Genomic DNA, 57671 nt, shown 5'->3' with positions numbered 1-57671 from the left:
GCTGGTCCCCGAGACCCGGTGCATGGCCGACGAGGAACTCTCCGCCGACGACGCCTGGCACACCCTGCGCCGGTACGGTGGCTGGCACCTGATCCGGGACGCCTTCATCCGGTTCCGGTACGGCGACGCGTTCAGCCACTCCCGGGCCCTCGCCCTGCAACTCTGCCTCGCCGTGGTGCCGTTCCTGATCGCGCTGGCCGGTCTGATCAGCGAGCTCGGAGCGGACGAGGGTGGTCTGGTGGTCGCCGACACGGTGATCGCGCTGACGCCGGGCGCCAGCGACGGGGTGGTCAAGGAGCTGCTGGTCGACTCGGAGCAGACCGAGGACGCCGGCGAACTTGCCCTGGCCCTCGGCCTGCTCACCGGGCTGGTCGCGTTGACCACCACGATGGCGCAGGTGGAGCGCGGGGCGAACCGGATCTACGGGGTGGAGCGGGACCGGCCGGCGCTGTGGAAGTACCTCCGGGCCGCCGTCCTGGCCCTCACCGCCGGAGCACCCGCGCTGGCCGGCTTCTTCATCCTGGTCGGCGGCGGCGAGCTGGGCCGCTCGATGGGGCGGCACTACGACTGGTGGGGCCCGTCGGTCGGCCTCGCCTGGGACGTGCTGCGCTGGCCGCTGAGTCTCGGGCTGACCGTCTTCGCCGTCGCGGTGCTCTTCCGGTACGCGCCGCGCCGCCGGCAGCCGGGACTGTCCTGGCTGCTCTTCGGCGCCGGATTCAGCATCGCGCTGTGGTGGCTGGTCAGTGTCCTGCTCGCCGGCTACGTGTCGTACAGCGACGCGTTCGGCGCCACCTACGGCGCGCTGACCGGGATGATGGCGCTGCTGCTCTGGGCCAACCTGACCGGGATCGCGCTCTTCGGCGGGCTGGCCTTCGCCGCCCAGTTGGAGGCGCTGCGGATCGGCGAGCAGGAGCCGGCCGAGCCGGACCGCTGGGATCCCGACCGGACCGACCCGGGGCACGCCGACATGATGGAGATCGATCCGGCGGAGACGCTCGGCCGGGGCGTACCCGGGCCACGGGCCACCGAGGAGCGGGCGGCCGGCTCGGTCGGCCCCGGCGCGGAGCCGCGCGACGGCTGACGGGTGTACGCCGCCCGCAGCGCGGGTACCGGGCAGGCCAGAGACGAGAAGGGAGCTCTGGCGTGGCCACGGTCAGCGAGGTGTTGCGGCGACCGCTCGGGCATTTCGCCGAACGTAGCCTGCTCGGCTTCGCCCTGGTCGCCGGCACCGGCGTCGGGTTCGGCGTGCTGTTGCTGCTGGTCCGGTTCCACTGGGACCCGCTGCACCGGGCCGACCACGAGACGGCGGCCTGGTTCAACGGGGTGGTCTCGGCCAACGACGGCCTGGTCACCGTGCTCCGGGCGGTCACCTCGCTGGGCGGCCGGCCGATCATGCTCTGGCTGGTCACCATCGCGGTGGTGGGCCTGCTGATCCGCCGGCAGGGCCGGCTCGCCGTCTATCTGATCGTCACCGGTCTCGGCGCGCTGATGCTCGACCCGTCGCTGAAGGAGCTGGTGGGCCGGCTCCGCCCGGTGGTCGACATCCCGGTGGCCTCGGCGCCGGGCAACAGCTTCCCGAGCGGGCATGCCCTCGGGTCGATGGTCGCCTACGGCGCCCTGCTGCTGGTCTTCTTGCCGGCGATGCGGCCCGGGTGGCGCCGGCTGGCGACCGGGGTCGTGATCGCGGTGGTGGCGGCGGTCGGGGTGACCCGGGTCGCGCTCGGCGTGCACTACGTCTCCGACGTCCTCGCCGGCTGGCTGCTCGGCCTCGCCTGGCTGGGCGTCACCGCGTACGCCTTCCGGTTGTGGCGCCGCGAGCGGGGCCGCCCGGTCCGGCCGCTGGCCGAGGGGCTGGAGCCGGAGGCGGGCCGGGAGATCACGCCGGCACCGGCCGAGGAGCACCTGCTGCCGCATCCCCGGGCGGCCGTCGCCGAGGTGCTCACCGGCTGGGTACTGGTCTTCGGCCTGCTGTACGCCTTCGGCATGCTGGTCAGCTACTACGTCGAGGGCACCTTCGTCGAGAAGCTCGACCGCGAGGTGCCGCAGTGGTTCGCCGCGCACCGGACCGGCACGCTCAACGACCTCAGCTATCTGGCGAGCAAGGCCGGCGACACCCACGCCATCCTGCTGGTCTCGCTGGTCTTCTGCCCGCTGGCGCTGGCCTTCTGGCGGCGCTGGCGGCCGGTGCTCTTCCTCGCGCTGACCATGTTCGGCGAGCTGACCCTCTTTCTCGCGTCGGCCCGCGCGGTGAGCCGGCCCCGCCCGCAGGTCGAGCACCTGGACGGGCACCTGCCGACCGCGTCCTTCCCGTCCGGGCACATCGCGGCGACGATGTGCCTGTGGGTGGCGATCGCCCTGCTGGTGATGCCGCGCACCGACCGGTGGTGGCGCTGGCTGACCGTGCTGGCCGCGGTCGTGATGCCGTTGCTGGTGGCCGGCTCCCGGATGTACCGGGGGATGCACCATCCGAGCGACTTCGTCGGGGCCATGCTGCTCACCACGCTCTGGATCGGCCTGCTCTGGCTGGTGGTACGCCCCAACGAGGAACTCTCCGGGGGCGGCCGGCGGGGCGGCGGCGGTGCCGACGCGGAGCCGCCGTACTCGGCGCGGCCGACGGAGACCGCGCGGAGCGCCCCGGCCGAACTGTCGAGTCTCGACGACGAACTGGCCCGGGCGGCCCGGCCGGACTGAGGTTGCGGACGTCCGGCAGGCTGGCTGGCCTGAGGTCGCAGACGTCTGGCGGGCGGGGACGGGGGTGGATGCCGGGTGCGGGCGATGACGTACAACATCAAGAACGGCGGGCGCGACGGTGCCGACCCGAGCCGGCTGGACCGGGTGCTCCAGGTCGTCACCGAGCAGCGGCCGGACGTGCTGGCGCTGCAGGAACTCCGGGGCCTGCGCCGGGACCGCGACCGGCTCGACACGATGGCCCGGCGGCTCGGAATGCGGGCGTACCTGGTCGGGGGATGGTTCGGGCAACCGGTGGCGGTACTCGTCCGGCGACCGGTCGAGGCGGTGCTGGTGGCGCCGGTCCGCCGGCCGTTCCACCACGGGGCGCAGCGGGTCGTGCTGGACACCGACCGGGGCCCGCTGACCGTGCTCAGCACGCACCTGCATCCGTACTCCGGGCGGCGCCGGCTGCGTGAGGCCGGCTGGCTGGTCGGCGCGGCCGGCCGGGGCGGGTCGGACCGGAGGCCGTTACCGGACCGGCTGGTGCTGCTGATGGGTGACCTGAACACGCTCGATCCGGGCGGCCGGCACGAGGAGCGGATCGGCAGGCTGCCGCCGGAGTACCGGGGGCGGCACCTGATGCCGGATGGGGTGACCGTGGACACCCGGGCGGTCGCCGCGCTGTACCGGTCGGGTTTCGTGGACCTGTTCCAGCCGGAGGGGGCCGACCCGTCGGCGGACCGGGCGGAGCCGCCGCGCACCGTACCGACCAGCGCCGGTGGTGGGGTGGAGTTCACCGAGATGCGACTCGACTATCTGCTCGGCACGCCGCCGCTGGCCCGGTGGGCCCAGCCGCCCCGGGTGGTCACCGGTGGGGCGGCGGAGTCCGCGTCGGACCACTATCCGCTGGTCGTCGACGTCGACCTGCGGCTCCGCTGAGCACCGGGACGACACCAAGGCACCGGGACGGCTCCGGCACCGGGCCCGATGCACCGGGACGACGACGCAGAGTCAGGCACCGAGCCCGACGTCGCGGGCGAGCAGGGCCGCCTGCACCCGGTCCGCGACACCCAGCTTCGCGAAGATCGCGGAGAGCTGGTTGCGTACGGTCTTCTCGCTGAGCCCGAAGTGTCGCGCGATCTTGGCGTTGGTGTCGCCGAAGGCGAGCCGGCCGAGGATGTCCCGCTCCCTGGCGGTGAGCTGGTTGAACGGGGCGGGCAGCTCGACCGGCCCCCGATTGAGCGTGGTGAGCACGGACGGCCCGATGCCCGGGCCGAGCACGACACCGCCCTGGGCGACCGTACGCAGCGCGTCGATGACGGCGTCCGGATCGGTGTCCTTGAGCACGTACCCCCGGGCACCGGCCCGCAGCGCCCGGGCCACGATCTCCTCGTCGTTGGCCATGGTCAGCATCAGCACCTTGGTCTCCGGGCGGGACTGGATGATCCGCGCGGTGGCGTCGACGCCGTCACCGTCCGGCAGCGTCACGTCCATCGCGATCACCTCCACCCGCTCGGTGACCGCAGTGCTGATCGCCTCGGCGGTGGTCGCCGCCTCGAATACCTCGCTCACCCACGACTCGCCCTCGAGCATGGTGCGCAGCCCTCGGCGCACCACCGGGTGGTCGTCGACGATGAGGATCCGTCCACCGTGCACCATGCTCGTCGCCGCCTCTGCCCGCACATCGCGTCCTGTGCGCTGCCACCGGCCGGCAGAAAGGCACCGCGGAGCCGGGCTGCGCATCGCGGGTTCAGCGTAGCGGGCTAGCCGATCCGGCCCGCGTCGCTGTCCGGACTCTGGCTACCGGCGGCCGGCGGGGCTGTGGCGGCGGGCTGTGCCGCACCGCTCCGTGGCTGTGGCACCTCCGACTCCGGGCCGACGTCAACGGATCGGTGGGCGGCCCCCCAGCGGCCGTCCGGGTCACCGGAGCCCGGATCGGTTCCGGTGTCGCCGCCCGTACGGCCGGCGGCGGAGGCATCTCCGGCCGGTGCGCCGGTGGCCGCTCGGCCGAGAGTGGCTGGGCCGTCCTGCGCGGCCGTACCGGTCGCCTGGTCGGGTACGGCAGGCTGGAACGGCAGACGCACCCGGATGGACGTACCATGTGGACTCGCCGGGGTGATGTCGAAGTCGCCGCCGAGTTCGGTGGCCCGTTCCCGCATCGAGTCGAGGCCGACCCCGCCGGGTCGGCGTGGCCCGAGGCCCACCCCGTCGTCCACGATCTCCACCGTCAGCGCCCGGTCCCGGTGCACGTTCACCCAGCAGGTGCTGGCCTGGGAGTGCCGGGTCACGTTGTTCAGCGCCTCCGCGACGATCCGGTACGCGGCCACCTCGATCGCCGCCGGCAGCCCCTGGAGGTTTCCCTCGACCTGCAACCGGACCGAGAGAGCCGGGCTGTCGAACCGGGCGCACTCGTTGCGCAACGCGGCGGCAAGCCCCCGGTCCAGCGCCGGCGGCCGGAGCTGGTCGACGAGTTGACGTACCTCGGCGGTGCAGGTCTGCAGATCTGCCGTGAGCGCGTCGAGGATCCGACCGGTGCGGGGCTGCCCGGCCACGAGCTTGTGCGCCGCCCGGACCTGCATGGCCATCCCGGCCAGGGTCGGGCCGAGCCCGTCGTGCAGGTCGCGGCGGAGTCGACGGCGCTCCTCCTCACGAGCGGTGATCAGCCGTTCCCGGGACTCCTGGAGGTCGTGGATGAGCCGGACGGCCTCGGCCGCCACCGCCGCGTGCACCGCCAGGTCGCCCAGCAGCCGCCGTTCGACCGGGGTGAACCGGCTCGCCGCACTCCGGTTCGCGACGAGCAGCCGGCCGACCCGTTCCCCCCGGGTCACCATCTCGAACGACTCGACCGGAGTGTTCGCGGTGCCGTGCGCGGCGAGGACGCGAGGCCCCTCCCGCCCCTCGACCTCGACCGCGACGTGCGGCACCCGCAGCGACCGCGCGATGGTGTCGGTCAGCAGGGGCAACACCGCGCCCGGTTCGACGGTACGGCCGAGCAGGTCGCCGAGCCGCGCCATCACCTGGTAGGGATCGTCCCGGTCGCCGTAGAGCAGCCGGTTGACCCCCCGCTGCACCCGGCCCCGGGCCGGTTCGAAGGCGACCGCGATCAAGCCGGTCGCGACCAGGGAGGCGTTCGAGGTGCTGCCCGCCATCAGCAGGTCACGGAGCAGGGTGATCAGCCCGACGAACGCGGCGATCACCAGCAGGCTCATCACCAGCCAGACGATGGTCCGGTTGATGACCTGGTCGAGGCCGTACAACCGGTATCGCAGCACCGCGACGGCCAGCCCGATCGGTAGCGCCACCACCATGATCACCCAGGCTCCGGGCAGGTTGATGGCCTCCAGTACGAGCCCGAGCAGCAGCAGGATCGCCGACGCCAGCAGGCAGGCGAGCTGGGCCCGGATCTCACCGTCGGCCCGCCGCCAGCGCAGCACCAGCGAGACCAGTACCGCGATCAGCCCGAGGATTGTCACCCCGATGGCGAGCAGGGCGACCAGTACGAGCGTCCGGGCCCGCTGCGTCGGCGCCGGCTCCGGGTCGCTGACCAGGCTGTAGGGATCGTCCAGGGCGGCGGTCGCGTAGGCGAGGGCGGCGACGACCGTCCCGGTTATGATCACCACGGCGACCGGGCGCCACCGCTGCGAGGGCAGCCGCCCGTCCGGAAAGACCAGCAGGGTGAGGAAGATCAGCCCGTACGGGATCCACCACGCCCACTGGCTCAGCCAGGCCAGCGGCAGCCAGGTTCCCCAACTCTCCGCGAGCACGGCCACGCTCGCCGCCCCCCCGGCGGCGAGCATGAGCCGGCCCACGAGATGCCCGGGTATCCCGATCAGGACCAGCACGCCCATCGCGGTGAACGCGACTGCGATCACCGCGATCTCACCGGTCTGTTCGACCCAGATGCCACGGGCGCTGGCGTACTGCCCGGCCACCACGAGCGCGACGACGATGGCTGCCCCGACCAGTGCGAAGACCCTGCCTGTGGGCCATCGCCTGGTGTCCTCGGTGGACGTCACCCCTGCTACCCCTGTCCGATCAAGTTCTCAGTGTGTCCAGCCGGCGGCGTGCAGCGAGTTGTGGAACCATCCGCCACGATCCATCAGCCGCATGCCCCCCGACGGGGAGTCGCCGCCCGGGAAGTGCGCGGCATCTTCAGCCAGCGTGCCGCCGCCGAGCTGCGGCAGGGCGTCGATCGCCTCGTCCACGGTCAGCCCGGAATCCGCGACCAGCTCCGGGTGCCGGCGGATGTAGTCCCCGACGTGCTGGACGACGGCCTGCAACCGGCCCTGGATCAGCTCCGGGTCGGGATCCTCCAGCGTCGGCACCAGGCCCTCCAACTCCCAGGAGTGGCTGAGCACCGGCGCGAGTCGACGGCCCGCCTTGTCGAAGAACTCCAGGCCGCCCTGGGCCTTGGCGCCGATGTCCTTCTCGCTCAGCATCTCCGCGACGCTGCCGTAGGCGTGCGCGAAGCTGTTGTCGCTGGCGATGACGATCGGTTCGATCTCCGTAGGGCGAACCGGGCGAATCGGCTTAGCGGTCATGACACTCCCCTCGTAATCCAACCTCGACGGTGTAGGCGCTGGTGGGCGACGGTTTCCTCCGGCAGCCTAGGCCCGGTGTCCAACGGGGCGCGTAAGGTCCGTCGGCTGAGCATCATGTCCCGTCCGACGTCCCGCGGGCCCGGGACCGGTGTCCCAGTCCACTCGGGAAAATCCGGCGTGTCTCCGTACGGTCCGGTACCCGACCGGATCTTCGACGGCTACCCGACCCGGAGCGAGGCTCCCGGCCCGGCCTGGCGTACCCGATATCGGGTCGATGCCCGGACGATACGCCGGACCGGCACTCTCGTCGGCGGTGCCAGCCGCCACTCACCACGGCCGGCGCTTCGCCAATCGCTAGCTGGGGAGACCTATGACGCCCGAGTCGTCGGCAACCGCGAGCCGGAGTTCCGGCCTCGCCATGCCGGTGCGCGGGCGGACCCGGGTTCCGGCCCGCCCCGCGGGGTGGTCCGGGCGGCGTGAGCCGGCCGACCTCGTCGTCGAACTGCTGGACCGGATCAGCCTCGCCGGCTGGACCGTGCAGCATCGGGCCGGGCGGACCCTGGTCGCTCCGGCGCTGCCGGCCAACCGGTTGCAGGGCTGGAAGCTGCACGTCTCGGCGACGCCGTCGAACGCGCCGGAGGTGCTCGCCGCCTGCATGCCGGTGCTGGTCGAGACCGGTACCGCGTTCGGCTTCGTCGGCACCGCGGCGGGGCTTGCCGAACTCAACGGTCCCCGGGCGCCACGGGCCGGAGCCGGAAAGTTCCTCACCGTCCACCCGGCGACCGACGAGCTCTTCCGGGAACTGGCGAAACGTCTGGACGAGGCGACGGTCGGCTACGTGGGGCCGGCGGTCCTCTCCGACCGGCCGTACCGGTCGGGCGGGGTGGTGCACTACCGGTACGGCGCCTTCGGCGGGGTCGGCGTGCTGGACAACGACGGCTGGTACCGCCGCTGTCTGGTCGACCCGGACGGCAACCTGGTCGAGGACCGGTGCGAGCCGGTCTTCCGGCCACCGGCCTGGGTCGAGCTGCCGTTCGACTCGTCGCCGGAACGACCGGCCCCGGCGCTGCCCGGGTCGCCGGTGTGGCCGACCGGCCCGACCGGGCCGGGCTGGTCGGTCGCGTCGATGCAGGTCTTGGGGACGTCTACCGCCGATCCGGTCATCGGCTCGGCGGGGACGGCCGGGTCCGTGGGGGGCGGACCGGGGGGCCCGGCCGGGCCCGGGGTACCGGCTCGGTCGGGGGGCTCGACCGAGGCGGAGGGCCCGGCCGGGTCGGGGGGACCTGGGCGGTCGGGGGAATCCGCGCGGTGGAGGGGACCTGTGCGGCCGGGGGGATCCGCGCGGTCCGGGGGAGCCGCGCGGCCGGGGGGACCTGCCGGGTCGGGGGACCCGGTCGGGCCGGCGGGGGCGGCCGGGTCAACGGGGGCGGTCGGGTCGACGGGGACGTGGGGGCCCGTCGACCCGACCGGACCGGCCGAGGTGCTGATCGGCGGCAGGTACGCGGTCACCGGGGCGATCCGGCAGGCGAACAAGGGCGGCGTCTACCGGGCCCGGGACCTGCGTACCGGTGCCACGGTCCTGATCAAGGAGGCCCGGCCGTACGTCGGCACCGACGCGTACGACCGGGACGTCCGGGACCTGCTCGGGCACGAGGCGCGGGTGTTGCGACACCTGCTCCCGCTCGGCGTGACGCCCCGGCCACTGCGCGAGTTCGTGCAGGGTAATCACCGGTTCCTCGTCGAGGAACTGCTGCCGGGGCGGCCACTGAGTGCCGACGTGCCGGACCTTCCAGTGGTCGGTCCGGACCGGCGCGCCTGGCCGCACCTGCTCGGTCGGCTGGCCCGGCTGGTCGGGGCGGTGCACCCGGTCGGGGTGGTGCTCCGGGACCTGGCGCCGGAGAACGTGCTGCTGTTGCCGGACGGGGAACTCCGGCTGGTCGACCTGGAATTGGCCGCGTTACGCACCGGGGGAGCGGACGACTGGTCGTACCTCGACCTGCGGTACTCCGGCGCGGCCGGGTTCGTCGCGCCGGAGCAGTGGCGGGACGCTGCACCGGACCCGGCGGCCGACCTGTTCAGCCTCGGCGTGCTGGCGCTGTGGCTGGCCGGGCGGGTCTCCCCGGCCGGCATCGACGTGGCAGGCGTCGGGCTCGTCGCGACCGGCACCGCCGGGTACGACGTGGCGGGCGCCGACGTGACAGGCGCCCGCTCGCCCGCCGGGTCCGCCGGGCCGCCGGTGCGGTCGGTGGAGGAGTGGGTGGCGGCGCTGCTGGAGCCGTCCTTCGACGGGCCACCGGTTCCGGTACCGTTGCGCCGGATCACCACCGGCCTGCTGCGCACGGAGCCCGCCGAGCGGATCGGGCTGGACGAGGTGGTCGGGCTCTGCGCCGAGGCGTCCGACGAGTGCGGTGGACGGCGGGGCACCGCAGCGGGGACCGCCGCCCGCCGACCGGACGGGCCCGCCAGCTCGGGCGCCGGATCCAGCCCCAGGTCCCAGCACAGCGCCGGTCCCAGTTCCGGCCTCGGCTCCGGCCCAGGAGCCGGACCCGACACCGGGACCGGCCCCCGGCTCGGCCCGAGGACCGGTCCCGACCTCGGGACCGGCACCGATTCTGAGATCGGCACCGGTGCTGGGGGCGGCACTGGTCTCGGTGCGGAGGCCCTGACCCCTCCCGGGGAGTTGCTGCCGGAGGCGGTGGCCACGCTGCCGGAGCCGGCCTGGTGGGGCCTGGTCGAGGAGAGCGTCCTCCGACTACACCCGGCACCGGATCCACTGTCCGGTCTCGACTTCGGGGTCCGGCCGGGCGCCCGGTCGACCCCGCATGCCCGGCTGGCTGGTGTCGGCTGGCCCGGCTGGAGGCCGGGGCCGAGCCGGGCGGGTCCCGGGTCCGACCGGCAGCTCGCCCCGAACCAGGGAAGGGCCGGCCTCGCCCGGTCGGTCGCGGCGCTGGCCCGGCTGGTTGCCGACGGGCAGGCGGCCGGCGAATCCGCTCGACCGGCCGGCGCGGCACCGGTGCTGGACCTCCTGCTGGACCGGCTGCTGCACTCGCTCGACGGCGAACCGCACCGGCTGCCCGGACTCTCCGCCGGATCCGCCGCGGCCGTCTGGGCGCTCTGTGACGCCGGGCGGCTGCTCGGCCGGCCGTACCTGGTGGACCGGGCCGTGGAGCTGGCGCTCCGGTTGCCGGTGCGCTGGCCGGAGCCGGGGCTCGGGTACGGTCTCGCCGGGCTCGGCACCGGCCTGCTACACCTCTGGCGGCACACCTATCTGCCCGCGCTGCGGGACCGGATCACGGCGGTTGCCGGGCACCTGCTCGACGCCGCCGAGCCGGGCGGCGCGATGGTGTGGACGGTCGACCCGTCCTTCGACTCGGTACGCGCCGGACTGCGGTCGTACGGCCTCGAGCACGGCACCGCCGGAATCGGCGCGTTCCTGCTCGCCACCGGAGAGTTGCTCGGTCGGCGGGACCTGACCGCCGCCGCGATCCGCTGCGCGGAGACCCTGCTGGATGCCGCCGAGTCTGTCGGCGGGACGGTGCGCTGGTCGAGCCCGTCCGTCGGCACCTGGCCCGAGTGGCCGGGCTGCCCCGACGACCCGGCCGGGATCGGCTCCTTCCTGTGCCGCACGTACCTCCACACCGGCGATGCCCGTCACCGGGACGCGGCGGTGGCCGCTGCCCGGGTGGTCGTCACGAGCCGATGGACCCGGCATCGTGGCGGCGGGATCGGCGCGTACCCGGCCGGGGGCGGTGTGCTCGTGCCCGGGGTCGGCTCGTCGGGGCCGGCCGGTGACGGGGAGTTCCTGCTCGACCTGGCCCGGGCCACCGGCGACGCCCGGTACGCCGGCTGGGCCGAGACCCTCGCCGCGAGGTGGTGGGCGACCGGCGCCGGCCCGGCCGGGGAGGCCGGTCGGCCGGAGCGGCCGGGTTGCACCGATCCCGATCCGGCCGGCCGACTCGCCTTCCTGCTCCGGCTCCGCCTCGGCGGTTCGCGGCTGTTCCACCCTGACCCGTCCGTGCAGTCGGGGTACCACCGGACGGACCGGCCCGTCGTCACCCCGGCCGCAATAGCCGGGATCGGAGCCTCGCGGACCCGAGCAGGTCGACCCGTCGCGCCCTGTGCCGGCGGCCCCGCCTGCCGGTGTTCCCGATGGCCTCAGCGGTGACCGCCGGAGCCTTGGCGGTCAGACGACCGGTCGAGGTGTGTCCGGTCACTCGCCCCGGGACAGGGCGGGATCCGGCGGACGGACCACCTGGCCCGGGAACACCACTACGACTTCTGGCGGTCGCTGGGCTGACGCCCGGCGCGGTGCCGGAAGGCCACCGGCCGGCCGGCGTGGCGGCGGCTCGGGCTGGTCGGCGGGGCAGAGGATCGGGATCGCCCGGGGTGCGACCCCGATCCGTCGGATCACCCCGCGCAGCGTTCCCGTCCTCCGGAGCGGAGCCGGCTCGTCGGTGCCGTACCGGACCCCGACGCGCTCGCGCTCGCCGGCCGGGTGCGCCGCCGGACCGGGGCGCTGCCCGGCCAGCCACTGGACGGTCGCACAGGCGGCCGCCCGGTCCGGATCACCCAGCTCGTCGAAGAGCCGCCGGGCGGTCCGGGCCGCCGTCCAGGCCGCGGCGGATTCGGCCCGGGAGAGCAGCAGCAGGGCGGTGCCGAGCGACAGCAGGGCCTGCGCGCGGTCGGCAGCACCGCGACCGCGCAGCGCGGCGCGCCCGTGCTCGACGGCGCGCTGCCACAGCTCGGTGAGCCCGCGCTGGTGCAGGAAGTTGGTCGGTGCCACGGCGAGCCGCCAGGCCAGCTCGGTGTCGCCGAGTGCGGTGGCGTGCTCGGCCCCGCCGACCACCAGGTGCCGTTCGGCGCCGAGCCAGCCGAGCGGGTCGGCGTCGACGGCACGCAGAAGTTCGTCGTCCGGGCCGAAGCCCTCCGGCAGGCCGAGCGCGCCGGCCGGGAAGACCTGGTCGGGCACCTGTCGGTCGGCGCGCAGCGCCAGGTCCAGCAGGCACCAGTACGCCCGGCGGTGCGCCGTCGCCCGGGTCGGCGGTGGATCGTCGAGGCCGACCCGCTCCCCGGCGTACAGCCGGACCAGTTCGGGCATCCGGTAGCGGGGCAGCCCGGTGCGGCGGTCCGGTACGGGATGTACCAGCCCGGCGTCGGTCAGGTCGGCGAGAGCCTGCTCGGCCGTGCTCCGATCGGTGTCCAGCAGCGGGACGGCGAGCCAGCCGGGGAACTCCGCCACCGGAAGTGTGCCGAGGCGCCGGAGCAGGGTCGCCGGGTACGCCGCCAGCCGCTGGTACGCCCCGGCCAGCCCTTGCCGTACGTCCCGGTCGCCGTCAGCGAGCCGGTCGAGCCGGCGCGTACCGTCGGCGAGCCGTTCGACGGCCTGGGCCAGCGACCGGTCGGCCCGGACCGCGAGTCGGCTTCCGGTGATCCGGATCGCCGACGGCAGCCGGTCACAGAGGTGGACCAGCCGGTGCGCGGCCGGTAGCTCGCCGGCCAGCCGTTCCGGCAGCATGCCGGTGAGCAGCCGGACCGCCGGCTCGACCGGCAGCGCGTCGAGGGCGACCGGGTGGGCGCCGTCCAGCCCGGCCAGCGGGCGCCGGGCGGTGACCAGCGTCGCCGAGGCCGGCCCGGTGGGCAGCAGCGGGCGTACCTGGGCCTCGTCGACGGCACCGTCGAGCAGCACCAGGATCCGCCGTCGCGCCACCACCGACCGGTAGCGGTCACGCCGCTCGGTACGCCCGACCGGAACCGAGCCCTCGGGTACGCCCAGCGCGCGCAGGAACGCGCCGAGCACCTCGTACAGGTCCACCGGTATGCCCTGGTCGTCGACGAGTTCGGCGTACAGGCAGCCGTCCGGGTGAGCGGGGCCGACGTCCCAGCCGGCCCGGACCGCCAGTGCCGTCTTGCCGATGCCGGGCAGGCCGGAGAGGACCACCACGGCCGGTCCGGTCCGGCCGGTGCCGTCACCGAGGGCGCGTCGGATCCGGGTCAGCTCCGCCTCGCGCCCGACGAAGTCGGCCACCGCGGGCGGCAGTTGCCATGGTGTGGCCGGCAGCTCCCCGTCCGGCTGGCCGACCGCCGCCGCACCGCGCGGGTACGTCCCGGTGACGGATGACCCGGGGATCGGCGGCGCGGTGCCGGGGCGGGTGGCGGCGACGATTGCGGCGGCCACGGGTGGTACGGGCCGGGGTGGGAGGATACCGGGCGGGCCGGATGTGTCGCCGGTGCAGCCGGCGGGCTGGCCGGTCGTACCGTCCCGGCCGCTGGGCCGACGACGGGCCGGGCCACCCGGTTGCCCGCCAGGCCGTCGACCAGGCATCCCGCCCGGCCGGCGGTTCGGTCGTCCGGCCAGCCGACGCCGGGCCGGTGGCCCGCCCGGTCGCCGGCCCGGCCGGTTCGGCTCGGCGCCGACCGGGTCGACGACGGTAGCTGGCGGATCTCCCGGGGCCGCCTGCGCACCGACCGGCACCGTTGCCGGCGCCGGCTCGCTGCTCGGGCCGGCCTGCGACACCGCCCGGGTGGACGCGTCGGGGGCCGTGGCCGGGAGGTCGAGCGCGGGATCGCGGTTGAGGATCCGGCGGTGCAGCGCCGCCAGCCGCGGGCAGGGCTCGATGCCGACCTCGTCGGCGAGCCGCTGCCGGAATTCCTGGTAGGCCGCCAGCGCCTCGGTCACCCGGCCGGAGCGGTAGAGCGCGAGCACCAGATTCTCCCGGAAGCGCTCGTTGAACGGATCGGTGGCGGCCAGCCCGACCAGCTCGGTGACCAGGTCGGCATGCCGGCCGAGGGCGAGTTCGAGTTCGATGCAGCGGGCCCGGACCGCGGCCCGCCGCTCGGCGAGCAGGGTGCCCGCCGTCCCGACCAGGTGGCCGGGCACGCCGGCCAGCGCGGGCCCACGCCACAGGTCCAGCGCGGACCTGAACCACCCGACGGCCTCGGCGGGCCGGCCGGTCGAGGCCGCCCGCTCCGCCTCGGCGACGTGCTGCTCGAACAGCAGCGCGTCGACCTCGTGGCTCGTCGCGGCGAGGCGGTAGCCGGCGGTCTCGGTGAACACCACCGGTCGCTCCACACCTGCCCGGGCGAGCAGCCGGCGCAGTTGGGACACCACGATGCGCAGTTGGGCGCGGGCCGTCGGCGGCGCGTGCCAGCCCCACACCGCCTCGACCAGCCGCTCGGTCGGCACCGTCCGGTTGGCCTCCAGCAGCAGTGTCGCGAGCAGGGTCGAGACCCGGGCGCTCCGGATCCGGAGTGGAGCACCGGCAACCTCGACCGACAGGGGACCCAGGATTCTGAACCGCATACTTTGTCTCCGCCGCGTCGCCGCGCGACAGCCGTACGGCTGCCTGGGGCCGAGCCTTGTGCAATGCCCGGGGCCGAACCAGGGACAGCTGACCCGACGGCTCGGGAGGATCGCCCGACACGCCGGGCCATGCCCGGGCCGCCGGCCGACGGGTGAACCCCGCAACCTGGCCAGCGCGGCGGGTCCGCCCGCCGCTCACCTCCGGGACGACGGACCGCGAGAGGGAGGTGGCGAGGTTCAGTTGAGGATCAGATTGACCAGTACGGTCAGCGCGATCGAGCCGAGTACGGAGATCAGGATCATCAGCAGGCAGCCCAGTCCACCGCCGAGCGGGCGGACCTCGACGCGGCCGAATCGCATCCGATCAGAGCTCCCGGAGCCGGGGCAGCAGCTCGCGCTCGGCCCAGTCCAGGAACATCGGCTGGCTGTCGACGCCGACCTGCACGAACGAAACGTCGGTGAAACCGGCGTCGACGTACTTCCGGAACGCCTCGACGTGCGAGTCCAGCTCCGGTCCGCAGGGTACGAGTTCCGCGATGTCCTCGGGGCGGATGGCCTCGCTGGCGCTGACGAAGGACTCCGGCCCGGGCAGCTCGGCCTTGACCGTCCAGTTCAGGGCGGCCCACCGCCACTGGTCGTGCACCGTCTTGCGGCAGTCGTCGGCGTCCGGCCCGTAGCAGACCGCCGCCTGCCCGTAACGGGGTTTGCCGGCGCCGCCGCGCTCGTCGTACATCCTGACCACGGCCGCGTCCGGGTTGTCGCAGACCAGCGCGTCGGCGTACTCGGCTGCCAGTTCGACCGAGTGCGGCCCGGAGGCCGCGAGGGCGATCGGGATGGGATTGGCGGGCCGGTCCCAGAGGTACGCCTCGGGCACCTCGAAGTGGTTGCCGGAATAGGAGAGGTTGTCGCCGTCGAGCAGCGGCCGGATGATCTGCAACGCCTCCTCCAGCATCTCGTGCCGCTGGTGCACGTACGGCCAGGCGCCCGCCACGTGCTCGTTGAGGTTCTCCCCGGCGCCGAGCGAGAGGGTGAACCGGCCGTCCGACATCACCCCGATCGTCGCCGCCTTCTGCGCGACCACCGCCGGGTGGTAGCGCCGGATCGGGCAGGTGATGTAGGTCATCAGCCTGACCCGGGAGGTGGCATGCGCGACCGCGCCGAGCACCGCCCAGGCGTAGGGGGAGTGGCCCTGCGAGGCGAGCCAGGGATAGTAGTGGTCGGAGATGACCAGGTAGTCGAAGCCGGCCTGTTCCGCCCGGACCGCCTGGTCGACGAGTTCCTTCGGTCCGGTCTGTTCACACATCAGCGTGTAGCCCACCCCGACCATGCCGGCCTCCTCCGTCGTCCGATTCTGGTTGTCTACCCCGCCTGGCGCCGGTAAACCCCCGTCGTCCAGGACGAAGGGGCAGTGACGTCCTTGACTATCTGTCACGCGCGGAGGTAAGTTCCCTTAACCGGTTAAGAATTGCCGGTGCATCATCCTTGTGGTGGGGATGACGGCGCCCGTGGCGGTCGGTCACCGCACCGCCCGGGCGCCGCCCGTCCGTTCGGTCCTTCCGCGGGGTCAACGCCCGTATTAACGTGTCCGACCATGGTGATCTCTCGACGGGTCGGTGCCGTGCTGGTGGCGGCGACCGTCACGCTCTCGCTCGGTGCCACCCCCGCGTCGGCCACCGGGCGCGGTCACGGCGGCGCCGGGACGCCGGGCGCTCCGGGTGCCGGCGACGGCTACTTCCCGAGCGCCGGCAACGGCGGGTACGACGTCCTCCACTACGGACTCGAGATCCGCTACGAGCCGACCAGCCGGGCTTTCGCCGGGATCGCCACGATCAGCGCCCGGGCCATCGAGCGGCTCTCCCGGTTCAACCTGGACCTGCGTGGCTTCGAGGTGCGTTCGGTGACCGTCGACGGCCGGTCGGCCCGGTACGACCGGGACGGCCAGGAGCTGCGGATCTCGCCGAAGTACGGCCTGTCCCGGGGCGAGCGGTTCACCGTGCGGGTCCGGTACGACGGCACCACCGGCCGGCCGACCGACATCGAGGGCGCGCTCTACGGCTGGGTCTCCACCCCGGACGGCTCCTTTGTGGCGAACGAGCCCGACGGCGCCCCGACCTGGTATCCGGTCAACGACCACCCGACCGACAAGGCCAGCTACGACTTCCGGATCACCGTACCGGCCGGCAAGACCGCGGTCGCCAACGGCGAACTTGTCGGGCAGCGGACCAGGAACGGCTGGACGACCTTCGTCTGGCGGGCCCGCGACCCGATGGCCAGCTACCTCTCCACCGCCTCGATCGGCGACTACGACCTGCGCCGCAGCACCGGCCCGGGTGGACTGCCGATCATCGACGCGGTCGACCGGGACCTCGGCCCGGACGCCGCCGACGGGCTGGTCCGGACCAGGGAGATGATCGAGTACTTTTCCGGCCTGTTCGGCCGGTACCCGTTCACGTCCTATGGGGCGATCGTCGACGACGATGAGGATGCCGGGTACGCACTGGAGACGCAGACCCGGCCGATCTACTCCGGACCGCCCGGCGAGGGTACGGTGGCGCACGAACTGGCCCACCAGTGGTACGGCAACAGCGTCAGCCCGGCCCGCTGGCAGGAGATCTGGCTGAACGAGGGGTTCGCCAGCTACGCCGAGTGGCTCTGGGAGGAGCACACCGGCGGGCGTACCGCGCAGGCCCGGTTCGACACCAACTACGCCCGGCCGGAGACGGCGAGCTTCTGGAACCCGCCGCCCGGTGATCCGGGCGCCACGAACCTCTTCGCCGGCTCGGTCTACACCAAGGGCGCGATGACGCTGCACGCGCTGCGTACGAAGATCGGCGATCGGGCCTTCTTCACCCTGCTCCGCACCTGGTACGCGGCGAACCGCGACGACACGGCGACCACCGCCGATCTCGTCCGGCTCGCCGAGAAGGTGAGCGGGCGGCAGCTCGACGCCTTCTTCCAGACCTGGCTCTACACCCCGGGCAAGCCCACCGCCTGGTGACCGGCTGTGCCGACCCCTCCGTCCGGCACCGGGCGGAGGGTTACTTAACCGGTTGCGTTAACCGGTTCATCGGCCTACCCTGATCCGTGCCGCCGCAGGGAGTCGGGCGGTAACTGTCGGGCTGCAGTTACCGATCCCCTCACTTCTGTCCCCGTCCCGGGGCCCTCCCTGAGGTAGGTCATGAAAAGACGAATCTTCGCCGTCGGATCGGCGCTGCTCGCGCTCGTCGCCGCCGCGGCCGTCTCGCTGTTCGTGGTGGCCCCGCCGGCACAGGCGGCGGCCGGCTTCACGGTCAGCGGCGGCCGGCTCATCGACGCCCGCGGCAACGAGTTCATCATGCGCGGCGTCAGCCACGCGCACACCTGGTACGCCAGCCAAACCGGTTCATTCGCCAACATCAAATCCCTGGGTGCGAACACCGTACGGGTGGTGCTGAGTAGCGGTGCCCGGTGGACCCAGAACGGCGCCGGCGACGTCGCCAACGTCATCTCGCTGTGCAAGGCCAACCGGCTGATCTGCGTACTGGAGGTGCACGACACCACCGGGTACGGCGAGGAGGGCGCGGCGATCACCCTCGACCAGGCGGTCAGCTACTGGATCAGCGTCCAGAGCGCGCTCGCCGGCCAGGAGAACTACGTCATCCTCAACATCGGCAACGAGCCGTTCGGCAACAACGAGAGCGTCAGCGCCACCTGGCCGACCGCCACCCGCAACGCGATCACCCGGCTGCGCAACGCCGGCTTCGACCACACCATCATGGTCGACGCGCCGATGTGGGGTCAGGACTGGCGCTTCATCATGCGGGACAACGCCCAGAGCGTCTTCAACTCCGACCCGGACCGCAACACCGTCTTCTCGATCCACATGTATGGCGTCTTCGACACCGCCGCCGAGATCACCGACTACCTCGGCCGGTTCCGCAGCGCCAACCTGCCGATCGTGGTGGGGGAGTTCGGGCACAACCACTCGGACGGCAACCCGGACGAGGACACCATCATGTCGTACGCCCAGCAGAACGGGATCGGCTACATCGGCTGGTCGTGGAGCGGCAACGGGGGCGGCGTCGAATACCTCGACATGGTGACCAACTTCAACCCGAGCCAGTTGACCTCGTGGGGGCAGCGGATCTTCAACGGGGCGAACGGGATCCGGCAGACCGCCCGGGAGGCGACCGTCTACAGCGGCGGCAACCCGACGACCCCGCCGACGACCCGGCCGCCGACGAGCACCCCGACCACCCGCCCGCCGACGACCACCCCGCCGGCCGGTACCCGGGGCTGCACCGCCACGTACGCCATCACCGGGCAGTGGCAGGGCGGCTTCCAGGGCGACGTCCGGGTCACCGCCGGCAGCGCCGCGATCAGCGGCTGGACCGTCACCTGGACCTTCGCCAACGGGCAGCAGGTCAACCAGTCGTGGAACGCGACCGTCACCAGCAGCGGGTCGACAGTGACCGCGCGGAACGTCTCGCACAACGGCAGCCTCGCCGCCGGGGCCAGTACCGCGTTCGGGTTCATCGGGACCTGGAACGGCACCAACAGCGCACCGGCGCTGAGCTGCACCGCCAGCTAGCCGCTCGGCTCCGGCGGTGGCCGGGTCCGCGGTGCGGACCCGGCCACCGCCCGGCGGGGGCATTCCCGGCTCAGACCGACACGCGCTGGAGCCGTTCGCAGACGATCGTCACGGTCTCCATCAGCACCTCGCCGGCACCCGCCCGCACCGCGCCGATCTCCAGCTTCGACGGCCACGCGTGCTCCAGGTGGTAGCGGGCCACCGGCGTGCCGTCGGTGGCGTACATGACCAGGGAGCCGTTCCGGGCGGCCCCGGGGTCGCCGGAGATCGCCAGCGCCTGCCAGCTCCACAATTCCAGCGAGCTGTTCTTGCCGCGTTTCAGGACCAGGGTCGCCGGCTTCGCCTTGCCGGGAAGTCTCCTCGTCCCGGCCTCCCGGCCGGTCGGCTCCGGCTCGGCCGGGAGCACCTCGCTGCTGATCCCGGAAAGCTCCGAGAAGGCCGCGATCTCGACGCCGTCAATCTGGAGCGAGTACCGTGCGGCGCTCAGCGCCTCATCGGGCTGTGCGGATTTCGGAATGATCGACATCGGCCTCTCCCGTCGGATGGTGGCACCGATGCCGGGTGACCGGCCGGGCTGGCGCGGTCACCGGCGGATGCAGGATACGCCGCAATCACGCGTCGTCCAGTCGGCAACTACTCAGCGCATCCGGTGCGCCCGGACCGGGACGGTCAGCTCCGGCCGGGCAGCCGGGGCAACACCTCGGTGGCCACCTCGGCGAGGATCGCCTCGTCCCCGGCGTACCAGCTCGACTCGCGGGGCCAGTGCGTGACGACGTCGGTGAAGCCCAGCTCGGCGGCCCGGCCGACGGCCTCGGTGAAGTGTCCGACACTCGACAGTGAGAAGACCGGCGCGGAGTCCAGCGAGAGATAGCGGTCCAGACTGCCGGGATCACGGCCGGCGGCGGCGAGGATGTCGTCCATCCGGCCGGCGAGGGCGGCGACGGATCGCCACCACGCCGCCAGGTCGTCGCCGTCCCGGACGCCGGTGGTCACCCAGCCCTGGCCGTACCGGGCGGCGAGCCGCAGCGAGCGTGGCCCGTTCGCGGCGACGACGAACGGCACCCGGGGCTGCTGGACGCAGCCGGGATTGCTCCGCGCGTCGACCGCCGCGTAGTAGTCGCCCCGCCAGCTCACCCCGTCCTCCCGGAGCAGCAGGTCGAGCAGTTCGGTGAACTCGGTGAACCGGTCGACCCGGAGCCGTGCCGAGAGCGTCTCCGCACCGAGTACGGCGGAGTCGAACCCGATCCCGCCGGCGCCGAGCCCGAGCAGCAGCCGGCCGTCCGAGACGTCGTCCAGCGCGGTGATCTGACGGGTGAAGTGCACCGGGTGCCGGAAGTTGGGCGAGGCGACCAGGGTGCCCAACCGGATCCGGGAGGTCACCATCGCGGCCGAGGTCAGCGTGCCCATCGCGTCGAACCACGGCCCGTCGACCAGATCACGCCAGCCGAGGTGGTCGTACGTCCAGGCGTGGTCGAAGCCCCACTCCTCGGCCTGGCGCCACCGGCGCTCGGCCACGGACCACCGCTGGTCGGGAAGGATCACGATGCCCACGCGCATGATCCCAGAGCTTACGTCCCCGCGCCGCCGCCCGGCCGCCCGCGTGGTGCGGCGGCACATCGGCGTGAACGGCAGGCGTCGGCGAGTCGAATTCGTGTCCGGGCAGGTCACCCGAACTGATGACGGGCGAACGCTCCCAGCCACCTCACAGCTACGGTGAATACTGTCACCGGAGTGGCGTGTTGATCCATCGTGGAAAATGCGCGCTGACACACCCGCGGCACCTATCCGCCGTAAACAGGAGTATCTCTATGGTCTTCAAGAAGATGTTGAGCGCCCTCGGCGTCGGCGGTCCGAGCGTGGACACCGTGCTGACGAACCCGAACACCCGGCCCGGCCTGGTGCTCGAGGGGCAGGTGAACCTGCGCGGCGGGGATTCCGCGGCCGACATCGAGCAGGTCACCGTCGCACTGGTCACCCGGGTCGAGATGGAGGCCGGGGACAGCGAGTACGCCGGCACCATGGAGTTCTACCGGCTCCCGGTCAGCGGTGCGATGCGCCTGGAAGCCAAGCAGGAAATCGCGATCCCGTTCCAGCTTCCGGTGCCCTGGGAGACCCCGATCACCGACGTCTACGGTCAACGGCTGCGCGGTATGACGATGGGGCTGCGTACCGAGCTGGCGGTCGCCCGGGCGGTGGACAAGGGCGACCTGGACGCCCTCGCGGTGCACCCGCTGCCGGTGCACGAGAAGATCCTGGAGGCGTTCGCCCAGCTCGGCTTCCAATTCAAGAGCGCGGACCTGGAGCGCGGGCACATCTACGGCGTACAGCAGACGCTGCCGTTCTACCAGGAGATCGAGTTCTTCGCCGCCCCGCAGTACGCGCACGCGATCCGTGAGGTCGAGCTGACCTTCGTCACCAGCCAGCACGGCGTGGACGTCATCATCGAGTGCGACAAGCGCGGCGGGATGTTCAGCGGGGGGCGCGACACCGTCGGCCGATACACCGCCGAGCATGCCGGGGTCGACCAGGTCGACTGGCGGCAGCGGGTCGAGGGCTGGCTGGCGCAGACGGTGCAGAGCTACGGCCGGCACGGCGGGATGGGACACCACGGACATCCCGGCAAGCAGGGGCACCACGGCGGGCATGGCATGGGCGGCATGGTCGCCGGTGCCGCGCTCGGCCTGGCCGGCGGCATGGTGGCCGGCGAGATGCTGGAGGACGCCTTCGAGGGCGACTTCGGCGACTTCGGCGAGTAGCAGGGAAGGCCGCGGTCCCCGCCGTGTCGGCGGGGACCGCGACCCCCCGTGGCAAGGTCTGCCACCGCTCAGGACACTCCGGCTACGTCGCGCGTTCGCAGGGCTGCCCCTACCGCCGCGGCGTGCCGGAGCATCGTCACCGTTTACCGTGTCGCCAGGCGTTACCCAGCTTCGCCAGACCACGGCTACCCAGGTAGGCGATGGTCATCAGGGTGATGAAGAACCAGGCCTGCTGCGCCCGGAACGGGTCGGTTCCGGTAGCGTCCGTGCCGACCAGGTCCGCCGCCAGCAAGGTGAAGCCGACCGCCGCCAGATAGATGTAGAACTCGGTACTCAACCAGGCGGGCTTGGTCTCGTTGCCAGGCCGCCGTACCGGCTCGTCCATCCGGCGCTGCATCTCCGACAGGGTCTGCTGTATCTGCTGGTTGGAGATGTTCTGGGCACCCATCTCCCGGGTCGGTGCCGACTGCATGTCCGTCACCTGCTGGCCCATCGGCTGCCTGGACGGGGTCTGCGTGCTCATCTTTTCCTCCTCGGATTCGATGAGATCTCTTCCGACCGCCCCCGGTTCACGGCGCGGCCGCGCCGGTGGCACCCGTTGGCTACCCGACCGGCCCTGCCACAAACAGCCGCTGACCAGCCACCTACCGGCCCAGAGCCGCCCCGGGGCGGCCGGTGGCGTTTGCCGACCCGGGCACCGGGGACACCCCGGACAACGACAACTCGGCGAGGTGGTGGACGTGCGCGGCGAGGACGAACGGCGGGAGTCGGCACGGCGGACCGAAGACCGGATGGGGCGCGGCAGGTACGGGCCCGGCGCGATGGAGGAGGTCACCCTCCCGGTCGACGAGGGGCGCGAGGCGCACGAACGCGACATCGAGGACCCGGCGGACCGGGCGCGGGATCCGGACGTACTGCGCAACGGCGGCCCGACCCGGAACCGGGGGGTGAGCACCACCACCGGTACCGACCGGCGGGCCGGACCGGCGAACGTACGCCGTCAACCCCGCCGACCGGGCGGAAAGGTGGCACCCACCACCACCGGGGACGCGACGACCGGCGGGACCAACCCGTCGGCGGCCGGGTCGACCAGCGACGCCTCCGGACAGGCGCGGCAGATCGGCAACTTCACCGACAAGTGAACCTTTTCAACCTCCCGTTGCGGTCCGGTGGTCCGCGAGGTCGGGCCCGCTGCGTGCGCGCCGCGCGGTCCAGGTTGAAAAAGGTTCACTGACCCGGCCGCCGCGCCCGGCTCAATCGACCCGGAGGATGCCCAGCCGCTGGGTCGCCCGGGTGAGCGCGACGTAGAGGTCGCTGCGCCCGCGGGGAGACTCGGCGACGATCCGGTCCGGGTCGACCACCAGGACCGAGTCGAACTCCAGCCCCTTGGCCTGGGCGACGGTCAGCAGCACCACCTGGCTGGTCAGCTCCGGATCGTCGCCGAGCGCCACCCCGGGCTCCGCCTCGGTGGCCGCCCGACCCAACTCGTCGACCAACCCGGCCGGCACGATCACCCCGACCCGGCCCGTACCCACACCGGCCGCCTCGGCCCGGATCGCCTCGACCAGCCGCCCGGCCAGCTCGGCGGCACGCACCCGGGAGTCCCAGGGCTGCTCGCCGGTGTCGCGTACCGCCCGGGGAGGGGTCAGCGTCGGGTCGATCTCGGCGAGCACCTTGGCGGCGACCGCCAGGATCTCGGACGGCGTGCGGTAGCTGACCGTCAGCTCCTCCAGCCGCCACCGGTCGCCGACGTACGGCGCCAGCACCGGCCACCAGGACGACGCGCCGGCCAGCGCCCCGGTCTGGGCGACATCGCCGACCAGGGTCATCGAGCGGCTCGGGCAGCGGCGCATCAGCACCCGCCAGGCCATCGGGGAGAGCTCCTGCGCCTCGTCCACGATCACGTGCCCGAAGGCCCAGCTCCGGTCCGCCGCCGCCCGCTCGGCGGTGCTCAACTGGTCCCCGTCGGTCTGCCGCTCGGCCAGCCGGTCGGCGACGAGCAGGTCGGTGACGTCCAGCATCCCGTCCTCGGCTTCGGGCTCGTCCTCGAAGTCGATCGACTTGGAACCCGCGGCGATCTCCAGCACGCCCTCGGCGTACTCGATCTCGGCCTGCCGCTGTCGGGCGGCGCGGGCCCGGGCCGCCCGGTCGTCCTCACCCAGCAGCTCCGCCGCCTCGTCCAGCAGCGGTACGTCGGCCGGGCTCCAGCCACCCCACGGCTCGCGCCGCAGCGCCGCCCGCTCGGCCTCGTCGAGGTTCCCCGCGGCGACCGAGAGCCGCTGCTCCGAGGCGAACAGCCCGGCCACCACCTGCTGCGGGGTGAGCACCGGCCAGAGCCAGTCCAGCACCGCCTGCACCTCGGGCTCGGCCTTCAGCTCGCGCCGGAACTCGGCGAGGTCGGCCTCGTCGAGCAGGTTCTCCCCGCCCAGCGGGTCGGCGCCGATCCGCTCGGCGAGCTGGTCGGCGAGGGCGTGGATGATCTCGATGTCGAAGAGCGGCCGGGCCAGGTTGTGCGGCCGGTCGGTGCGGCGGACCCGCTCCCGGGCGGTGGCGACGGTGGCCGGATCCAGCACCAGGCTGTCCCGCTCGATGTTGATCTCGATCGGCTCGTCCGGTACCCGCTGCCGGTCCCGGATCGCGGCGGCCAGCACCTCGACCATGTCGAGCCGGCCCTTGAGTTCGGCCACCTCCGCCGGCTCGGCGCGGGTCGCGGTGATCCCGGGGAAGAGTTCGCCGACGGTACGCAGCAGCACGCCGGTCTCGGCGAGCGTCGGCAGCACCTGCGAGATGTAACGCAGGAAGGTCGGGTTCGGGCCGACCAGCAGCACGCCCCGGGTGGAGAGGATCTGCCGGTGCGTGTAGAGCAGGTACGCCGCCCGGTGCAGCGCCACCGCCGTCTTCCCGGTGCCGGGGCCGCCCTGCACCACGAGCACCCCGTCGAGGTCGGCCCGGATCACCCGGTCCTGCTCGGCCTGGATGGTCCGGACGATGTCGGTCATCCGGCCGGTACGGCTGGCGTTGACCGCCGCCAGCAGCGCCGCCTCGCCGGTCAACCCGCCCCGGTCGCCGGCCTGCCCGGCGGTGTTCAGGTCCAGCACCTCGTCGTCGAGGCCGACCACGTCGCGGTCCCGGGTCCGGATGTGCCGGCGCCGGCGTACCCCGTCCGGGGCGGCCGCGGTGGCGAGATAGAACGGTCGGGCCGCCGGAGCGCGCCAGTCCAGTAGCACCGGTTCGTAATCGCCGTCGCCGTCGAATATGCCGATCCGGCCGATGTAGCGGCGGGTACCGTCGTCGAGGTCCAGCCGACCGAAACAGAGGCCCTGCTCGACCGCGCCGAGCCGGTCGATCTGCTCGGCGTACATCCGCACCGTGCCGTCACGCTGTGAGCGCTCCTGCTGGGTACCGCCCGCGTTGCGCAGCGCGGTGCGCAGTCGCCGGGTGGCCTGGGTACGCAGTTGGTCGAGGCGCCCGTAGAGCATGGAGACGTACCGCTGCTCGCCGGGAAGGTCGTCCTCGGCCGGCTCGGTGGGCCGGGGCAGGCTGCCCGGCACCGACCCGTCGGCGCGGGAGGGTGCGGCAGGTCCGATCGACTCGTCGACCGGCTCGTCGAGACGCTGGTCGGCCGAAACACCGGATTGCTTTGACAAACCGTCTCCCCATTGTTAGGCTTTGCGCAGGACGGCATTATGCCGTTCTTTTTTATTTCTGAACTGAGAAACGATAGCGCGTTTCTTCGCCGGCATCCATCAGCCGCACGATCCCGCGGTTACACCGGTCTTCGGCGGCGTCGTTCAGGCCGACGGGAGCCGATCGGGCGGCCCGAGGAGGCTGGCCGGGCGCCGGGCGCTCACGTGCTTGCGCTGGTCCGCGTCAACGCTCACGGCGCTGGTCCGCGTCAACGCACACGGCGCTGGTCCGGCGTCAACCGCTCACGGCGCTGGTCCGGCGTCAACCGCTCACGTCGCGTCCGCCGAACCGCGCCCAGGCTGCGGTGAGGAACACCACCGCGTACCCGGCCGCCGAGAGCAGGCCGGGGCGGAGCGCCTCGACCGCGACCGGATCCCGGAGCAGCTCGACGAAGGCCGGCCAGTGGTGGGTCAGCAGGTACGGGTGCAGCCAGTCGAGCTGCGGGATGCTGTCCAGGACGAAGCTGGTCACCGCGAGCATCGTGGTGGCGATCGTGGCACCCATCGGCTGCTCGGTGAGGGTGGAGACGAAGAGCCCGACCGCGCCCAGTGCGCAGAGCCCGACCGTCAGATAGGCACAGACGCCGAGCAGCCGCAGCAGCCCCTCGGCCAGGCTCACCTGGCTGCCGGAGAGCAGCGTTACCGGCCCGCCGCCGAACAGCACCAGCCCGGCGGCCAGGCCGACCGCCGCGACCAGCAGGGTCACCGTGGCCGCGAAGACGACGACGGCGCCGTACTTGACGGCGAGCAGCCGGGTACGCCCGACCGGTACGGTCAGCAGATAGCGCAGGGTGCCGAGGTTGGCCTCGCCGGCCACGCTGTCCCCGGAGATCGCCGCCACCGCGATCGGCAGGAACAGCCCGAGTTCCGCGCCGAGGGCGGCCAGCGCCACGAAGAACCCGTTCCCGCTGATCGCCGAGAAGAAGCCCGGATCGTGTCCGGCCTCGGTGGGACCGTCGGTGACCCGCATCGCGATCGCGATGATCAATGGTACGGCGGCCAGCGCCGCCATCCCGGCCTGGTTGCGCCGACGACCGAAGACCAGCCGCAGCTCGGAGCGGAAGAACCTGGCCCGGCCCGCGCGGCCGGAACGCCGGCCGCGTCGCCTCGTCCCGGCCGGGTCCGGCACCGTCGCGCCCTGCGCCGGGCGCGGGACGGCACCCGGGCCGGGCACCGGTCCGCCGCCCGCCCCGGACGGTGCGTCAACCGCTGACATCGAAGCCCTCCCCGGTCAGCGAGACGAAGAGTTCCTCCAGGTCCGGGGCGTCCACCGCGAAGCCGCGTACCGGTACGGCGGCGTGCACCAGGGCGGCCACCACCTTCTCCGGCGGCACCGGCCCGAGCACGGCGCTGACCTCCCGGGACGCCTCGGTGATCTCGGTGAGGCCCAGTTCCCGCAGCACCTGGGCGGCCGCGACCGGACGGTCGGTCGTCACCCGGGCCCGGGGCGTGGCCGCCGCCCGCAGTTCGGCCAGCGGTGCCTGGGCGACCAGCCGCCCCCGGTGCATCACACCGACGTCGGTGCAGACCTGCTCCACCTCGGCGAGCAGGTGGGTGGAGAGCAGCACGGTCGCGCCCTCGGCGGCCAGCGTGCCGACCAGCGCCCGGACCTCCCGGGTGCCCTGCGGGTCGAGTCCGTTGGTCGGTTCGTCCAGGATCAACAGGTCCCGCGGGACCAGCAGCGTCGCGGCCAGCGCCAACCGCTGCCGCATGCCCAGCGAGTACGCGCGGTAGCGCTTGCCGGCCGCCGCCGTCAGCCCCACCCGGTCCAGCGCGGCGCCGATCCGCGCGCTGGAGGTGTCCGGATCGGCGGTCCGGTCCGCCGCGTCCAGCCGGCGCAGGTTCTCGGTGCCCGACAGGTACGGGTGGAAGGCCGGTCCCTCCACCAGCGCGCCGATCCGGGGCAGTACCTCTGCCACCCCGTCGGGCATCGGCCGGCCGAGCAGCGTGTGCCCGCCCGAGGTCGGCCGGACCAGACCGAGCAGCATCCGGATGGTGGTGGTCTTGCCGGAGCCGTTCGGGCCGAGGAAGCCGTAGACGGCGCCGCGCGGAACCGCCAGGTCGACGGCGTCCACCGCGACCTGGCGGCCGAACCGCTTGGTCAGTCCCGCGCTCTGGACCGCTAACTCCGGCACCGGCCGGCCCCTCCGCTCCGGATCATCACGGTGCCGGAGGGGTGCCCTCGCCGCACGGCACCGGACGGGCGCCCTCCCGCCGTCACCGCGCCGGACGAGGGTGCCGTCCGGAAGCCGCTCACCTGGTGCTCTGCGCGACTTCGTAGAGCCGTTCCGGCTTCACCGCACCGACGAACACCCGGCCGTCGTCGGTGAGCAGGGCGGTGAAGAGCTTGCCGGTGACGAGCCGGCCGCTGCCCCACTCACCGCTCACCTCGGGCAGCCCGCCCAGCAGGCCCCGGAGCAGGTCGGCCTCCGTGCCGCCGGTCTCCGGCTCCGCGGTCCCGGCGAGCTGCGGAACCTTCGCGACCAGTACGCTGGTCCACCCGCTGCCGACCACCGTCGGCCGCTCCAGCCCGGCCGGTCGGCCCTCCGGCCGGCCCTCCGGACGGGTCGCCTCGGTCACCACCGCGCCGGGCGGCGGGTTGAAGACGAACTGGGCCGGGTCCGGGCGCTCGAAGTCGACCTGGGTGAACGCCACCTCGAAGGCCGGCTTGCTGGTGCCCTGCGGCACGACCTGGAAGCGCAGCGGCACGTGCTCGGCGGCGTCGATCGCGATCGTGATCTGGCCCACCAGCGAGGTGGCGTCACGGGGTTCGAGTACCAGTTCGTACGCGTCCCGCCCGGCGATCGAGGCTGACCGTCCGACGCTGACCCGGGTACTCGGATCCACGGCCGCCAACGCCTGCTCGGCGGCCTCCTGCGGGGTGGTCGGCAGGTGGTCGGGCCGGGCGGTCGGGCCGGAGCCGTCCAGGGTGGTGTGCTCGGCCTTGTTGGCCTGGCTGTCCCAGATCCAGACGTCCTTGCCGTTGCGGATCACATCGGTCTCGCCGAGCGTGCCGAGCAGCGCGACCCGGGCCTGGTCCGGGCCGGCGTGCCAGACCCGCAGGGTGTGCGTACCGGAGACCAGCGAGGTCAGCGCGGCGCTGCCTCGCCCGCCGATGCCGGGCAGGCTCGGCAGTCCGAGGTCGGCGCGCTTGATCACCGTGCCGGAGAGACCGTCCAGGCGGGCGGTCTGCAGGTCGACGAGGAGCTGGGCGGCACTGCGCTCGGGCAGGTTCGGCTCGGCGGCCGAGGCGAAGGTGCCGACCGCCGCACCTCCGCCGAGAATCGCCAGGGCCGCCCCGGTCGGGACCAGCCACCGCAGCGCGGGCCGGGATTGTAAAACCGACATGTTCGTACCTCCTGGTGTCCATCCTGCGCCCTCGGCGCTGTGAAACCACTGAGAACCGGTGTCGTCGTACCCGGCCGGGTGTGGTTGCCCGCGGTCGGGGATGGCACGCTTGTCCGGTGCGGTTGCTGGTGGTGGAGGACGAGGCCCGACTGGCCACGGCGTTGCAGCGCGGCCTCCAGGCCGAGGGCTTCGTCGTCGACGTGGCCGCTAGCGGGCCGGAAGGGCTCGACCTGGCCCGGCACGGCGGATACGACGCCATGATCCTGGACGTGATGCTGCCCGGGCTCTCCGGCTACCGGGTGGTGCGCCAGTTGCGGGCCGAGAGGCACTGGCTCCCCGTGCTCATGCTCTCCGCCAAGGACGGCGAGTACGACCAGGCCGACGGGCTGGACTGCGGGGCCGACGACTACCTGACCAAGCCCTTCTCCTACGTGGTGCTGCTGGCCCGGCTGCGTGCCCTGCTCCGCCGGGGCGCGCCGCGCCGCCCGGTGGTGCTGGTCGCCGGTGACCTGAGTCTGGACCCGGCCCGTCGCCGGGTCACCCGGGACGGGGTCGAGGTGGAACTGACCGCCCGGGAGTACGCCCTGCTGGAATACCTGCTCCGCCGGGCCGGCGAGGTGGTCTCCAAGACGGAACTGCTGGACCACGTATGGGACGCGAGTCTGCGTACCGCGCCGAACGCCGTCGAGGTCTACGTCGGCTACCTGCGCCGCAAGATCGGCCGGGACCGGTTGGAGACGATCCGGGGGGCCGGCTACCGGCTGGTGACATGACCCGGGCGGAGCGAGGTCACCGGAGGGCCGGGACCGGTGGGCCGCCGTGATCCGGCTCCGGGGGCGGTTCGGGCGGCGTGGCTGGCGGCGGCCGTGGCTGACGCTGAGCCTGCGGGCCCGACTCACCATCATCAGCGCGGCGGGTCTCGCCGCCGGTCTCGCCGTCGGCGGGCTGGTCCTGCTCGGCGCGCTCGGCTACGCGCTCCAGCGCACCGTCGACACCGAGGCGCTGAAGACCGCCGAGGCGGTGGCCCGGCTCGCCGGCCAGAACGCGCTGCCGGACCCGCTCCCGGTCGCCGGCGGCCAGGTACGCGTACAGGTGCTCGACGGGCAGGGCCGGATCCGGGCCGCGTCGATCGACGCCGACCGGCTGGTCCCGATGCTCTACCCCGACGAGCTGCGGCGGTTCCAGGCCGGGGAGCGGGACCGGTTCTACCTGCCCGGCCGCCGGCTCGGCCTGGACGGCCCGATCCGGGTGGTGGCGGTACCCGCCGGGCCGGCAGCCGACCCGCAGACGGTACTGGTGGCCAAGTCCACCGCGGACGTGCGGCACAGCGTGACCGTGGTCCGTACCATCCTGCTGATCAGCTTTCCGCTGCTCCTGGTCGCGCTGGCCGCGGTCGCCTGGCGGGTGATCGGCGCCACCCTGCGCCCGGTCGAGACGCTGCGGGCCGGCGCCGAGGAGATCACCGGCGGGGCCCGGCCGGGCAGGTTGCCGCTGCCCGCCTCGCACGACGAGATCCACCGGCTGGCGGTGACCCTGAACGGGATGCTGGGCCGGCTGGAGTCGGCCCGGGCCCGGCAGCGTGCCTTCGTGGCCGACGCCGCGCACGAGCTGCGCAGCCCGCTGGCCAACATGCGGACCCAGCTCGAGGTCGCGCAGCGGCTCGGCCCGGCGACGGAGTGGCCGGCGGTCGCCGACGACCTGCTCGCCGACACCCAGCGGCTCAGTCGGCTCGTCGACGACCTGCTGCTGCTCGCCCGCTTCGACGAGCCGGCCGCCCGGCCACCCCGGGCCGCCGAGCCGGTCGAGCTGGGGGAGTTGCTGACCGAGGTCGCGGAGCGGTATCCGGCGCCGCCGCTGCGGGTGGTGGCACCGAGATTTCCACTCTGGGTACTCGCCGAGCCGGACGCGCTGACCCGGATCCTGGGCAACCTGCTGGACAACGCGCTCCGGCACACCGCCAGCGAGGTGGTGCTGGAGGCCGGACCCGGCGGCTGGACCGGTCCGGCGTACCACCTGGTGACCGTGACCGACGACGGGCCGGGCATCCCGGCCGGGGACCGGGACCGGGTCTTCGACCGGTTCACCCGGCTGGACGACGCCCGGGCCCGGGACGCGGGCGGCGCCGGCCTCGGCCTGGCCATCGTCCGGGAACTGGTACGCCGCCAGGGCGGCACGGTGACCCTCGGCGACGCCGGGCCCGGACTGCGGGTCGAGGTACGCCTGCCGGCCGAGCGCCCGGTCCGGGACGGCCACGACGAGCGGGTACCGCCGCAGCCGGTGACCGCGGCTCAGCGCGCCGACGGCGACCTGCCGGGACGGTCGGTGCAGACCGGATCGGCCTCGCCGACGACGCTCTCGGAATAGACGACCGTGACCGAGAAGCAGTAGTTGCCCTGCGTCTCGAGGCCGTAGACCACGTAGCCGGTGGAGCCGGCCGGCAGTTCCTGGAACGGCCGGAGTTCCTGACCGGCCCGCCCGCCGGCCAGCACCACCGGACCCTTGGCACCGTTCGGATAGCTCCAGCCCAGCGTCACGCTGCTCCGGTTGTCGGCCAGGGTCACCGCGCCGGGCGGGGTGCCGGGGGAGGCGGGCGGCGGTGTGCGCGGCGGCGCGGCCGGAGCGCTGGTCGCCGGCCCGGGCGCCGGTGACTCCGGCTCGTCGTCCCCGGTCAGCCCGAACCCCAGCACCACGGCGGCGGTGCCGAGCAGGACCAGCACCACCAGGCCGGCGACGACCGCCGTCGGCAGCCGCCGGCCAGCCGGTGGCGGCCGGTGGATCCGCACCGGCAACCGGGACGACCGCCGCTCCGGCAGGTGCCGGACCTCGGGTACGCCCCCGGTGTCGCCGAGGTCGACGGCGTGACCGGCCGGGAGTTCCCGGTGCGGCCGCTCGGCGACCGGCGTGGAGCCGGAGCGGCTCTCCGGCCGCCACGGCTGGGCGGCGGCCGGTGCGGGGTGCCGCCCCGCCTCCGGGTCGTCGTCGCCGTCCGGCGTGCGGCGGGCCACGTCCGGCGGCCACCAGCCGTGCTCCGGATCACCGTCCGCGTCGCCGGCCGACCCGGCACCGGTGGCGAATCCGGATCCGGACCGGTTCGCCGCGTTCCGGGGCGGCGGGACCGGCGGCCCGGCCGGCGGCGGGGTGCCCCACCGGGGCGGTGGTTCGACGAGCGGTGCGGGCGGCAGCCGGGGCGGCGGCACCTGCGGGGTGTCGCTGCCGGCTCCGGCGGACGGGGGTGGCGGCGGGGGCGGAAAGCGCAGCGGTGGCAACTCGTCGCGGGGTGGCAGCTCGGCGTCCGGCGGGTGCTCCCCGCCGTCCGGAAACCCGGCAGACCCGTCCTGGTACGGCTGGTCGTGGTGCCCGGGCCGCTGACCGGGCGCGGCCGGATACGGCGACGCCGCTCCGAACGGCGGCGACGCCGGTCCGGCGGGCTGCGCCGGTGCGGCGGCGGGTGGCGGCGGTACCGCCGGGTACGCCGGTGCCGCGTGCTGCGCGGCGCCGTGCTGCGGATATTCGCCGTGCTGCGGACGGTGCGCGTGCTGTCCGTACCCGGCGTGCTCCGAGTGCTCGGCGTACGGTGCCGGCTCGGCGTGCCGGGGCTCGGGGCGCCACGGCTCGGCATACTCCGGCACGCCCGTCCGGCCGGTCGGCGCGTGCGGGTCGTCCTCGGGCTCCGGCCCGGAATCGGCGCAGACGTGATCGGGATCGGCCGCCGCCCGGGCGAGCGCCGCGACCTGGGCCGCCAGCGGATGGTCGGCCGGCAGGTGCTCCCGGCACAGCTCCCGGGCCAGGGCCAGGTGCTCGTGCGCCCGGGTGAAGAGTCCACAGTCGCGCTGCATGGCGCCCAGCCGGGCGAGCATCCGGATCCCGCCCGGGTGCCCGTCGCCGTAGACCTCCCGGTGCAGTTCCCAGGCGTCCTCCAGCCGGTTCCGGGCCAGCGTGCACTCGCCCTGGGCGTACTCGACGGTGGCCAGGTCGGCGTGTGCGGCGAGTACCCGCAACGACTCCGGGCCGTCGTTCGCGGTGAGTTCGATGATCACGTCCCGGTACAGCCGGGCGGCCCGGGCATGGCTGCCGACCCGGTGCAGTACGGCGGCGAGAGTGGCCGCGGTCGCCACGGTCCGTTGGTCGGCGGCGCCGTAGAGCCGGGTGGTCGCGGAGTAGGCGAACGCGGCCCAGCCCCGGGCGGCGTGCGGGTCGCCGAGCGCCACCAGCACCCGGGCCTGGAGGCTGGCCGCCTCGGCCAACTCGGCGGAGGCGTGTCCGGGGTTCGGGTCGGCGGCGTCCAGCGGCGGGCCGAGCAGGTTCCGGGCCCCGGCCAGGTCACCGGCTGCCACGAGCGCGTTCGCCTGCTGGGTGAGTTCACCGAAGCCGGAAGCCACGCCCCATCGTGCTCGCCCGGCGACGTTCAGTACAAGAGGGCAGGTGGAGGCAGTTTCGTCGTCATGTCGGGCATCCGCCGCCAGCGACTACCGTGGAGCCATGGCGATCCACCGGCTCAACCACGCCGTACTCTTCGTTCGCGACCTCGCCCGCAGCGTCGCCTTCTACCGGGACGTCCTCGGCTTCCGGCAGGTGCCGATGACCCCGGAGGGCTTCGACGGCGCCGCCTTCCTCCAGGCGCCCGGTTCCACCAACGACCACGACCTCGGCCTGTTCGAGGTGGGTGCCGCGGCCGGCCCGTCCGGTGCCGGCCGGACCACGGTCGGGCTCTACCACCTCGCCTGGGAGGTGGACACCCTCGACGAGCTGTCGGCGATCGCCGGCCGGCTCTCCGAGGCGGGCGCGTTGGCCGGCAGCTCCGACCACGGCAGTACCAAGAGCCTCTACGGCAAGGACCCGGACGGGCTGGAGTTCGAGGTGGTCTGGCTGGTCCCGGCCGACCGGCTCGACGAGCAGACCCTCGCCGCGCGCCGCCGGATCTCGCGGCTCGACCTCGACCGGGAGAAGCAGCGGTACGGCGGGCAGACCCGGGGCGGCGTCGGCGTATCCGTCCCATCCTGATCGGCATCGGTCGGCGGCGGCCAGGGTGGAACGACGGCCGAGGTGACACGGGCGGGCCGGGCAGGGTACAACCGCAGCATGTCCACCGACCCGATCGGCGCCGTCAAGCGGGAACTGCTGGTACGCCAGCTCGACTCCTGGGTGCCGGCCGCGCTGCACCGGGCCCGGCGGGCCACCTTCGCGCAGGCGTACCCCGGAGCGGACGGTGGTGCCGCGGACGCCGCGCTGCGGGTCTTCGGCGAGTTCGCCGACCTGCTGCGCGGGCGGCGGATGACGGCGCTGACGCTCGGCCGGGCCGGTGACCAGGACCTCGCGGCTCGGCACGCGGCGGCCCAGTCGGAGCTGCCCGCCGGGCTGGCCGCGCACCTGATGCCGGGCGGTGTCGACCGGTTGCCGGTGGCGCTGCGCGCGGCCGCCGCGAACGGCGCTCCGGTCTTCGCCTACCTGGACGGCACCGGCGGTCCGGAGCCCGGCGCGGAGGTCCTCACAGCGGTCGCCGGTGGCCGTCCCGCCGAGCTGCTGCTGGTACTCGATCCGCCGGTCTGGTCCGGGGCGGACCACCGGCGCCGGCTGGCCGGGGCCGGGCTGCCGCTGGTGACCGAGGTGGAGCTGGTCGCCGACGCCCGGGCCGAGGTGCTGGTCTTCGCCACCGCCGCCGGCAAGCGGCTGGACGCCTTCAAGAACGCGCTCTGGGCGGCGGACGAGTACGCCGGGGTGCGCTACCGGGATCCCGGCGACCCGGAGGGGCACCTGCTGGACATCTCGCTGAGCCCGCATCCGGGGCCGCTGCGGCGGGAACTCCTGGCCCGGCTTGCGTCGGTCGGCGCCGCGTCCGTCACCGAGCTGCGCCAGTTCACCGCCGAGCGGACCGTCTACCGTGCGGCGGACACCAACCGGGTGCTCACCGCGTTACTGGCCGCCGGGCTGGTGAGCCGGGAGCCCGAGGCGGGCCGGCTCGGCGGCGACGTGACCATCACCGCCACACCGCCAGGCTGAGAACGCAACAGGGACGCCGACGGCCTCGCCGGCATCCCTGTCCGTCACCGCTTCCTCAGGACCGTGACTTGTCCTGCTTCCAGGACAGCGGGCCGGGCAGGTCGACCCGGTGCGCGCGGGCCCGGGAGTTCCACGACCAGCGACCGATCCTGATACTCCAGGACGAGAAACCGTTCTCGGTGAAGTTGAGGATCAACGGACCGATCTTCTTGCGCTTACGGAACATCAGACCCACGGCCATGCTCCCTTCGGGACAACTGCTCTCTTCCGGGGGTTGCCAGGAAGTTCCCTTCACGGGTGTCCGGCAAACGTGCGCCGGCACCGGTGGCGGCTGCCGACGTTCCGCAAGGGACGGTTCGGGACGGCCGGTGCCGCCCGGCCCTCAGCGCGGCTGCCAGGCGTCCGGCCGGGTGGTCAGCTTGCGTACGTGCGCCGGCATCCGGCCGCTGATCAGCTCGGCGAGACTCACCTCGTCGACCACGTCCCGTACCGCCGCCCGGACGGCCACCCAGAGCCGGGGCAGGTTCTCGGCCGCGCCGTCGTACCGGGTCTGCTCGGGGCGCAGCCCGCGGATGCCGGCGAGGGGACCGTCCACGGCACGCAGGATCATGCCGACGGTCACCTCCCGGGGCGACCGGGCCAGGGTGTAGCCGCCCTCCGCACCCCGCTGGGCCTTGACGACCCCGGCCCGGCGCAGGTCGGCGAGGACCGCCTCCAGGAACTTCCGGGGCAGGTCCTGCTCGGCGGCGAGCGCCTGGGCGGACACCAGCGCCGGGTACGCCGCCGCGAGACCGAGTCCGGCCCGTACCGCGTAGTCACCGCGCGCCGAGATCTGCACGCCTCCATCATCCACCGTCGCGGTGGCCGGCCGGCGGCGGGCCGATGACGGGTGGCGAGGCCGGTGCGGGTGGCGGAGGCGGGTCAGCCCTGGACGGCGGGGATCCGGCCGGGCAGGCCGGCCCGGAAGGCGCCGGGACTGCGTCCGACCTCCCGCTGGAAGAACCGGCCGAAGTTGGTCGGCTCCGGAAAGCCGAGCCGGCGGCCGACCTCGGCCACCGACAGGTCGGTGGCGGCGAGCAGCCGCCGGGCCTCCAGCGCCACCCGCTCGTCGATCACCTGCTTGGCGCTGCGGCCGGTGGCGGCCAGACAGGCCCGGGTCAGGGTACGCACCGAGCAGTCCAGCCGGCCGGCGTAGTCCTCGACCCGCCGGGTCTGCCCGTACGAGCGCTCGACCTCGTGCCGCAGCCGCCAGAAGGTGCCGGTCGGGTCCGTACCGTCCGGGCCGCCGTTGCGGGTGTGTGGAGGGGCCGGCACCGCAGCGGGGTCGGCCGGGTCGCGCGGCAGCAGGGCCAGCCGCAGCAGCAGTACGGCGAGCTGGTGCCGCAGCAGGTCGGTGGCGAGGGCGCCGCCCCGGTGCCGCTGGCAGTCCACCACCAGTTGACTGACCTCGTTGATCACCGCGTCCTCGTCCTCACCAGCGAGCTGCCAGAAGCCGGCGGCGAACGGCGGGCCGATCGGCGAGACGTCCAGATCGCGCATGGTCTGCGGGGTCCAGCAGACCAGCACCGCGTCGAGTCCGCCCTGCCCGCCGTGCTGGACGACCTGCCCGGGCCGCACCCAGAGCAGCGATCCCGGCCGGCACGGGTACGTCCGGAAGTCGATTTCCTGGGTGCCGTGTCCGACGGTGACCAGGATGAGCAGGTGCCGGTCGACCAGCAGCGGTCCTTGCCGGGACGGATCGACGAAGTAGTCGCGCAGGGTGAGGGTGCGGATACCGGCCCAGCCGGGCTGGGCCGGCACCGCGCCCGGATCACCGGGGAGCTGACCGAATCGGACCATCACCTGCGACGTTAGCCGCCGCCGGCCCGCCGCGCACCCCTCGGGCAGCCCGGGTCCGGAACCCGACCGCGCCGCCAACCGGGCAGGTGGCGGCGGTGGCCAAGCCGACGGATGAGGCCGGGGGCGGACAGCCAGACATCGACGTACGACGTTGACCGTGGAGTCGGCCGATCGGTAGCCTGTCCCCGGTCCGGGCTACGACCACCGCGCGGGTCAGCGACGGGTGCACGCGAGACATACCGAACCCCGCCACGTCCGTCCCGTCGGGCCGGACAGCCGAGCAGTTCCGGAGATCCCGCATGCGTCGTAGATCCCTCCTGCCCATCGCCGTCAGCGCGACGCTCGTCGCCGCCGGTGCGGCCGTCGTCGTCGCCCCGCCCCCGGCGCTCGCCGAGCCCGGCCCGGCCCTCGAGGTCGACGTCGCCGCCGACCGGCACCCGATCAGCCCGCACATCTACGGGATGAACTTCGCCGACGAGGCGCTGGCCGCGGAGCTGGCCCTGCCGGTACGCCGCTGGGGCGGCAACGCCACCACCCGGTACCACTACCGCTACGACACCACCAACCGCGCCTCGGACTGGTTCTTCGAGAACATCGCCGAGGAGAACGCCGACCCCGAGGCGCTGCCGGACGGTTCGTCCACGGACCGCTTCGTCGAGCAGGACCGGCGTACCGGCACCGACAGTGTGCTGACGGTGCCGCTGATCGGGTGGGCGCCGAAGGCCCGGGACGGCTCGTGCGGCTTCTCGGTCGCCAAGTACGGGCCGCAGGAGCGTACCGACGAGTGGCGTCCGGACTGCGGCAACGGCGTGCGGCCGGACGGCTCCCTGGTGACCGGGAACGACCCGCACGACACCAGTGTGCAGGTCGGCCCGGAGTACGTCCGGGACTGGCTGCGGCACCTCACCGCCAAGTACGGCACGGCCGCCGAGGGCGGGGTGAAGTTCTACAACCTCGACAACGAGCCGGACATCTGGCACTCCACCCACCGGGACGTGCACCCGACCGGGGCGAACTCGGCGGAGCTGCGCGACCAGGCGTATGCGATCGGTGCGGCGGTCAAGGAGGTGGACCCGTCGGCGGCGACGCTCGGCCCGGTGGGCTGGGGCTGGACCTCCTGGGACTACTCCGGACTCGACCAGGAGGTGTGCGGGCGCACCGGGTGCTGGGCGGACCCGCCGGACCGGCCGGCCCGGGACGGGCTGCCCTTCGCCACCTGGTACCTCCAGCAGATGCGCGACTACGAGGAGCGGCACGGGCAGCGGGTGCTGGACTACTTCGACATGCACTTCTATCCGCAGGCCGCCGGGGTGGCGTTCGGCAATGGCAACGACCCGGCCACCAACGCGCTGCGGCTGCGTTCCACCCGGGCGCTCTGGGACCCGACCTACACCGACGAGAGCTGGATCAACACCCCGGTCCGGCTGGTGCCCCGGATGAAGGAGCTGGTGGCGGCGAACTATCCGGGGACGAGGACGGCGGTCACCGAGTACAACTGGGGGGCGCTGGACCACGTCAACGGGGCGCTGGCCCAGGCCGACGTACTCGGGATCTTCGGTCGGGAGGGGTTGGACCTGGCCACCCTCTGGGCGCCGCCGGCCGCGACCCAGCCGGGCGCGTACGCCTTCCGGATGTACCGCAACTACGACGGCGCCGGCGGCCGGTTCGGTGACCTCGGGGTCCGGGCGACCTCCGCGGACTCCGAGCAGCTCTCGGTGTACGCGGCCGAGCGCGGCTCGGACGGCGCGCTGACCGTGATGGTGGTGAACAAGAGCGGGGTGGAGCGGAGCAGTTCGCTGTCGCTGCGCGGCCGGACCGCCCCGAGCACCCAGGTCTACCGGTACGGCGCCGGCAACCTCGGCGCGATCGTCCGGGAGGCGGACCAGCGGATCCTGGTGCCGCCGCCGGTGGCCGGCGCGCCGAACGGCATCCTGTCGCACACCTTCCCGGCCGACTCGGTGACTCTCTTCGTGATCAGCGCACCGAGCACCCCGCCGCCGCTGACGGTGCGGCACCGCAACCTGGACCGGTCGGTCACGAACGCCCGGATCCACCCGGCGATCGAGCTGGACAACCCCGGCTCGGTACCGGTCGACCTGTCCCGGGTGACCGTGCGGTACTGGTTCACCCGGGACGGCGGTCGCGGCGCGGTGCAGGCGGCCTGCGTGCGGGCCACCACCGGGTGCGCCAACCTCACCCAGTGGCTGGTGGCGTTGCCGAGACCCCGGCGCGGCGCGGACGGCTACCTGGAGGTCGGGTTCACCCGCGGTGCGGGGACGTTGCCGGCGGCCGGGCAGAGTGGCCCGATCGAGGTGCGGCTGACCAAGGCGGACGGGTCCCGGTTCGTCGAGACCGACGACCACAGTTGGCGTCCGGCGGCACCGGGCTACGCGGCCAGCACCCGGATCACCGTCTACCTGGACGGGGTACGGATCGCCGGGACCGAGCCGTGATCGCCGAGACCGAGCCGTAGTGGAGTCGTACCGGCCGGAGTTGTCCGGCCGGTACGGTCAGGACTAACTTACCGCACAGTAAGCCAAGCCGGTCGGTCCGTATCCCGGCGCCGATCGACCTACAACCTTCAGAGGTGTGCATGCCAGGTCTGTTCTCGGTCGAGGGCAAGGCGGTGCTGGTCACCGGTGGCACCCGGGGGATCGGTCTGATGATCGCCCGGGGATTTGTCGAGGCGGGCGCCCAGGTGATCATCTCGTCCCGCAAGGCGGACGTCTGTGCCGAGGTCGCCGAGCAGCTTTCCGGATTCGGTCGCTGCGAGGCGATCCCGGCGGACATTTCCAGCGCGGCCGGGGCGGCTCGGCTCGCCGAGCAGATCCTGCAACGGGTGCCGGCCCTGGACGTACTGGTCAACAACGCCGGTGCGACCTGGGGGGCACCGCTGGAGGCGTACCCGGAGAGCGCCTTCGACAAGCTCTGGGCGGTGAACGTCAAGGCGGTCTTCCAGTTGACCACCGCCCTGCTGCCCGCCTTGCGCGCCTCGGCCAGCGCCGACGACCCGGCCCGGGTGATCAACATCGGCTCGATCGACGGGATCCGGGTGCCGTGGATGGAGGTGTACGCCTACTCGGCCACCAAGGCGGCGGTGCACATGCTGACCCGGAGCCTGGCCCATCAGCTCGCCCCGGAGCACATCACCGTGAACGCGATCGCCCCCGGCCCGTTCGAGAGCAAGATGATGGCGTTCGCGCTGGACGACCCGGCGACCCGGGCGACGATCGAGCACCAGGTGCCGCTCGGCCGGATCGGCCGGCCCGACGACATGGCCGGGGCGGCGATCTACCTCGCCTCGCGGGCCGGCGCATACCTCACCGGAGCGGTCATACCGGTCGACGGCGGAATCACCACGCACGGCTGACCAGACCCGACGTCGGGCATCCCAGACCCCGATCTCGGGAATCGCGAACCGCGCAGACGCCGCGCGGACCTCGGCAGGGTCCGCGCGGCGTGGCGTTCCAGCGGCGTGACGTGCCCCGCGCTCGCAGTCGCGGGAAACGCTCAGCGACCGGCCAGGAGCCGGTTGACCGCCGTATCGACGTCGAGGTGGTCTCCTTCCCGGCCCCGGGGGACCACCACGTACGTCCGGCGCAGGAACCTGACCAGGACGCTACGTGGCACCTCGAACAGTGCGTTACCGTCCGGTGATGAGAGCGCGAGCGCGACGAAGTCGCCCCGGGGTGTGGCCCAGGGCCAGACCCGGACGTCGCCGATCCCGGCCGGCTCGTCGAGGCCGGTGACGAGCAGCTCCCGGGCGAAGGACCAGCTGACCGCTTCGCCACCGGCGGATTCCGCATGGAACAGGACATGGACCGCATACGGGTCGGCTGGGTCGTAGCGCAGGCTGGCACGCACGGGCAGAGCCGTGGCGTCAGGTGCAACGAGCCTTAACGACGTCTCGACCTCGACCGTGGTCGGTCGGATGACACTCATGGACGTTCTCCCCCCGGCACCGCTGCGGGACGTATGTGTCCCGCCTTTCCCATCCTCAGGTGCTACTCATGGTTACGCTCCGCCATACGCTGATATCACCCAGTAGTGGGAAGAGGCTTCCTAGCCGCCGATCGAAATCGAATCTTTATGTAGGATGTCCAGTTCTGCCCAGGTACTCGATCCCACCCGACGCCGGATGGTTCAGCCGTCGACTCACTCCGGTAACGTCCAGTCGTCCTGTTGAGTGACGGGCCGGGCCACACTGGGGGTTGAAATGGCTACGAATCCATCCTCAATGGAGAAAGCGGCTCTGCCGAGCGCGGCGAGCGTGAACGGGGCTGGCGCCGGGGTCCGCTCCGGCGTCGCGGGGGCGGTCGAAGAGCGGAGGTACGACGTGCCCGACGACGAGCGCGTCCCACGGGGGGATCGGTCCGGACCTGCGACGGAGTCACCCACGGGTGCCGGCGCGGAAGTGCCGCTCGAGCCGTTCGTGACGCAGAACCGGCGGCAACGGGTACGCCGGACGCTGGAGATCATCCGAGCCAATCCGACCGGTCGGATCGCGTTGAAGGTGTTCGTGGCGGTCGCCGGTGCGATCGTCGTCACACTCGGTCTCGCGTTGATTCCGCTCCCGGGGCCCGGTTGGCTGATCGTCATCGGCGGCCTGGGTATCTGGGCGGTGGAGTTCCACTGGGCCAAACGGCTGCTCAACTTCACCCGCCGGCACGTACAGAGCTGGGCGCGTTGGGTACGTGAACAGTCCCTCCTGGTCCGGATCGTCCTCGGTTCGGTCGGGCTGGTGTTCGTGGCGGTGGTGGTCTGGCTGTCGGTACGGGCCAGTCTCGGCATCGACCTGATCGCCAGGTTCATGCACTACATCGCGACGCACTGACCCCGAAGTCGCGCGGACTCCGGTCGATCAGGTACAGTCGTCCGCGCTGAGGGCGATTAGCTCAGCGGGAGAGCGCTTCGTTCACACCGAAGAGGTCACTGGTTCGATCCCAGTATCGCCCACCACAGTTGGCAGCGCGCGAACCGCGTTTCTGCTGTCCAGAAGGGCTGGTCCGTCGAGGACCAGCCCTTCTGTGTTGCCAGCGAGGGGCAGCTTGAAGATCGGGCGGACGGCGTCGTCGGCGATGATCATGATTTCCTTGATGCGGGCTTCGCGCATGGCCTTGCGGGCGGTGGGGACGCCGTCCGCGATGATCTCTCTGATCTGCTCGCGGATCTTGGTCTGGTCGGCCGGTGTGAGGGTCTGAGGTGGCTCGTCGAGCTCGAATTTCAGTGTGCCTTTCGGTGGCCGCGCTGTTTGGACTGGTCTTTGAGCGTGGTCAGTCGGTCGCGGACGTGGGTGTCCTCGTCGTCGAGGGTGCCTTTCTCGAAGGCGACGAGGTACCGGTCGATGGTGGCGCTGTGTCTTTCTGTGCTCGGGTGATGGCGGTCAGTTCGTTGCGTTGGCCTGAGTTGTCGGCGGCGTGCTGGGCCTGAAACTCGGTGATGGCTTGTTCGATGAGGTCGCCACGGTGGGTGTAGAAATCCAGCAGCGCGGTGATGATCGCGTCGTGGGCGTCGGGGACGGTGATGTCTCGGAAGTTCTTTTCGCCGAGGTAGATCCGGTTCGTCAGGAGCAGGGTAACGGTGTGTTGTGACCATGGCTTACCGGTGTGGGTTCGCAGGCCCTGCTCGGTGCGGATGCCGGCGATGGCGTTCGTGCCGCGCCGGTCCCGCAGGTAGAGGTCGAAGATGCGCCCGACGGTGCCGGCCTCGACCCCACTGTCCTCGTGGACGGCAGCACGCCGCACGTGTTCATCGCGGCACCAACGGCGGTCTTTGCCTGAAGACCTATACACCGGACCGCTGGCAAGGCTGGGACAACCTCGGCGGCAGCATCTGCTAGGTGTACTGACCAGGCACCTTGGTTGAGATTGTGTGACGACACGACGTAGCTGAACTGGACGAGGGCTGGCCAGTCGCCCGGGCGGCCGTGAAGAGGCTCCGAGCCCCGGCGCAGTCTGTGGGTGGGCGGTGAGGTCCAGGCGGCGGACCGCGCCCGGCCGTCGGCGCCCCCGCTTCCGCTCGTGGCTCGGCCGCGTGCGCGGGGTGGCAGGTCGTGGAGTGTCGGCGTAGCGGCCATCACCGCGCGGTCTGTGCGGAAAATGTGCGGTTCCGTACTCATCCTGGTGCTGCACGCACATACGACTCGCGCTCGGCGGGGGCGCGAACGGTGGAACGCGGATGAGGAGCGGAGGCCGCGATGACGCCTCGATTCGGTGCCGCCGGTTGGTCGGCGGCTCTCTTGGCGGTGCTCGTTCTGGGGTCGGCCGTGCCGGCCGGCTCGGCAGCCTGGCCCGCGTCGGCACACGCTGCTCTGTCCCCGACGTCGGCCGCGCAGGTGGTACCCGGCCGGGTGGGCGGGACCGAGGCGGTCCGGGCGGCCGAGGCCGCGCGGCGGACTGGTGTTCCCGTCGAGATCGTGGGCGAACGGACTGAGACAGCGAGGGTGTTCGCGAACCCGTCCGGGACCCGCACCCTCGAGCAATACGTCATGCCGGTACGGGCCCAGCGCGACGGCAAGTGGGTCCCGATCGACACCCGGCTGGTCCGCGACGCGGTCGGCGGGGTGTCGCCGGCAGCGACCCCCATCGGGCTGCGACTGTCCGGTGGCGGCTCCGGCCCGCTGGTGACCGCCGAGCAGGACGGTGCCGAGCTGGCGTTGACCTGGCCGGCGCCGTTGCCGGCGCCGGTCCTCGACGGCGACACGGCGACCTACCCCGGCGTGCTGCCGGGGGTGGACTTGCAGGTCCGGGTCAGCGCGGTGGGCTTTTCCCAGTTCCTCGTCGTCAAGAACGCGGCCGCGGCGGCGAATCCGGCGCTGCGCCGGGTCCGCTTCGGCACCAGCACCCGGAAGCTGACCCTGCGGGCGGGGGCGGACGGCAGCAGCGTGGCCGTGGACGCCACCGGCCGTGCCGTGTTCGCCGCCGGCCCGCCGCTGATGTGGGACAGCACTCCGAAGCCGCCTGCGGCGGCCGGCGCTCCCCGGAGCGCGTCGGCGGATGCGCAGAGCGGCCAGGGTGACGAGGGTGGGCCGGCGCCGGGGCGGCAGCGGGTGATGGGCCTGGAGGTCAACCCCGGTGAACTGGTGGTGATCCCGGACCAGGAGATGCTTACCGACCCGGACACCCGGTACCCGGTCTACATCGACCCGTCGTACAGCGCGGCCCAGTACCGGTGGACCCTGGTCAACGCCGACGATGCGGGCGAGTCGTACTGGACCGACCCCCATTACCGCGAGGACGTCCGGGTCGGTACGGTGTGGAACACCACCGATGGCCCGTGGCGGACGCTCTTCCAGGTGAACGTCGCCAGGGTGGCCAGGGCGACGGTTAACCGCGCTTGGTTCTCGATCTCCATGACGCACACCGGGGTCTGCGCCGAAACCGCGGTCGAGCTGTGGCACACCAAGCTGATCGACCCGGCCACGCCGGTGACCTGGAACAACAGCGCGGGGCACTGGCTCGGCGGGGCGGCGCTGGACACCCGCAAGGGCAAGGCCAACAAATCGGCCTGCGCCCAGCCGCCGATGCTGATGGAGTTCGGCCTGAACCCCGACACGGTCACCCCGGTCGTGCAGGAGGCGGTGCGGGGGGTGAACGGCCCGCAGGAGGCGATCGGCTTCGGGCTGAAGATCAACAAGGATGTCGAGGGCAAGGGAGATTACTGGAAGCGGTTCAACCAGTCCACCGCGCGCCTCAACATCGAGTACAACACTCCGCCGGAGAGTCCGACGAGTGTCTCCACCGTGCCGCCGACGCCGTGTGGCACCGCCGCGGCGCCGACCGCGCTGAGCACCACGACCCCGACCTTCACCGCGGTCGGCTACGACCCGAACAGCGACAACGTCACCAACGAGCTGGAGATCCTCTCCGGCGAGACGGTCCTGACCAGCCTCTCCTCGGGCACGGTCGGCTCGGGCAGCGTGGTGCGCTGGCCGCCGGTCCCGTTCGGAGCGCTCCCGACCGATCAGCCCGGTGCCGTCTTCAGCTACCGAGCCCGTACCACCGACTCCGGGCTGACCGGCCCGTACAGTGCGCGCTGCTGGTTCAGAGTGGACACGAGTCGGCCATCGCCGCCCGCGCTGACCTCGACGGACTATCCCGGCCCGACCCCGGTGAGGTCGGTCGGCGAGGTCGGCACGATCACCTTCGCCCCGAGCGGCGGGGAGACGGACGTCGCCGGCTACCGGTACGGGTTCAGCCAGGACGTCACGACCATGTGGGTGGCCGCCGGGCCGGACGGCCGGGCCACCGTACCGGTGACGCTCTGGCCGCAGCTCGCCACCGACACCGGTGACGTCCGCCGGACTCTCTACGCGCGGGCGGTCGACCGGGCCGGAAACAGCAGTGGGCTCAACTCCGGATACCAACTTGTGGCCCGGGGCCGTACGGTAAGCGATCCGGCGATCTCCGCGGACGTCAACGGGGACCGGCGCGCCGACGTGACCACGCTGGTGGACCACGGGCACGGACAGACTGCGGTGTGGAACCTGGTTTCCGCCCCGGCCGGCTTCCATCCCGGGTACGTCGCCTGGGACACCGGTGTTTCCGGCGGGTTCCCGGCCGACCTGGTGCGGAGCGTGGTCGGCGACTTCGACGGGAACGGGCGCACCGACGTGGCCATCTTCCGCGAGGACGCCGACCGGATCGTGCGGCTGTTTCTGCTGCCCGCCGACGGGAACCGGTTTTCCGCGGTGAGCGAGCCGGTGTGGACCGGCGACATGTTCCGGCTCAGCCACCTGAAGGTGGCCGCCGGGGACTTCGACGCGGACGGCGACGACGACATCGCCGCGCTCCAGGGCCTGGCCAACGGCCAGCTCAAGCTCTGGGCGTTTCTCTCCACCGGGACCGGTTTCGCCGCCCCCGCGTTGAGCTGGGACAGCGGCGCCACCGGTGCCGGGGTCGCCGGTGCCAACCTGGTCGCCGCCGACGTCGACGCGGACGGCGACGACGACGTCGTGGACATGCACGACATGGGGACGGCCCAGACACACATGCGGATCCACCACGCCGCCGCCGGGGTGTTCGGCGGTCCGGTGACGCGCTGGGACAGCGGGGCCGGTGGGTTCGACGCCCGGCGGGCCCGGTTCGTCGCGGGGGACGTCGACGGTGACGCCGCCCGCCGTGCCGAGGTGGTCGCGCTCTACGACGACGGCAACGCCACCGCACGGCTGGTGACCTTCAAGGGCGACGGCGCCGTCTGGACGCCGACCACCCGGTGGAGCAGCGGCGCGGGCGGATTCGACGCCAGCCGCGGCACCCTGGCCGCCGGCGACTTCGACGCCGACGGCCGCACCGACATCGCCTCGCTGTACGACACCGGTGCCGGCAAGCGCCGTCTCTACACTTTTGTCTCGACCGGCAGCGGGTTCGCCGACAAGCGCGCCGACTGGGAGGGGTACGTCAGCGAGGCCAGGCCGACCGTGCACGTCGACCCGAACCGGCGGTACCGGATCCATCCAGTGCACAGCAACAAGTGCTTCGACGTACCGGGCGGGAGCACCGCGAACGACGTGGTCCTGGACCAGTGGGACTGCGTGGCCACGGCGACCTGGGAGACGTTCCGGTTCGAACGGGTCGGCGGCTCGCCGTATTTCCACATCCGGACCGCGGCCGACAAGTGCCTCGATATCGGCCTGTACAGCCTGCTGGACAACGCGAAGACGCTCCAGTACGTGTGCCATGACGTCGGTGCGGCAAAACCCAACCAGCAGTTCCGGCTCGACCTGGTGGCGGGCGGCGGGTACGAGCCGGTGGTGCAGTTGCGGGTCGTGCACAGCGACAAGTGCCTCAAGGTCAGCGGTGCGAGCCTCGCCAACGGCGCGCAAGTTGTGCAGGCTCCGTGCGCGGCCGTACCGCCGGACGACCAACGGTTCGCGCTCCGCTTGGAGCCGTGACGACGGATACCTCGGCCGGCAGCTCCCTGTGCGTTTTCTGTGCTGCCGAAACGACATGATGACGGCTAGCTAGGCATCGAGGCGGACCGATCGATGTGCCGCTGACCAGGGGAGGAATCGTGGACCACGTGGTGCGTCGCCCGGTAGGGCTGACCTTGGCGGCGGTGATGGCGGCGACGGTAGTGTGCGGTATCCCGGAACGGGCGGCAGCCGCACCGGCGGATGACCTCTCGCTCGCCAGGGAGCGCTCGGCGGCCGTCCGGCCGGTGTCGGTACCGGAAGCCAAGCCGGGCCTTGACGAGGAGTTGGCGCTGCGGGGTACCCCTGCGGTCTCCTGGCCCACGCCGGGTAAGGCGGAGGTCAGCCTGGCCACAGCCGGCGCCGCGGTCAGCGCGGACGCCGCCGGCAACGCGCGTGTTCGGGCGGGAAAGCTGCCGGTGTCGGTTGGCGCGGGCAAGACCACCGCCGCCCGTTCGGCAACACCCGGCCGGGTACGGGTCGAGATGCTGCCACGGCGCGCGGACGGTTTGCTGCTACGGGTGAACCGCGCCGACGGCGTGGCAATCGCCGGCCAGGTCAACCTTGAGGTCGACTACTCCACCTTCCGGGACGCCTACGGTGGAGACTGGGCAACCCGGCTGCGGTTGATGGCCCTACCAGAGTGCGCGCTGTCCACACCAGACCTCCAAGAGTGCGCCGGTACGCCGATCGCCACCCGCAATGACGGCTCGGGCCGGCTGAGCGGCGATATCGAAGTGCAGGCCAAGAGCGGGTCCGGCTTGTTCGCGGTCATGGCCGCCGCGTCCTCCGGGGCCGGCGACTTCAAGGCCACCGGGCTGTCGCCCTCCTCCACCTGGTCGGTCGGCACCTCCTCCGGCGACTTCAACTGGCGCTACCCGATGGAGACCGTGCCGGGCCTCGGCGGGCCGCAGCCGACCATGGATCTCGGCTACTCCAGCGGCGGCGTCGACGGCCGGACCTCGTCGACGAACAACCAGCCGTCGTGGGTCGGGGAAGGGTTCGCGTTCGACCCGGGAGGCTACATCGAGCGGCGGTACAAGTCGTGTGGTGAGGACACCACCGGCGGCAACAACAGCGGACGCAAGACCGGCGACCTGTGCTGGGCGACCGACGGCGGGCGTGCCCGAAGTTTCGACAACGCGGTCATGGCGCTCAACGGGCGCGGCGGTGAGCTGATTCGTGACGACGCCACCGGGCAGTGGAAGTCGCGCGTCGACGACGGGACCAAAGTGGAGCTGTTGACCGACGGCGACAACGGCGACGACAACGGGGAATACTGGCGGATCACCACCCCGGACGGCACCCAGTACTACTTCGGCAAGCACAAGCCGACCGGCTGGGCGCTGAACAACGAGGTCACCAACTCCGTCTGGACGGTACCGGTCTTCGGCAACCATTCCGGCGAGCCATGCTACAAGTCCACATTCGACACCTCGTACTGCCAGCAGGCGTGGCGGTGGAACCTCGACTACGTCGTGGACCGCAATGGCAACACCATGAGCCTGTTCTACGGGACCGAGAAGAACAACTATGCCCGCAACATAACCGCGACCAAGGTGTCGACCTACACCCGGGGCGGCTGGCTGAAGCGAATCGACTACGGGCAACGCGACGGCGAGGTCTACTCGAAGCAGGCGGTCGGCCGCGTGCTGTTCACCGAGGCGGACCGGTGCATCCCCGGCACCACCTGCACCGCTTCGTCGCCGGCGAACTGGCCGGACGTACCGTGGGACCAGGGGTGCACGAGCACCACAAGCTGCACCAACAAATACAACCCGACGTTCTGGACCCAAAAGCGCCTGGCCGCCGTGACGACCCAGGTCTGGGGCGGCACTTCCTACCGCAACGTCGACTCGTGGACGCTGACCCACTCGTACCCGAGCCCCGGCGACGGCACCCGGGCCGGAATGTGGCTGGCCTCGATCCAGCACAAGGGCCTCGTCGGCGGCGAGGCGAGCCTGCCACCGATCACCTTCGACCCGATCCAGTTGCCCAACCGGGTGGACGGCGTCGACGGCATCCCGCCGATGAACTGGCTACGCGTCAACAGGATCCAACTCGACTCCGGCGGCGAGATCACGATCGCCTACTCGCCGAAGGAGTGCGCCGTACCCGGCAACCTGCCGGCGCCCGACTCGAACACCAAGCGCTGTCACCCGACCCGATGGACGCCGGACGGGCAGAGCACCGATCGCCTTGACTGGTTCAACAAGTACGTGGTCACGGAGGTGACCGAGGTCGATCGCACCACCGGCCTGCCGCCGGTGGTGACGAGGATCGAGTACCCGAGCACACCGGCCTGGCGGTTCGACGAGGCCGACGGCATGGTGCCGGACAACAAGAAGAGCTGGTCGCAGTGGCGCGGGTACGACCGGGTCCGGGTCCACAAGGGCCCGGTGGGCGGCCCGCGGTCCCTCACCGAGTCGCTGTACTTCCGCGGCATGGACGGCGACCGGACCGCGTCCGGCGGGAAGAAGGAGGTCTGGATCACCGACTCGGCCGGCACCCGGCTGCGCGACTCCGACCAGTTCGCCAACGTCGCGCGGGAGAACATCAAGTACACCACCGGCGGCGCGGTGCACGAGAAGGAGATCACCGACCCGTGGCTGTCCGGGGCTACGGCCACCCGAACCCGGAGCTGGGGTACGACCCAGGCATTCCGGGTCGAGGAGGGCAAGGTCCGGCAGAGCGAGGCCAACGGCTCGGGCGGCTGGCAGAACACGGGCGCGGAGAACGTCTACGACGCCGAAGGCACGGTGCTGCGCTCCAACGACCTCAACGATGTCTCGAACCCGGACGACGACACCTGCACCCGCTACTCGTACACGAGGAACGAGTCGGTATGGATCATCAACCTGCCGTACCGCATCGAGACCGTCGCGGTGAACTGTGACCGTGCCCCCGCGTACCCGGACGACCTCATCTCCGACGTCCGGCACTACTACGACGGCAGCACAACGCTCGGTGCGCCGCCGGTGCGCGGCGAGATCACCCGGACCGAAGAGCTGACAGGGTGGCGGAACGGGGCACCGACCTACGTGACGACGAGGCGGGCGAGCTACGACGTGTACGGTCGCGAGATCGAGGCGTACGACGTCAGGGGCGCCCGGACGACGACGGCCTACACCCCGGCCACCGGTGGCCCGGTTACCCAGATCGATGTCACCAACGCGCTCGGGCACCGCGCCCGCACCATGTACGACCCGGCCTGGGGCGAGGAAACCGCCGTCCTTGACGCGAACGACCGGCGGACCGAGCTGCGCTACGACCCGCTGGGCAGGCTGGTCAAGGTGTGGCTGCCGGGCCGGGCGACCACCCAGACGCCCAGCGCGGAGTACAGCTACCTGGTGCGGACCACCGGCGCCAACGCGGTGGCCTCGCGGACGCTGCAACCCAACGGCGACTACGAAACCGAGTACGAGCTCTATGACGGGCTGATGCGGCCACGGCAGACACAGGAGCCCGCACCCGGCGGCGGCCGCATCCTCAGCGACAAGTTCTACGACTCGCGTGGCCTCGTGACGAAGGAGAACGGGCCGTACTACAACGACGCGCCACCGGGTTCCGACGTGGTCATCGCGGACGAGAACACCATGCCGGCGCAGCTACGCACCGTCTTCGACGAGAACGAGCGCCCGACGAACATCATGTTCATGGTCGACGGATTGGAGAAGTGGCGCACCACGCACACCTACGGCGTCAACCGGCACGATGTCGATCCGCCCGACGGGGAGGCGCCGACGACACGCATCACGGACGTGGAAGGCAACCTGATCGAGCTGCGCCAGTACCACGGCGCTTCGCCGAGCGGCACGTACGACGCGACGAAGTACACGTACACCAACCGCGGCCAACTCGCCACGGTTACCGACCCGGCCGGAAACGTCTGGCGGTACAGCTACGATCTGCGCGGCCTCCGGATCCGCACTGAGGAGCCGGACCGCGGCGCCACCGACTACACCTACAACGATGCCGGGGACGTCGTCGCGACACGGGACGCGCGCGGCATCACCCTCGCGCACGCCTACGACATCCTCGGCCGGCAAACGGCGTCCTTCGAGGGATCGCTGAGCGGCACGAAGCTGACCAGCCGGACCTACGACGCGCTCCCCGACGGCACACCGGCCCGCGGCAGTCAGATCGCCGCGACTCGGTACGTCGGCACCAGCGCCTACGTCTCCGAGGTCACCGGGTTCGACGACGCCGGCCGGCCGACCGGGACGCGGATCACCATCCCGGCAAGCGAACGGGCGCTGGCCGGTAAATACGAGTTCAGCCAGACCTACAAAGTGGACGGCTCGTTGGACACGATCGGGTTGCCGGCCGGCGGTGGGCTTCCCGCCGAGCAGCTCAGGAGCGGGTACGACGTCCTCGGGCAAGCGGTCACGCTCAGCGGGGCGAGCAGCTACGTCACCGCCACCGATTACACCCAGTTCGGTGAGCTACGCCAGATGACGCTCTCGGCCGGGGGATCGACCACTCGGCTCGGCTACGAGTACGAGTACGGCACCCACCGGCTGACCCGGGCCGTGGTCTCCCGCGACACAGCGCCGCAACGCGTGGCCGACCTCGTCTACGCCTACGACCCGGCCGGCAACATCACGTCGATCGCCGATCAGGCCGAGGACGCCGAGGAGACCCAGTGCTTCCGGTACGACTACCTGCGACGGCTTTCCGAGGCGTGGACACCGACCTCGGGTGACTGCCAAGCGGCGCCAGCGGCGGGCGCGCTCGGTGGCCCGGCGCCGTACTGGCACTCGTGGACGTTCGACAAGGCCGGCAACCGGCTCTCGGAGACCCGTACCGTCCTGGGTGGCGCTCGGACCACGACGGCGTACAACTATCCGGCCGCAGGCCAGGCCAGGCCGCACGCGGTAAACCGAGTGACCACGACCGGACCCGACGGCGCGGCGCAGGTCGAGGAGTTCGGCTACGACGCCGCTGGGAACATGGCAAGCCGGCGCAAGGGAACCGGCGAGCAGAGTCTCAGCTGGGATGCGGAAGGCCACGTCAGCAGCATCACCAAGGCCGGCGTCACCACGAGCTTCCTCTACGACGCCGGGGGTAACCGGCTGATCCGGCGCGATGCCAACGGCACCACGCTCTACCTCGGCGATACCGAGCTGCGCCTGGCGCCCAACGGCACGGTGACCGGCACGCGGTACTACAGTTTCGCCGGCCGTACCATCGCGGTTCGCACCTCGGCCGACAACGCGCTGAACTGGCTCGCGCTCGACCATCACGGGACGCCGGAGATCAGCATCGACGCGAGTAGCCAGAACGTGAAGCGCCGCAGGCACACCCCGTACGGCGAGCTCCGCGGCGCGGCTGTGGCGTTGCCCGGGGAGAAGGCATTCGTCGGTGGCACCGCCGATCCCGGCACCGGCCTGGTCCATCTCGGCGCCCGCGAATACGATCCGGCGCTCGGCCGGTTCATCTCGGTCGACCCGGTGATCGACCACGGCGAGCCGCAACAGGTCAACGGTTACACCTACGCCAACAACAACCCGGTCACCTACGCCGACCCAGACGGTGATCGGTGGGTCATCAGCACCCGCCACGTCAAGAAGATGAAAGTCCGGACCGTGACGGAGAAGAAGCCCTACTGGCAAAGGTTCTGGGTGGCCGTGACGACCTGGGAGCCCGTGAGATGGGTCACCAAGATCCCGCTCATCGGCAGCCTCGTCAAGTGGGGCTGGAAACAAGTCACGAAGATGGTGGAGCAGGTCAGGCAACTCTGGCGCACGATCCGAAAAACCATCACGGAATGGGTCACGCAGGTCCAGCGGATAAAAACCTGGGTCAAGGACGAGGTCAAGAAGGCGTGGAAGAAGGTAACCCCGCACATCAACCGGATAAAGAAACGAGCCGGGAACATCGCCCGCGGGGCCGGCCGGCTGGTCAAATCGACCGGCAGGGGCCTTGCCGCCGCGGGGAAGTGGGCGGGGAACCAGATGAAGCCGGGCGCCAACGGTTGGAAGATTCTCAAAATGGGTCTGGCCATCGGAGCGTTTCTTCCCTTCTGCTCTGCTATCTGCGCCATAGGCGCGGCTGCGATGACCGCCTATGACATGGGCGACGCCGCCAGGCAGGGGAAGTGGAAAACCGCTGGCTGGGAGGCGGCCGGTTTGGCGACGTTCGGCCTTGGCCGGGTGGCGCAGGCCGGGATGAACTCGGCCCGTGTCGCGCAGTCGGCGGCCCGCGCCATGCCGTCCGGCGCGGCCGGCCGGGTCGACATGCTCACGAGGGCCAACGCCACGATCGCCAACGGCGAGCGGACGGAAGCGAGTCTCGGCGGCACCGACGCCGCACTGTTTCTTAAGGACGCCGTATCCTTCGGCATCGAAAAGGGGTTCGGGGACGCAGGGCAAAAGTTCGTCAGCATGGATCCCGACAAGGAGTAGGTCCGCACCTGGATAAGATCAGCGCCGCGTCTCGCGGCGCTGATCTTCGTTGTGCCCCCTGAAGGCTCTCCAGGGCCGGTTTCACATTCCTTGCCGTTCAACCTGGACCGCGCGGCGCGTACGCACCGCGACCGACCTTGCGGTCCGTCGGACCGTAAGGGGAGGGTTGAAAAAGGTTCAGTTGGCAGTACGCGAACCGCGTTCTGCTGCCCGAAAGCGCTGGTCCGGCGAGGGCGCCCGCCGGACCACGCGCACCGGGCGGCGCTGGACCGCTGATTCACGCACTGCCGCCGCGGCCTTGAGGCGATGCTGGCCAGGGGTGTTTTCGATCCAACCTTCGGTCGACACCAGCCGGAACTCCGAGATGCACCTGACGCGGTGGTCCAGGGTGAGATAACGGAGGGTGGACCACCACGCCGGCTAGCCGAGAGGCCAGACAACCATGACCGACGCAACCGCACTCGTCACCGTCTTCGCGGAGCGCGACGCCGAAACCCTCGGCCTCACCGTCCGGGTGCTCGCGGACGGACGGATCCAGATCGTCACCGGGGACCGCGAGTGGACACTGCACCGGGACGACTCGTACACCATCGCCTCCACAGTCATGTCGGCGATGGAGGGCTCACGATGACCGACGACTGCTCGTAAGGTTCCGGAACACACTCCGCGAGGTCGAGGCGGATGCGCTCCGCAACGCGCTGAGGTGTGTTTGGGGGGCAGCCACCCGGGCCGAGGCTGACCGCCCGTTGGGTCGCGTGGCCAGGAAGGCGGCGCTGCGCGTCGAGGTTGCGAGCGAGAGCCCGACAGGGCCGAGGAGGAAGGCGGCCATGGATACCTCCACGTGCGCTGTTCGACATCACGTTCGCCGCCGGCCTGAACAAGCAGCTCTATCCGGATCTGGGACGGGCCGGCAGGGCTATTGCGTTGTCGGGTTGCTCCGGGTCACGGCGCCGATGAGGTCGTGTGAGCGATGGACCCTCAATCGACTACGCAACAGCCCTGACCGTGCCGGACATGTTGCTGACCCGACCCACGGCGTCGAAGTCGACGCGCAGGGTGGATCCGTCGGAGTGGTGCGCGGTCACCGACGCGGGCGCCTGGTCCAGGCGCCACGACTGCTGGTGCAGGAACGACTCCACGGCAATGCGGTGGTCCACCGGGAAGCCCTGAAGGACCTGGCCCAGAACGGTCAGCACACGCTCCGGCCGGACAGGCGCGGTGATCTGCGGCGGGGCGTCGTCGAGGTGAAAGAAGACCGCGCCGCCGGGGTACGGGCCGCGGAAGTAACACCGGCCGGTCAGGCCGGAGGCCAGCATGGCGAGGCGGTGACCGTCTGCACGCTGAAGCGCGAACGTGGGCTCGGTGAGCTCGGCAACTCCCTGGCGGTGGCCGTACTCGCGCAGCCAGCCGCACAAATGCAGCAGCGCCGGCGGGAGGTCGCTCGCCTCGTTGGCCCATGCCCACAGCCAGCTGCCGTCGTCGTGGCTCTCAGTGCCGAGTAGCTGGATGTGGTACCGCAGGTCGTTCCCGAAGGCCACGGTGCCACTGGTTACGTCGAGTTGCCAGTCACGCTCGCCGATCAGCTCGCTCAGCGCCATTTGGCGGGCGAGCCCGGTCGCGACATGCTCGGCGAAGAGTCGATCAAACGTCAGCATCGCTGCAGTGTGCCAGACCGCAAGGTGAGGCGTGCCTCCGCATGCGGCGCGGATCCCGGGACAGCTACGCAGGCGTCACCTCGTTGTCGCCGCAGGCTAGTTGAGATGCGAGTGGAAGCATCAACCGGAACAGGACCAGTAGTCGGTGTGCTCGCCACCGCGCCAGCCCCAGGGCTGTGGCGTAGTCGGTTGTGGGGCGGCCGGCGCAGCGTGCCCTGTCGGTGGACGGCGGGCTCGGCGACGCCCCGGAGGGCTTCATCCGGCAGCGACACGCGACCGACGAGCTGCTCGCGCTTGCGCTGTGCGAGCCGGGCGGCGCAGGTACCACTCGGCCACGGCAAGGTTGATCAGCCAACCGGCGAGCACCAGCCCGGCCCGGATGTTCCCGTCGGGCTGTTCGCCGGTCGCCGCGACGTACGGTGCGTGCGTGAACGCCTGCGTACCGGCGCCGAGGCCGATCGCGTAGCCGCGCGCCATCCACGCCCGGTGCCGGGTGAAGTCGCGGCGCAGCGCGGCGGCGAGGCCGAGCAGGATCGAGGCGGCCATGGCCGAGCCGAAGACGAGCCGCATGCCGGCGAGCACGTCGTTGTCGTGGGCCGGCAGGTCGTACGCGAACGTCATCCACAGGCCGGTGAGGGCGACCGTCAGTCCACAGGGAACGAGTAGCCGGCCGGCGACGCGGTGCCAGCGGTGGCGGCGCAGGCTGGGTACGAACTGGAAGGCACCGAGGATCGTGTAGACCACCGCGCCGACGATGTGCAGTACCACCGGCAGCGGGTCGGCGACGAAGCGGACGTTCGCCGGGGTGACCTCCGGGCCGGTGCTCAGCTCGGTCACCCGTGCCGCGCCGGCGATTATCGGTATCAGGGCCAGCAGGATCAACGCGGCCGGCAGCCGCCACTCACGCCTCGTCATGCCATCGATGGTGGCCGCCGCAGCCGCCCCGGCTCATCGGCACATGGGCCGCGATCGGGCCGGTCCTTGGTCGTACGCCGTCGTCGTACTTTCAGCGGTCGCCCCGCGCCCGGTTGCGGTTGGTCTCGTACGCCCACATCGCGATCTCGACCCGGTTACGCACGCCGAGCTTGGTCATCAGGCTGGTGATGTGTGACTTGACGGTGCTCAGCGTGATGTAGAGATCGCCGGCGATCTCCTTGTTGGTGCGCCCACGCGCGACCGCGACCAGCACCTGCTCCTCCCGGTCGGTGAGCGCCTCGATCGGCTGCTTCGGCGGCGCGGCGGGACCCGCGTCGGCGAACGCCTTCAACAGCCGCGTGGTGACGCTCGGTGCGATCAGCGCGTCCCCGTTGGCGGCCGCGTGCACGGCCTGGGTGAGCAGATCGGGGCCGGCCTCCTTGAGCAGGAAGCCGCGGGCGCCCGCGCGCAGTGCCGCGTACACGTAGTCGTCGAGATCGAAGGTCGTGATGACGACCACCGCGAGTGGCGCCGCGACCGATGGCCCGGCGAGCGCCCGGGTGGCCTCGATGCCGTCCATGCCGGGCATGCGGATGTCGAAGAGGCAGACGTCGGGGCGGAGCCGCCGGGCGAGCTCGACCGCATGGTGGCCGTCGCCGGCCTCGCCGACGACCTCGATGCCGGGCTGCGCGTTCAGGATCATGGTGAGGCCGGTGCGGACGATCTCCTGGTCGTCCGCGACGAGCACGCGCACCGTCACGCGCCAACCCCCGCGCGCGGGAGCACGGCCGTCACGGTCCACCCGCGGTCGGGGTTGGGGCCGGCCTCGCAGGTGCCGCCGAGCAGGTCGGCGCGTTCCATCATGCCCATCAGGCCGAACCCGGGCGAGCCGGGCGGGTGAGCGGCGCCGGTCTCGCCGTCGTCGCTGACCCGCAGGCGCACGGAGGTGTCGTCGGCCGCGACACTGACCTCGATGCGGGTGGCGTGCCGGGCGTGGCGGCGGGCGTTGGTGACCGACTCCTGGGCCAGGCGGAAGAGCGCGGAGCCGACCGTGGGCGGGAGGTTGTCAAGGTCGCCGCGGATCTCCACGTCGACGTCCGGCCCGGCGCGGAAGCGGCCGGCGAGCCGCTCGATGTCGGCGACCCGCGGACTGGGCGCCAGCTCGGCGGGCTGGTCGCGGCGCAGGACCCGGACCATCGCGCGCATCTCGGCGAGCGCGCGGGACGCCTCGGCCTCGATCACGCGGAGTGCCTCGACGGCGGCGCCCGGCTGGCTGGCCGAGGCGGCGATGCCGGCCTGGGCACGGATCGCCATCGCCGAGACGTGGTGGGCCACGGTGTCGTGCAGGTCGCGGGCGAGGCGCTCGCGCTCCAGGAGCTTGACCCGGTCGAGCTCGCGCAGCCGGGCGGCGGCGCGGAAGCGGACCGCGGCGCCGAGCGTGGCGGCGGCGAACATCACCGCGAAGCCGGCGACCACCTCACCGCCGCCGATCGAGCCGGTCATGCCGGCGGCGGCAACCTTGGCCGCCACGAACGCCGAACCGATCACGGCGTCCCGGCCGGAACCCCAGCGGATCAGCGCGTAGGACAGCAGGACGAGGAAGCTCGACGTGTACATGCGGCAGGCGTCGCCGGGCAGCACGAACGGGGCGACCGCCGTGAAGCCAAACGCGATCGCCACCATCGCGAGCGGCTGGGTGCGCCGCCACAGCAGCGTGGACAGCAGCGCGAGCGCGATGACGACGCAGCCCACCCGCCACGGCAGGTCGGGCCGGAGGATCCCCTCCAGCACGATCGCCGGCCCGAAGACGGCGATCAATGCCCAGTCGCGCCACACGCGGGCCGGGGCATGTGGGGCACGCGGCTCGACCAGCACGGCGCGCAGACGAGGGTGCACCGGACCATCGTACGAACGGTGGTGCGACTTCCAGATCAGCCCAAAGTACGACCGGTTCGTCCCACCGGAGTGCTTTCGGGTTGGGTGCTCCCGCGGCGGGCCCAGGAACGGACCCTTGCCAACCTGAACCGCGCGGCGTCACGCACCGCGTCTGACCTTGCGGTCCACCGCACCGCTAGGG

The 57671-nt window shown here is 72.3% G+C and carries 41 protein-coding genes and 1 tRNA gene (1 of these 42 running past the window's edge); 19 read left to right on the top strand and 23 right to left on the bottom strand.

All coding sequences use genetic code 11. From position 1 onward, the window contains the following. From AAH979_RS29675 to AAH979_RS29665, 3 genes are all read left to right on the top strand, one after another. Positions 1–1081 carry the 3' portion of a YihY/virulence factor BrkB family protein gene (locus AAH979_RS29675; protein WP_346261427.1) on the top strand. The gene continues 14 nt to the left of window position 1, outside the view, so the window shows 1081 of its 1095 coding nt (coding positions 15–1095); its start codon lies off the left edge, out of view; its stop codon occupies positions 1079–1081. 62 nt (positions 1082–1143) lie between these two features. After that, complete coding sequence (locus tag AAH979_RS29670) at positions 1144–2691, top strand: phosphatase PAP2 family protein (RefSeq protein WP_346261426.1); 1548 nt, start codon at positions 1144–1146, stop codon at positions 2689–2691. An 84-nt stretch (positions 2692–2775) separates the two neighbouring features. Continuing rightward, positions 2776–3609, top strand: coding sequence for an endonuclease/exonuclease/phosphatase family protein (locus AAH979_RS29665; protein WP_346261425.1), 834 nt, complete (start codon positions 2776–2778; stop codon positions 3607–3609). 72 nt (positions 3610–3681) lie between these two features. Here AAH979_RS29665 and AAH979_RS29660 read toward each other — a convergent pair whose 3' ends face one another. The 3 genes from AAH979_RS29660 to AAH979_RS29650 form a co-directional block, all read right to left on the bottom strand. Next, positions 3682–4353: a response regulator transcription factor gene (locus AAH979_RS29660; RefSeq protein ID WP_346261424.1), complete on the bottom strand. Its 672-nt coding sequence runs from the start codon at positions 4351–4353 to the stop codon at positions 3682–3684. Positions 4354–4433: 80 nt separating this feature from the next. Then, a complete protein-coding gene (locus AAH979_RS29655; protein WP_346261423.1) occupies positions 4434–6686 on the bottom strand; it encodes a sensor histidine kinase in 2253 nt (750 codons plus the stop codon). A gap of 27 nt (positions 6687–6713) precedes the next feature. After that, positions 6714–7211, bottom strand: a complete 498-nt coding sequence (locus tag AAH979_RS29650) for a hypothetical protein (protein ID WP_346261422.1) — start codon at positions 7209–7211, stop codon at positions 6714–6716. A gap of 370 nt (positions 7212–7581) precedes the next feature. On the opposite strand from AAH979_RS29650, the gene AAH979_RS29645 reads away from it, so the two are divergent. Beyond that, positions 7582–11376 carry a lanthionine synthetase LanC family protein gene (locus AAH979_RS29645; RefSeq protein ID WP_346261421.1) on the top strand — a complete coding sequence of 1265 codons (3795 nt, stop codon included), beginning with the start codon at positions 7582–7584 and terminating at the stop codon, positions 11374–11376. 45 nt (positions 11377–11421) lie between these two features. On the opposite strand, the gene AAH979_RS29640 is transcribed toward AAH979_RS29645, so the two are convergent. The 3 genes from AAH979_RS29640 to AAH979_RS29630 form a co-directional block, all read right to left on the bottom strand. After that, positions 11422–14511, bottom strand: coding sequence for a BTAD domain-containing putative transcriptional regulator (locus tag AAH979_RS29640; protein WP_346261420.1), 3090 nt, complete (start codon positions 14509–14511; stop codon positions 11422–11424). A 237-nt stretch (positions 14512–14748) separates the two neighbouring features. Beyond that, entirely contained in the window at positions 14749–14871 is a 123-nt protein-coding gene (locus AAH979_RS29635) for a hypothetical protein (RefSeq protein WP_346261419.1), read from the bottom strand. A 4-nt stretch (positions 14872–14875) separates the two neighbouring features. After that, the gene (locus tag AAH979_RS29630) at positions 14876–15838 is read right to left on the bottom strand and encodes a TIGR03557 family F420-dependent LLM class oxidoreductase (RefSeq protein WP_346261418.1); all 963 of its coding nucleotides are present in this window, start codon (positions 15836–15838) and stop codon (positions 14876–14878) included. A gap of 264 nt (positions 15839–16102) precedes the next feature. On the opposite strand from AAH979_RS29630, the gene AAH979_RS29625 reads away from it, so the two are divergent. Together AAH979_RS29625 and AAH979_RS29620 are read left to right on the top strand one after the other, a co-directional pair. Beyond that, positions 16103–17509 carry a M1 family metallopeptidase gene (locus AAH979_RS29625; RefSeq protein WP_346261417.1) on the top strand — a complete coding sequence of 469 codons (1407 nt, stop codon included), beginning with the start codon at positions 16103–16105 and terminating at the stop codon, positions 17507–17509. A 180-nt stretch (positions 17510–17689) separates the two neighbouring features. Next, positions 17690–19081: a cellulase family glycosylhydrolase gene (locus AAH979_RS29620; RefSeq protein ID WP_346261416.1), complete on the top strand. Its 1392-nt coding sequence runs from the start codon at positions 17690–17692 to the stop codon at positions 19079–19081. Between the two features lie 70 nt (positions 19082–19151). Here the strand turns inward: AAH979_RS29620 and AAH979_RS29615 are convergent, their stop codons facing one another. Both AAH979_RS29615 and AAH979_RS29610 read right to left on the bottom strand, forming a co-directional pair. After that, positions 19152–19607 (bottom strand): phage tail protein, encoded by a 456-nt coding sequence (locus AAH979_RS29615; protein ID WP_346261415.1) that lies wholly within the window; start codon positions 19605–19607, stop codon positions 19152–19154. A 143-nt stretch (positions 19608–19750) separates the two neighbouring features. Then, positions 19751–20638: an LLM class flavin-dependent oxidoreductase gene (locus AAH979_RS29610; protein WP_346261414.1), complete on the bottom strand. Its 888-nt coding sequence runs from the start codon at positions 20636–20638 to the stop codon at positions 19751–19753. Between the two features lie 251 nt (positions 20639–20889). Between AAH979_RS29610 and AAH979_RS29605 the strand changes: the two genes are divergently transcribed. Beyond that, positions 20890–21837 (top strand): sporulation protein, encoded by a 948-nt coding sequence (locus AAH979_RS29605; protein WP_346261413.1) that lies wholly within the window; start codon positions 20890–20892, stop codon positions 21835–21837. Positions 21838–21973: 136 nt separating this feature from the next. On the opposite strand, the gene AAH979_RS29600 is transcribed toward AAH979_RS29605, so the two are convergent. Continuing rightward, a complete protein-coding gene (locus AAH979_RS29600) occupies positions 21974–22360 on the bottom strand; it encodes a hypothetical protein (RefSeq protein ID WP_346261412.1) in 387 nt (128 codons plus the stop codon). A 217-nt stretch (positions 22361–22577) separates the two neighbouring features. Here AAH979_RS29600 and AAH979_RS29595 point away from each other — a divergent pair, with 217 nt between their 5' ends. Continuing rightward, on the top strand, positions 22578–22979 hold the full coding sequence (locus AAH979_RS29595; protein ID WP_346261411.1) for a hypothetical protein: 402 nt from the start codon (positions 22578–22580) through the stop codon (positions 22977–22979). Between the two features lie 111 nt (positions 22980–23090). Here AAH979_RS29595 and AAH979_RS29590 read toward each other — a convergent pair whose 3' ends face one another. From AAH979_RS29590 to AAH979_RS29575, 4 genes are all read right to left on the bottom strand, one after another. Continuing rightward, entirely contained in the window at positions 23091–25316 is a 2226-nt protein-coding gene (locus tag AAH979_RS29590; RefSeq protein ID WP_346261468.1) for an AAA family ATPase, read from the bottom strand. 469 nt (positions 25317–25785) lie between these two features. After that, a complete protein-coding gene (locus AAH979_RS29585; RefSeq protein WP_346261410.1) occupies positions 25786–26739 on the bottom strand; it encodes an ABC transporter permease in 954 nt (317 codons plus the stop codon). Beyond that, the gene (locus tag AAH979_RS29580; protein ID WP_346261409.1) at positions 26726–27658 is read right to left on the bottom strand and encodes an ATP-binding cassette domain-containing protein; all 933 of its coding nucleotides are present in this window, start codon (positions 27656–27658) and stop codon (positions 26726–26728) included. Before AAH979_RS29580 ends, AAH979_RS29585 begins: the two co-directional genes overlap by 14 nt. Before the next feature lie 118 nt (positions 27659–27776). After that, positions 27777–28871 (bottom strand): sigma-E factor regulatory protein RseB domain-containing protein, encoded by a 1095-nt coding sequence (locus tag AAH979_RS29575; RefSeq protein ID WP_346261408.1) that lies wholly within the window; start codon positions 28869–28871, stop codon positions 27777–27779. Between the two features lie 116 nt (positions 28872–28987). Between AAH979_RS29575 and AAH979_RS29570 the strand changes: the two genes are divergently transcribed. Next, the gene (locus AAH979_RS29570; RefSeq protein ID WP_346261407.1) at positions 28988–29644 is read left to right on the top strand and encodes a response regulator transcription factor; all 657 of its coding nucleotides are present in this window, start codon (positions 28988–28990) and stop codon (positions 29642–29644) included. Positions 29645–29741: 97 nt separating this feature from the next. Further along, a complete protein-coding gene (locus AAH979_RS29565) occupies positions 29742–31235 on the top strand; it encodes a HAMP domain-containing sensor histidine kinase (protein ID WP_346261467.1) in 1494 nt (497 codons plus the stop codon). Here the strand turns inward: AAH979_RS29565 and AAH979_RS29560 are convergent. Continuing rightward, a complete protein-coding gene (locus AAH979_RS29560; RefSeq protein ID WP_346261406.1) occupies positions 31160–33250 on the bottom strand; it encodes a tetratricopeptide repeat protein in 2091 nt (696 codons plus the stop codon). The genes AAH979_RS29565 and AAH979_RS29560 overlap by 76 nt on opposite strands. A gap of 100 nt (positions 33251–33350) precedes the next feature. Here AAH979_RS29560 and AAH979_RS29555 point away from each other — a divergent pair, with 100 nt between their 5' ends. Then, positions 33351–33872 (top strand): VOC family protein, encoded by a 522-nt coding sequence (locus AAH979_RS29555; protein WP_346261405.1) that lies wholly within the window; start codon positions 33351–33353, stop codon positions 33870–33872. Positions 33873–33950: 78 nt separating this feature from the next. Then, entirely contained in the window at positions 33951–34868 is a 918-nt protein-coding gene (locus AAH979_RS29550) for a hypothetical protein (RefSeq protein ID WP_346261404.1), read from the top strand. A 55-nt stretch (positions 34869–34923) separates the two neighbouring features. Here AAH979_RS29550 and AAH979_RS29545 read toward each other — a convergent pair whose 3' ends face one another. From AAH979_RS29545 to AAH979_RS29535, 3 genes are all read right to left on the bottom strand, one after another. Further along, positions 34924–35103 carry a DUF4236 domain-containing protein gene (locus tag AAH979_RS29545; RefSeq protein ID WP_346261403.1) on the bottom strand — a complete coding sequence of 60 codons (180 nt, stop codon included), beginning with the start codon at positions 35101–35103 and terminating at the stop codon, positions 34924–34926. Positions 35104–35250: 147 nt separating this feature from the next. Further along, entirely contained in the window at positions 35251–35706 is a 456-nt protein-coding gene (locus AAH979_RS29540) for an Rrf2 family transcriptional regulator (protein WP_346261402.1), read from the bottom strand. 83 nt (positions 35707–35789) lie between these two features. Continuing rightward, positions 35790–36707, bottom strand: a complete 918-nt coding sequence (locus AAH979_RS29535; RefSeq protein ID WP_346261401.1) for an AraC family transcriptional regulator — start codon at positions 36705–36707, stop codon at positions 35790–35792. Positions 36708–37006: 299 nt separating this feature from the next. Between AAH979_RS29535 and AAH979_RS29530 the strand changes: the two genes are divergently transcribed. Beyond that, positions 37007–39160: a glycoside hydrolase family 44 protein gene (locus tag AAH979_RS29530; RefSeq protein ID WP_346261400.1), complete on the top strand. Its 2154-nt coding sequence runs from the start codon at positions 37007–37009 to the stop codon at positions 39158–39160. A 140-nt stretch (positions 39161–39300) separates the two neighbouring features. Further along, positions 39301–40077 (top strand): glucose 1-dehydrogenase, encoded by a 777-nt coding sequence (locus tag AAH979_RS29525; protein WP_346261466.1) that lies wholly within the window; start codon positions 39301–39303, stop codon positions 40075–40077. Between the two features lie 140 nt (positions 40078–40217). Here the strand turns inward: AAH979_RS29525 and AAH979_RS29520 are convergent, their stop codons facing one another. Beyond that, positions 40218–40649, bottom strand: a complete 432-nt coding sequence (locus AAH979_RS29520) for an SsgA family sporulation/cell division regulator (protein WP_101365276.1) — start codon at positions 40647–40649, stop codon at positions 40218–40220. Positions 40650–40977: 328 nt separating this feature from the next. Between AAH979_RS29520 and AAH979_RS29515 the strand changes: the two genes are divergently transcribed. Together AAH979_RS29515 and AAH979_RS29510 are read left to right on the top strand one after the other, a co-directional pair. Beyond that, the gene (locus tag AAH979_RS29515) at positions 40978–41541 is read left to right on the top strand and encodes a TIGR02611 family protein (protein WP_346261465.1); all 564 of its coding nucleotides are present in this window, start codon (positions 40978–40980) and stop codon (positions 41539–41541) included. A gap of 50 nt (positions 41542–41591) precedes the next feature. Further along, positions 41592–41666 (top strand) — tRNA-Val (locus tag AAH979_RS29510). A 314-nt stretch (positions 41667–41980) separates the two neighbouring features. Here the strand turns inward: AAH979_RS29510 and AAH979_RS29505 are convergent. Beyond that, positions 41981–42451: a recombinase family protein gene (locus AAH979_RS29505; protein ID WP_346261399.1), complete on the bottom strand. Its 471-nt coding sequence runs from the start codon at positions 42449–42451 to the stop codon at positions 41981–41983. 743 nt (positions 42452–43194) lie between these two features. Here AAH979_RS29505 and AAH979_RS29500 point away from each other — a divergent pair. The 3 genes from AAH979_RS29500 to AAH979_RS29490 all read left to right on the top strand — a co-directional run bounded on the left by AAH979_RS29500 (position 43195) and on the right by AAH979_RS29490 (position 53655). Further along, on the top strand, positions 43195–46599 hold the full coding sequence (locus tag AAH979_RS29500) for an RICIN domain-containing protein (RefSeq protein WP_346261398.1): 3405 nt from the start codon (positions 43195–43197) through the stop codon (positions 46597–46599). Between the two features lie 119 nt (positions 46600–46718). Next, entirely contained in the window at positions 46719–53024 is a 6306-nt protein-coding gene (locus tag AAH979_RS29495) for an RHS repeat-associated core domain-containing protein (RefSeq protein ID WP_346261397.1), read from the top strand. 442 nt (positions 53025–53466) lie between these two features. Continuing rightward, complete coding sequence (locus tag AAH979_RS29490; protein ID WP_318402260.1) at positions 53467–53655, top strand: hypothetical protein; 189 nt, start codon at positions 53467–53469, stop codon at positions 53653–53655. 355 nt (positions 53656–54010) lie between these two features. On the opposite strand, the gene AAH979_RS29485 is transcribed toward AAH979_RS29490, so the two are convergent. From AAH979_RS29485 to AAH979_RS29470, 4 genes are all read right to left on the bottom strand, one after another. Further along, on the bottom strand, positions 54011–54679 hold the full coding sequence (locus AAH979_RS29485) for a DUF6882 domain-containing protein (protein ID WP_346261396.1): 669 nt from the start codon (positions 54677–54679) through the stop codon (positions 54011–54013). Between the two features lie 255 nt (positions 54680–54934). Then, positions 54935–55594: a DUF2306 domain-containing protein gene (locus AAH979_RS29480; protein ID WP_346261395.1), complete on the bottom strand. Its 660-nt coding sequence runs from the start codon at positions 55592–55594 to the stop codon at positions 54935–54937. A 91-nt stretch (positions 55595–55685) separates the two neighbouring features. Further along, a complete protein-coding gene (locus AAH979_RS29475; RefSeq protein ID WP_346261394.1) occupies positions 55686–56354 on the bottom strand; it encodes a response regulator transcription factor in 669 nt (222 codons plus the stop codon). Continuing rightward, entirely contained in the window at positions 56351–57490 is a 1140-nt protein-coding gene (locus AAH979_RS29470) for a sensor histidine kinase (protein WP_346261393.1), read from the bottom strand. Before AAH979_RS29470 ends, AAH979_RS29475 begins: the two co-directional genes overlap by 4 nt. Positions 57491–57671: the final 181 nt, after the last annotated feature.

This window comes from Plantactinospora sp. ZYX-F-223 (assembly GCF_039649625.1).
Classification (GTDB): Bacteria; Actinomycetota; Actinomycetes; order Mycobacteriales; family Micromonosporaceae; genus Plantactinospora.
The sequence above is the reverse complement of the archived record's forward strand: the minus strand, read 5'-3'. Positions and strand labels throughout refer to the sequence as shown.

What these genes read in the sequence shown, in the direction of transcription:
- AAH979_RS29665 (WP_346261425.1), top strand. Translation starts at nt 2,776, where the DNA reads ATGACGTACAACATCAAGAACGGCGGGCGCGACGGTGCCGACCCGAGC.
- AAH979_RS29650 (WP_346261422.1), bottom strand. Translation starts at nt 7,211, where the DNA reads ATGACCGCTAAGCCGATTCGCCCGGTTCGCCCTACGGAGATCGAACCG.
- AAH979_RS29645 (WP_346261421.1), top strand. Translation starts at nt 7,582, where the DNA reads ATGACGCCCGAGTCGTCGGCAACCGCGAGCCGGAGTTCCGGCCTCGCC.
- AAH979_RS29640 (WP_346261420.1), bottom strand. Translation starts at nt 14,511, where the DNA reads ATGCGGTTCAGAATCCTGGGTCCCCTGTCGGTCGAGGTTGCCGGTGCT.
- AAH979_RS29635 (WP_346261419.1), bottom strand. Translation starts at nt 14,871, where the DNA reads ATGCGATTCGGCCGCGTCGAGGTCCGCCCGCTCGGCGGTGGACTGGGC.
- AAH979_RS29630 (WP_346261418.1), bottom strand. Translation starts at nt 15,838, where the DNA reads ATGGTCGGGGTGGGCTACACGCTGATGTGTGAACAGACCGGACCGAAG.
- AAH979_RS29625 (WP_346261417.1), top strand. Translation starts at nt 16,103, where the DNA reads ATGGTGATCTCTCGACGGGTCGGTGCCGTGCTGGTGGCGGCGACCGTC.
- AAH979_RS29620 (WP_346261416.1), top strand. Translation starts at nt 17,690, where the DNA reads ATGAAAAGACGAATCTTCGCCGTCGGATCGGCGCTGCTCGCGCTCGTC.
- AAH979_RS29615 (WP_346261415.1), bottom strand. Translation starts at nt 19,607, where the DNA reads ATGTCGATCATTCCGAAATCCGCACAGCCCGATGAGGCGCTGAGCGCC.
- AAH979_RS29610 (WP_346261414.1), bottom strand. Translation starts at nt 20,638, where the DNA reads ATGCGCGTGGGCATCGTGATCCTTCCCGACCAGCGGTGGTCCGTGGCC.
- AAH979_RS29605 (WP_346261413.1), top strand. Translation starts at nt 20,890, where the DNA reads ATGGTCTTCAAGAAGATGTTGAGCGCCCTCGGCGTCGGCGGTCCGAGC.
- AAH979_RS29600 (WP_346261412.1), bottom strand. Translation starts at nt 22,360, where the DNA reads ATGAGCACGCAGACCCCGTCCAGGCAGCCGATGGGCCAGCAGGTGACG.
- AAH979_RS29590 (WP_346261468.1), bottom strand. Translation starts at nt 25,316, where the DNA reads ATGCTCTACGGGCGCCTCGACCAACTGCGTACCCAGGCCACCCGGCGA.
- AAH979_RS29585 (WP_346261410.1), bottom strand. Translation starts at nt 26,739, where the DNA reads ATGTCAGCGGTTGACGCACCGTCCGGGGCGGGCGGCGGACCGGTGCCC.
- AAH979_RS29575 (WP_346261408.1), bottom strand. Translation starts at nt 28,871, where the DNA reads ATGTCGGTTTTACAATCCCGGCCCGCGCTGCGGTGGCTGGTCCCGACC.
- AAH979_RS29555 (WP_346261405.1), top strand. Translation starts at nt 33,351, where the DNA reads ATGGCGATCCACCGGCTCAACCACGCCGTACTCTTCGTTCGCGACCTC.
- AAH979_RS29550 (WP_346261404.1), top strand. Translation starts at nt 33,951, where the DNA reads ATGTCCACCGACCCGATCGGCGCCGTCAAGCGGGAACTGCTGGTACGC.
- AAH979_RS29535 (WP_346261401.1), bottom strand. Translation starts at nt 36,707, where the DNA reads ATGGTCCGATTCGGTCAGCTCCCCGGTGATCCGGGCGCGGTGCCGGCC.
- AAH979_RS29530 (WP_346261400.1), top strand. Translation starts at nt 37,007, where the DNA reads ATGCGTCGTAGATCCCTCCTGCCCATCGCCGTCAGCGCGACGCTCGTC.
- AAH979_RS29525 (WP_346261466.1), top strand. Translation starts at nt 39,301, where the DNA reads ATGCCAGGTCTGTTCTCGGTCGAGGGCAAGGCGGTGCTGGTCACCGGT.
- AAH979_RS29520 (WP_101365276.1), bottom strand. Translation starts at nt 40,649, where the DNA reads ATGAGTGTCATCCGACCGACCACGGTCGAGGTCGAGACGTCGTTAAGG.
- AAH979_RS29500 (WP_346261398.1), top strand. Translation starts at nt 43,195, where the DNA reads ATGCCGGTACGGGCCCAGCGCGACGGCAAGTGGGTCCCGATCGACACC.
- AAH979_RS29490 (WP_318402260.1), top strand. Translation starts at nt 53,467, where the DNA reads ATGACCGACGCAACCGCACTCGTCACCGTCTTCGCGGAGCGCGACGCC.
- AAH979_RS29485 (WP_346261396.1), bottom strand. Translation starts at nt 54,679, where the DNA reads ATGCTGACGTTTGATCGACTCTTCGCCGAGCATGTCGCGACCGGGCTC.
- AAH979_RS29480 (WP_346261395.1), bottom strand. Translation starts at nt 55,594, where the DNA reads ATGACGAGGCGTGAGTGGCGGCTGCCGGCCGCGTTGATCCTGCTGGCC.